This is a genomic window from Variovorax sp. 10N420, assembly GCF_056394705.1.
In genome coordinates, this window is the sequence record NZ_JBFTIJ010000008.1 from 56,187 (window position 1) to 112,047 (window position 55,861).

Annotated in this window: 52 protein-coding genes and 2 tRNA genes (2 of these 54 only partly in view); 26 read left to right on the forward strand and 28 right to left on the reverse strand. The window is 62.6% G+C overall.

Features of this window, described 5'->3' with window-relative positions; translation table 11 throughout:
- The 3 genes in view from AC1DEK_RS20620 to AC1DEK_RS20630 are tightly spaced (at most 10 nt apart) and all read left to right on the forward strand, a layout consistent with a single transcriptional unit that may run on beyond the window.
- Positions 1-614, forward strand: partial view of a FadR/GntR family transcriptional regulator gene (locus AC1DEK_RS20620; protein WP_478127144.1) — the 3' portion only. The gene continues 214 nt to the left of window position 1, outside the view; 614 of the gene's 828 nt are visible here — the last part of the coding sequence; the start codon falls outside the window, past its left edge; it ends in the stop codon at positions 612-614.
- A 10-nt stretch (positions 615-624) separates the two neighbouring features.
- Entirely contained in the window at positions 625-1,641 is a 1,017-nt protein-coding gene (denD, locus tag AC1DEK_RS20625) for a D-erythronate dehydrogenase (protein ID WP_478127145.1), read from the forward strand.
- On the forward strand, positions 1,641-3,533 hold the full coding sequence (locus tag AC1DEK_RS20630) for an IlvD/Edd family dehydratase (RefSeq protein ID WP_478127146.1): 1,893 nt from the start codon (positions 1,641-1,643) through the stop codon (positions 3,531-3,533). The genes denD and AC1DEK_RS20630 overlap by 1 nt, the downstream gene beginning before the upstream one ends.
- Before the next feature lie 520 nt (positions 3,534-4,053).
- Here the strand turns inward: AC1DEK_RS20630 and AC1DEK_RS20635 are convergent.
- The 3 genes from AC1DEK_RS20635 to polA all read right to left on the reverse strand — a co-directional run bounded on the left by AC1DEK_RS20635 (position 4,054) and on the right by polA (position 9,192).
- Positions 4,054-4,956 carry a LysR family transcriptional regulator gene (locus tag AC1DEK_RS20635; RefSeq protein WP_478127147.1) on the reverse strand — a complete coding sequence of 301 codons (903 nt, stop codon included), beginning with the start codon at positions 4,954-4,956 and terminating at the stop codon, positions 4,054-4,056.
- A gap of 19 nt (positions 4,957-4,975) precedes the next feature.
- On the reverse strand, positions 4,976-6,274 hold the full coding sequence (locus AC1DEK_RS20640; RefSeq protein ID WP_478127148.1) for a M20/M25/M40 family metallo-hydrolase: 1,299 nt from the start codon (positions 6,272-6,274) through the stop codon (positions 4,976-4,978).
- A 125-nt stretch (positions 6,275-6,399) separates the two neighbouring features.
- On the reverse strand, positions 6,400-9,192 hold the full coding sequence (polA, locus tag AC1DEK_RS20645) for a DNA polymerase I (RefSeq protein ID WP_478127149.1): 2,793 nt from the start codon (positions 9,190-9,192) through the stop codon (positions 6,400-6,402).
- 98 nt (positions 9,193-9,290) lie between these two features.
- On the opposite strand from polA, the gene AC1DEK_RS20650 reads away from it, so the two are divergent.
- Genes AC1DEK_RS20650 through AC1DEK_RS20660 form a run of 3 tightly spaced genes read left to right on the forward strand, consistent with a single transcriptional unit; the run spans position 9,291 to position 11,529 of the window.
- Positions 9,291-9,674 (forward strand): hypothetical protein, encoded by a 384-nt coding sequence (locus tag AC1DEK_RS20650; RefSeq protein ID WP_478127150.1) that lies wholly within the window; start codon positions 9,291-9,293, stop codon positions 9,672-9,674.
- A 7-nt stretch (positions 9,675-9,681) separates the two neighbouring features.
- Entirely contained in the window at positions 9,682-10,725 is a 1,044-nt protein-coding gene (locus AC1DEK_RS20655; RefSeq protein ID WP_478127151.1) for a homoserine kinase, read from the forward strand.
- A 9-nt stretch (positions 10,726-10,734) separates the two neighbouring features.
- Positions 10,735-11,529, forward strand: a complete 795-nt coding sequence (locus AC1DEK_RS20660) for a BPSS1780 family membrane protein (RefSeq protein ID WP_478127152.1) — start codon at positions 10,735-10,737, stop codon at positions 11,527-11,529.
- A gap of 31 nt (positions 11,530-11,560) precedes the next feature.
- On the opposite strand, the gene AC1DEK_RS20665 is transcribed toward AC1DEK_RS20660, so the two are convergent.
- The gene (locus AC1DEK_RS20665) at positions 11,561-13,960 is read right to left on the reverse strand and encodes a UvrD-helicase domain-containing protein (protein WP_478127153.1); all 2,400 of its coding nucleotides are present in this window, start codon (positions 13,958-13,960) and stop codon (positions 11,561-11,563) included.
- A gap of 219 nt (positions 13,961-14,179) precedes the next feature.
- Between AC1DEK_RS20665 and AC1DEK_RS20670 the strand changes: the two genes are divergently transcribed.
- Positions 14,180-15,157 (forward strand): GMP reductase, encoded by a 978-nt coding sequence (locus tag AC1DEK_RS20670; RefSeq protein WP_478127154.1) that lies wholly within the window; start codon positions 14,180-14,182, stop codon positions 15,155-15,157.
- Between the two features lie 32 nt (positions 15,158-15,189).
- On the opposite strand, the gene AC1DEK_RS20675 is transcribed toward AC1DEK_RS20670, so the two are convergent.
- On the reverse strand, positions 15,190-16,056 hold the full coding sequence (locus tag AC1DEK_RS20675) for an alpha/beta hydrolase (protein WP_478127155.1): 867 nt from the start codon (positions 16,054-16,056) through the stop codon (positions 15,190-15,192).
- A gap of 91 nt (positions 16,057-16,147) precedes the next feature.
- Between AC1DEK_RS20675 and AC1DEK_RS20680 the strand changes: the two genes are divergently transcribed.
- Positions 16,148-16,223: transfer RNA gene (locus AC1DEK_RS20680), tRNA-Ala, on the forward strand.
- Positions 16,224-17,028: 805 nt separating this feature from the next.
- Positions 17,029-17,304, forward strand: a complete 276-nt coding sequence (locus AC1DEK_RS20685; protein WP_478127156.1) for a hypothetical protein — start codon at positions 17,029-17,031, stop codon at positions 17,302-17,304.
- Between the two features lie 266 nt (positions 17,305-17,570).
- On the opposite strand, the gene AC1DEK_RS20690 is transcribed toward AC1DEK_RS20685, so the two are convergent.
- The 4 genes from AC1DEK_RS20690 to AC1DEK_RS20705 all read right to left on the reverse strand — a co-directional run bounded on the left by AC1DEK_RS20690 (position 17,571) and on the right by AC1DEK_RS20705 (position 21,183).
- Complete coding sequence (locus AC1DEK_RS20690) at positions 17,571-18,476, reverse strand: peptide arginase family protein (protein ID WP_478127157.1); 906 nt, start codon at positions 18,474-18,476, stop codon at positions 17,571-17,573.
- Positions 18,473-19,639 (reverse strand): Shedu immune nuclease family protein, encoded by a 1,167-nt coding sequence (locus AC1DEK_RS20695; protein ID WP_478127158.1) that lies wholly within the window; start codon positions 19,637-19,639, stop codon positions 18,473-18,475. The genes AC1DEK_RS20690 and AC1DEK_RS20695 overlap by 4 nt, the downstream gene beginning before the upstream one ends.
- 225 nt (positions 19,640-19,864) lie before the next feature.
- Entirely contained in the window at positions 19,865-20,374 is a 510-nt protein-coding gene (locus AC1DEK_RS20700) for a hypothetical protein (protein ID WP_478127159.1), read from the reverse strand.
- A 164-nt stretch (positions 20,375-20,538) separates the two neighbouring features.
- Positions 20,539-21,183, reverse strand: a complete 645-nt coding sequence (locus tag AC1DEK_RS20705) for a DUF6988 family protein (protein ID WP_478127160.1) — start codon at positions 21,181-21,183, stop codon at positions 20,539-20,541.
- A gap of 628 nt (positions 21,184-21,811) precedes the next feature.
- Here AC1DEK_RS20705 and AC1DEK_RS20710 point away from each other — a divergent pair.
- From AC1DEK_RS20710 to AC1DEK_RS20730, 5 genes are all read left to right on the forward strand, one after another.
- A complete protein-coding gene (locus tag AC1DEK_RS20710) occupies positions 21,812-22,504 on the forward strand; it encodes an energy transducer TonB (RefSeq protein ID WP_478127161.1) in 693 nt (230 codons plus the stop codon).
- Positions 22,505-22,850: 346 nt separating this feature from the next.
- On the forward strand, positions 22,851-23,048 hold the full coding sequence (locus AC1DEK_RS20715) for a hypothetical protein (protein ID WP_478127162.1): 198 nt from the start codon (positions 22,851-22,853) through the stop codon (positions 23,046-23,048).
- Between the two features lie 379 nt (positions 23,049-23,427).
- The gene (locus tag AC1DEK_RS20720) at positions 23,428-23,622 is read left to right on the forward strand and encodes a hypothetical protein (RefSeq protein ID WP_478127163.1); all 195 of its coding nucleotides are present in this window, start codon (positions 23,428-23,430) and stop codon (positions 23,620-23,622) included.
- 3 nt (positions 23,623-23,625) lie between these two features.
- Positions 23,626-23,751 carry a hypothetical protein gene (locus tag AC1DEK_RS20725; protein ID WP_478127164.1) on the forward strand — a complete coding sequence of 42 codons (126 nt, stop codon included), beginning with the start codon at positions 23,626-23,628 and terminating at the stop codon, positions 23,749-23,751.
- An 804-nt stretch (positions 23,752-24,555) separates the two neighbouring features.
- On the forward strand, positions 24,556-26,136 hold the full coding sequence (locus tag AC1DEK_RS20730) for a hypothetical protein (RefSeq protein WP_478127165.1): 1,581 nt from the start codon (positions 24,556-24,558) through the stop codon (positions 26,134-26,136).
- A 62-nt stretch (positions 26,137-26,198) separates the two neighbouring features.
- Here AC1DEK_RS20730 and AC1DEK_RS20735 read toward each other — a convergent pair whose 3' ends face one another.
- The 4 genes from AC1DEK_RS20735 to AC1DEK_RS20750 all read right to left on the reverse strand — a co-directional run bounded on the left by AC1DEK_RS20735 (position 26,199) and on the right by AC1DEK_RS20750 (position 28,729).
- Positions 26,199-27,278 carry an HNH endonuclease gene (locus AC1DEK_RS20735; protein WP_478127166.1) on the reverse strand — a complete coding sequence of 360 codons (1,080 nt, stop codon included), beginning with the start codon at positions 27,276-27,278 and terminating at the stop codon, positions 26,199-26,201.
- Between the two features lie 8 nt (positions 27,279-27,286).
- Positions 27,287-27,733 carry a hypothetical protein gene (locus tag AC1DEK_RS20740; RefSeq protein ID WP_478127167.1) on the reverse strand — a complete coding sequence of 149 codons (447 nt, stop codon included), beginning with the start codon at positions 27,731-27,733 and terminating at the stop codon, positions 27,287-27,289.
- 151 nt (positions 27,734-27,884) lie between these two features.
- A complete protein-coding gene (locus AC1DEK_RS20745; protein ID WP_478127168.1) occupies positions 27,885-28,427 on the reverse strand; it encodes a hypothetical protein in 543 nt (180 codons plus the stop codon).
- Between the two features lie 2 nt (positions 28,428-28,429).
- The gene (locus AC1DEK_RS20750; protein WP_478127169.1) at positions 28,430-28,729 is read right to left on the reverse strand and encodes a hypothetical protein; all 300 of its coding nucleotides are present in this window, start codon (positions 28,727-28,729) and stop codon (positions 28,430-28,432) included.
- Between the two features lie 74 nt (positions 28,730-28,803).
- On the opposite strand from AC1DEK_RS20750, the gene AC1DEK_RS20755 reads away from it, so the two are divergent.
- Complete coding sequence (locus tag AC1DEK_RS20755) at positions 28,804-29,598, forward strand: hypothetical protein (protein WP_478127170.1); 795 nt, start codon at positions 28,804-28,806, stop codon at positions 29,596-29,598.
- Positions 29,599-29,923: 325 nt separating this feature from the next.
- On the opposite strand, the gene AC1DEK_RS20760 is transcribed toward AC1DEK_RS20755, so the two are convergent.
- The 6 genes from AC1DEK_RS20760 to AC1DEK_RS20785 all read right to left on the reverse strand — a co-directional run bounded on the left by AC1DEK_RS20760 (position 29,924) and on the right by AC1DEK_RS20785 (position 37,733).
- A complete protein-coding gene (locus AC1DEK_RS20760) occupies positions 29,924-33,151 on the reverse strand; it encodes a DNA primase family protein (RefSeq protein ID WP_478127171.1) in 3,228 nt (1,075 codons plus the stop codon).
- Positions 33,148-33,861 carry a hypothetical protein gene (locus AC1DEK_RS20765; RefSeq protein WP_478127172.1) on the reverse strand — a complete coding sequence of 238 codons (714 nt, stop codon included), beginning with the start codon at positions 33,859-33,861 and terminating at the stop codon, positions 33,148-33,150. Before AC1DEK_RS20765 ends, AC1DEK_RS20760 begins: the two co-directional genes overlap by 4 nt.
- A gap of 140 nt (positions 33,862-34,001) precedes the next feature.
- Entirely contained in the window at positions 34,002-34,274 is a 273-nt protein-coding gene (locus AC1DEK_RS20770; RefSeq protein WP_478127173.1) for a helix-turn-helix transcriptional regulator, read from the reverse strand.
- Between the two features lie 103 nt (positions 34,275-34,377).
- Positions 34,378-34,926: a hypothetical protein gene (locus AC1DEK_RS20775; protein ID WP_478127174.1), complete on the reverse strand. Its 549-nt coding sequence runs from the start codon at positions 34,924-34,926 to the stop codon at positions 34,378-34,380.
- Entirely contained in the window at positions 34,923-36,344 is a 1,422-nt protein-coding gene (locus AC1DEK_RS20780) for a tyrosine-type recombinase/integrase (protein WP_478127175.1), read from the reverse strand. The genes AC1DEK_RS20775 and AC1DEK_RS20780 overlap by 4 nt, the downstream gene beginning before the upstream one ends.
- 483 nt (positions 36,345-36,827) lie before the next feature.
- A complete protein-coding gene (locus tag AC1DEK_RS20785) occupies positions 36,828-37,733 on the reverse strand; it encodes a LysR substrate-binding domain-containing protein (RefSeq protein WP_478127363.1) in 906 nt (301 codons plus the stop codon).
- A gap of 150 nt (positions 37,734-37,883) precedes the next feature.
- Between AC1DEK_RS20785 and AC1DEK_RS20790 the strand changes: the two genes are divergently transcribed.
- From AC1DEK_RS20790 to AC1DEK_RS20800, 3 genes are read left to right on the forward strand one after another with little or no spacing between them, the layout of a single operon-like run.
- Positions 37,884-38,657 (forward strand): SDR family NAD(P)-dependent oxidoreductase, encoded by a 774-nt coding sequence (locus AC1DEK_RS20790; protein ID WP_478127176.1) that lies wholly within the window; start codon positions 37,884-37,886, stop codon positions 38,655-38,657.
- A 28-nt stretch (positions 38,658-38,685) separates the two neighbouring features.
- Positions 38,686-39,378, forward strand: a complete 693-nt coding sequence (locus AC1DEK_RS20795) for a cupin domain-containing protein (RefSeq protein WP_478127177.1) — start codon at positions 38,686-38,688, stop codon at positions 39,376-39,378.
- A complete protein-coding gene (locus AC1DEK_RS20800) occupies positions 39,375-40,475 on the forward strand; it encodes a flavin monoamine oxidase family protein (protein ID WP_478127178.1) in 1,101 nt (366 codons plus the stop codon). Before AC1DEK_RS20795 ends, AC1DEK_RS20800 begins: the two co-directional genes overlap by 4 nt.
- Positions 40,476-40,544: 69 nt before the next feature.
- Here AC1DEK_RS20800 and AC1DEK_RS20805 read toward each other — a convergent pair whose 3' ends face one another.
- The 3 genes from AC1DEK_RS20805 to AC1DEK_RS20815 form a co-directional block, all read right to left on the reverse strand.
- Complete coding sequence (locus AC1DEK_RS20805) at positions 40,545-41,423, reverse strand: DUF1254 domain-containing protein (protein ID WP_478127179.1); 879 nt, start codon at positions 41,421-41,423, stop codon at positions 40,545-40,547.
- Positions 41,424-41,425: 2 nt separating this feature from the next.
- Positions 41,426-41,617 carry a hypothetical protein gene (locus AC1DEK_RS20810; protein WP_478127180.1) on the reverse strand — a complete coding sequence of 64 codons (192 nt, stop codon included), beginning with the start codon at positions 41,615-41,617 and terminating at the stop codon, positions 41,426-41,428.
- A 157-nt stretch (positions 41,618-41,774) separates the two neighbouring features.
- Positions 41,775-42,482, reverse strand: a complete 708-nt coding sequence (locus AC1DEK_RS20815) for an SDR family NAD(P)-dependent oxidoreductase (protein ID WP_478127181.1) — start codon at positions 42,480-42,482, stop codon at positions 41,775-41,777.
- 107 nt (positions 42,483-42,589) lie between these two features.
- Here AC1DEK_RS20815 and bktB point away from each other — a divergent pair, with 107 nt between their 5' ends.
- From bktB to AC1DEK_RS20840, 5 genes are all read left to right on the forward strand, one after another.
- Positions 42,590-43,771, forward strand: coding sequence for a beta-ketothiolase BktB (gene bktB / locus AC1DEK_RS20820; RefSeq protein ID WP_478127182.1), 1,182 nt, complete (start codon positions 42,590-42,592; stop codon positions 43,769-43,771).
- A 64-nt stretch (positions 43,772-43,835) separates the two neighbouring features.
- Positions 43,836-43,911, forward strand: a tRNA-Lys gene (locus AC1DEK_RS20825).
- A 164-nt stretch (positions 43,912-44,075) separates the two neighbouring features.
- Complete coding sequence (locus tag AC1DEK_RS20830; RefSeq protein ID WP_478127183.1) at positions 44,076-44,648, forward strand: TetR/AcrR family transcriptional regulator; 573 nt, start codon at positions 44,076-44,078, stop codon at positions 44,646-44,648.
- Between the two features lie 69 nt (positions 44,649-44,717).
- Entirely contained in the window at positions 44,718-45,191 is a 474-nt protein-coding gene (locus tag AC1DEK_RS20835; RefSeq protein ID WP_478127184.1) for a (2Fe-2S)-binding protein, read from the forward strand.
- A gap of 13 nt (positions 45,192-45,204) precedes the next feature.
- Positions 45,205-47,469 (forward strand): xanthine dehydrogenase family protein molybdopterin-binding subunit, encoded by a 2,265-nt coding sequence (locus AC1DEK_RS20840; protein WP_478127185.1) that lies wholly within the window; start codon positions 45,205-45,207, stop codon positions 47,467-47,469.
- A gap of 30 nt (positions 47,470-47,499) precedes the next feature.
- On the opposite strand, the gene AC1DEK_RS20845 is transcribed toward AC1DEK_RS20840, so the two are convergent.
- Positions 47,500-48,954: an alpha/beta hydrolase gene (locus tag AC1DEK_RS20845; protein ID WP_478127186.1), complete on the reverse strand. Its 1,455-nt coding sequence runs from the start codon at positions 48,952-48,954 to the stop codon at positions 47,500-47,502.
- A 150-nt stretch (positions 48,955-49,104) separates the two neighbouring features.
- Between AC1DEK_RS20845 and AC1DEK_RS20850 the strand changes: the two genes are divergently transcribed.
- Positions 49,105-49,527 (forward strand): GAF domain-containing protein, encoded by a 423-nt coding sequence (locus tag AC1DEK_RS20850; protein ID WP_478127187.1) that lies wholly within the window; start codon positions 49,105-49,107, stop codon positions 49,525-49,527.
- A 16-nt stretch (positions 49,528-49,543) separates the two neighbouring features.
- Here the strand turns inward: AC1DEK_RS20850 and AC1DEK_RS20855 are convergent, their stop codons facing one another.
- From AC1DEK_RS20855 to AC1DEK_RS20865, 3 genes are all read right to left on the reverse strand, one after another.
- Entirely contained in the window at positions 49,544-50,059 is a 516-nt protein-coding gene (locus AC1DEK_RS20855; protein ID WP_478127188.1) for a DUF1697 domain-containing protein, read from the reverse strand.
- 32 nt (positions 50,060-50,091) lie between these two features.
- Entirely contained in the window at positions 50,092-50,316 is a 225-nt protein-coding gene (locus AC1DEK_RS20860; RefSeq protein WP_478127189.1) for a hypothetical protein, read from the reverse strand.
- Between the two features lie 86 nt (positions 50,317-50,402).
- Positions 50,403-52,238, reverse strand: coding sequence for an ATP-binding protein (locus tag AC1DEK_RS20865; RefSeq protein ID WP_478127190.1), 1,836 nt, complete (start codon positions 52,236-52,238; stop codon positions 50,403-50,405).
- A gap of 173 nt (positions 52,239-52,411) precedes the next feature.
- On the opposite strand from AC1DEK_RS20865, the gene AC1DEK_RS20870 reads away from it, so the two are divergent.
- Complete coding sequence (locus AC1DEK_RS20870) at positions 52,412-52,918, forward strand: SRPBCC family protein (protein ID WP_478127191.1); 507 nt, start codon at positions 52,412-52,414, stop codon at positions 52,916-52,918.
- Between the two features lie 8 nt (positions 52,919-52,926).
- Here AC1DEK_RS20870 and AC1DEK_RS20875 read toward each other — a convergent pair whose 3' ends face one another.
- Together AC1DEK_RS20875 and AC1DEK_RS20880 are read right to left on the reverse strand one after the other, a co-directional pair.
- Complete coding sequence (locus tag AC1DEK_RS20875) at positions 52,927-54,189, reverse strand: DUF2252 domain-containing protein (RefSeq protein WP_478127364.1); 1,263 nt, start codon at positions 54,187-54,189, stop codon at positions 52,927-52,929.
- A gap of 252 nt (positions 54,190-54,441) precedes the next feature.
- Complete coding sequence (locus AC1DEK_RS20880) at positions 54,442-55,407, reverse strand: AraC-like ligand-binding domain-containing protein (protein WP_478127192.1); 966 nt, start codon at positions 55,405-55,407, stop codon at positions 54,442-54,444.
- A 156-nt stretch (positions 55,408-55,563) separates the two neighbouring features.
- On the opposite strand from AC1DEK_RS20880, the gene AC1DEK_RS20885 reads away from it, so the two are divergent.
- Positions 55,564-55,861, forward strand: partial view of a carbon-nitrogen hydrolase family protein gene (locus tag AC1DEK_RS20885; RefSeq protein ID WP_478127193.1) — the start only. It continues 749 nt past the right edge of the window; the window shows 298 of its 1,047 coding nt (coding positions 1-298); it begins with the start codon at positions 55,564-55,566; its stop codon lies beyond the right edge, outside the window.

A 55,861-nucleotide genomic window follows, 5' to 3' on the forward strand; every position in this document is an offset into this window, starting at 1 on the left:
AACTCAAGTCCAAGGGCATGGTTCAGTCGCGGCAAGGTTCGGGCGTCTATGTGGCGCCGCGCCCGGTCAACCAGCCGCTTGCCTTCGATCCCGCGGTGTTGACTTCGGTCCAGTCGGTCGTCCATGTGGTGGAAGTGCGGCGCGTGCTCGAAGGCGAGATCGCGGCACTCGCGGCCGAGCGCGCCACCCGAGGTCAGATTGCCGCGTTGCGCCGGGCACTTGCGGCGATCGACGCCGCAGTGGCCGAAGGGCGGGACGGCGTCGCCGAGGACCTTGCCTTTCACCAGGTGATCGGCGAATCGACGGGTAATCCGCAATTCCGGCTTCTGCTCGGCTTCCTTGAGCAATACCTGCGCGAAGGCATGCGCATCACACGTGGCAACGAGGCCCGGCGCGCCGACTTCATGACGGCCGTGCAGCGCGAACATCGCGCCATCTTCGAGGCCATCGCGGCGCACGACCCTGTCGCAGCGCGGCTTCACGCAAACGAACACCTGATCCGCGGCGAACAGCGGTTGATCGAGGGCGGCGTCATCGATGGCCGCCGTCGGCAAGCCGCGGTCAAAGCCGTGCGCGCCGCGGACCCCACGACCTCCCGAAAGGGAAAGCAATGAAGGAGACTGCATGAAACTGATGATCACCGGAGGCGGCGGCTTCGTCGGCGCGCGCCTCGCAAGGGCGCTGCTTGCCCGCGGCACGCTGGCGGGCCAGCGCATCGAGCGCCTGGTATTGACCGACATCGCGCCGCCACCCGCCGACCTGCTCGCCGACGCACGCGTCGAGGCACGCACCGGCCCATTGCTCACGCAGACCGATGCGCTACGCGACGAACCCTTTGACGGCGTTTTCCACCTGGCTTCAGCGGTCTCAGGCGAATGCGAACTCGACTTCGACCTGGGCCTGCGCTCCAACCTGGACAGCACGCGGGCATTGCTCGACGCGATCAGGGCGCGTGTCAATGCGGGCGGCAAGGTGCCGCGCCTGGTGTTCTCGAGTTCGGTCGCCGTGTTCGGCCCCGACCCTGCAGTACCGCTGCCGAAAATCGTTGCCGACGACACGTTGCCGGCGCCACAGACTTCGTACGGCACTCAGAAGCTGATCTGCGAGCATCTCATTGCCGACTACACGCGCAAGGGCTATGTCGATGGCCGCGCTGCACGGCTCATGACAGTGACGGTGCGTCCCGGCCGGCCGAACGGCGCGGCATCTTCGTTCTTCAGCGGCATCATCCGCGAGCCGCTGGCAGGGGTCGAAGCGATCTGCCCGGTTTCTCCCGATGTCTCGCATCCGATGTCGTCGCCGTCGCGCACGGTCGAAGGGCTGATCGCCGTCTATGAAGCCAGCCGGGAAGAGTTCTGCGGCCGCACCGCACTCAATCTTCCGGCAATCAATGTGCGCGTCAGCGACATGCTCGACGCGCTCGAAGAGGTGGCCGGACCCGCCGTGCGCGCCCGTGTTCGCTTCGAGCGCGACGAGCGCATCGCCGGCATCGTTGCCAATTGGCCCAGCGGCGCGTCCGCCGCACGCGCAGCCCGGCTGGGCTTGCATCCACACGACAACTTCGCCGACATCATTCGGCAATACATCGAAGACTGCGCGGCACTGCCGAACGCGGACCTGACCCTGAAGGGAATGCGCTGATGACATCGAAGAAGACGAGCAACTCAAAGAACGCGAACACTGTGAAGTCGACGAAGAGCGCCAAGGTCGCGAAGAAGAATTCGGCCAGTTCAGCCGCTGCCGCGCCGGTGCGCGCCGGCAGCCTGCGGTCGCAGGCATGGTTCGACAATCCGGCCAATGCCGACATGACGGCGCTCTATCTGGAGCGCACGATGAACTTCGGCCTGGGCATCGACGAGCTCCAGTCGGGCCGCCCCATCATCGGCATCGCGCAGACCGGCTCGGACATCGCGCCCTGCAACCGTCATCACCTGGTGCTCGCCGAGCGCGTGCGCGAAGGCATTCGCGATGCGGGGGGCATCGCTTTCGAGTTCCCGATCCATCCGATCCAGGAAACTTGCAAGCGCCCGACGGCGGCACTCGATCGCAACCTGCAATATCTCTCGCTGGTGGAAGTGCTGTACGGCTATCCCCTCGATGGCGTGGTGTTGACGACCGGCTGTGACAAGACGACGCCGGCGCAATTGATGGCTGCCGCGACGGTGGACATTCCCGCCATCGCGCTCAATTCGGGGCCGATGCTCAACGGCTGGTACAAGGGCGAACGCACGGGCTCGGGCACGATCGTGTGGCGTGCGCGCGAGATGATGGCAGCAGGAGAGATCGGCTATCAGGAATTCCTGAAGCTCGTCGCTTCGTCAGCGCCGTCGACAGGGCATTGCAACACCATGGGAACGGCGTCGACCATGAATTCGCTGGCCGAGGTGCTCGGCATGACGCTGCCCGGCAGTGCTGCGATTCCGGCGCCCTACCGTGATCGCCAGGAGATGGCGTATCACACGGGCAGGCGCATCGTCGAGATGGTGCGCGAAGACTTGAAGCCTTCGGACATCCTGACGCGCGAAGCTTTCGAAAATGCGATCGTGGTCAACTCCGCGCTCGGCGGATCGACCAACGCGCCGGTGCACCTGATTGCCATCGCGCGGCACATCGGCGTGGAGCTCACGACCGATGATTGGGAAAAGCTCGGCTACAAAATCCCGCTGATCGTGAATCTGCAGCCGGCCGGCGAGTATCTGGGCGAAGACTATTACCGCGCGGGCGGCGTTCCGGCAGTAGTCGCCGAATTGATCGCGCAGGGCAAAATCAAGCCAGCGCTCACGGCCAACGGCAAGACGCTCATCGACAACTGCGAAGGCAAGTTCACGAGCGACCGCACGGTCATCTTCCCGTACAACAAGCCGATGAAGAAGAACGCGGGGTTCCTGAATCTGAAGGGCAATCTCTTCGAATCGGCCATCATGAAGACGAGCGTGATCACGCCCGAATTCCACTCGCGCTATCTCGAAGACCCGAACGATCCGATGGCATTCGAAGGTACGGCGATCGTGTTCGACGGGCCGGAGGACTATCACCGTCGCATTGACGATCCGAAGATGAAAATCGATCCCAAGAGTGTGTTGTTCATGCGCGGCGTGGGGCCGGTGGGCTATCCGGGCGCTGCCGAGGTGGTGAACATGCGTGCGCCTTCGTACCTGATCAAGAAGGGCGTTACGGCGCTGCCTTGCATTGGCGATGGCCGGCAGTCCGGAACGTCCGGGTCGCCATCGATCCTCAATGCTTCACCCGAGGCTGCGACGGGTGGCGGGCTTGCGCTGGTTCAAACGGGCGATCGAGTGCGCATTGACCTGAAGAAGCGCACGGCCAATATGCTGGTGCCGGATGAGGAGCTTGCTCGTCGGCGCGCCAAGCTGGACGCTCAGGGCGGGTATCCGTATCCGGCCAGTCAAACTCCATGGCAGGAGATTCAGCGGGGCATCGTGGATGAGCTGTCTGGAGGGATGGTGCTGAAGCCTGCTGTGAAGTATCAGAAGGTGCACGCTACGTTTGGGATTCCTCGGGACAATCACTGAAGGTTGTTGTTTGCTGTTTGGGGGGCCGCCCGGTATGGGGTGTGGGCTGTGGCGACCCCGCTGCGCCGGCCCTTCGGGCTTCCCTGCAGTGCTCGACTCAGGCGGGGTCCGCGTGAAACTCGCTGCGCTCAGACACACGCGGCCCTGATCCGCCCGAGTCTCCGCGCTTCGGCGGCGCAGAAGGGTCACCACAGCCCACACCCCATACCGGGCTCAGTGTTGCGCTGGGGTTGCGCGCGTCTCGAACGCCCGCGGCCTGCGCGTTAGCGACAGCGATGGCGGCGGACAAATCACCCCCGCCCTTACCGGCGGAGGCGGGCGGTGTGCCCTGGGCTGGCCGTTGAGGCACCGCCGAGCAGCGCAGCGGTACGCGGATCAGGGCTGCGCGTGTTTGAGCGCAGCGAGTTTCGCGCGGACCCCGCGTGCCGCGAGCAGCGCAGGGAAGCCGCAAAGCGGCCGGTGACGTCGGCCAGCCCAGGGCACACCGCCCGCCTCCGCCACCCCTACCCACTCCACTCCTTCAACTCACCCCTTCAACCGCCTCCCGCATAAAAACAGTAATGCTCCGCACAGCCACAGAATCCGGCTTTCCCGCAAACCGCAGCGCACGAATAGGCACCGGAATATGCGGCTCCAGCGTCAGCACATCCACTTTCTCCCGATCCGCTGAACGAGCGGTACATCCATCGACCAGCGCGACCCCAAGTCCATGGTGCGCCATCGCAAGCGCCGCATGGTAGGTCTGCACAGTGACCACCGCCTGCTTGAATCCGACGCCAGCCTGCCGACACGCCTGACTCAGACTCGTCCCGACTGGATCCCGACTGTCGAGCCCCACCACCGGAAGGTCGACCAGATCGTGCAGCGCCACCGATCCGTTGCGCAGTAGTGCGCGGGGCAACATTCCCTTAGGCGCAATGCACACCATGCGGCTGTCAGCCAACGCCTCTTGGGTCAACGAAGGATGCACGGTCGGACTGAATGCAAAGCCGACATCCGCCTCCTGCAGCAGCAGTGCCGACATGATCTGCGGTGAATGCAGCGACTCGACCGTCACCGCCACGCCAGGATGCTTTTCCCGAAAGCGCTTGAGCGCGCGCGGCAGCACTTCGTAGCTCAAAGCCAGCACCGTAAGGATGCGCAGCTCTCCCGCGTCACTCGCCGAACGCAGGTTCGTCGCGAGGCGCTGCACCTCGTCGAGCTGTGCAAAGAGCCGCTCGATGTGCGGATACAGCGTCAACGCCTCCGTGGTCGGCGTCAGGCGACCCTTGGCTCGCTGGAAGAGCGCGAACCCGAGTTGGATCTCCGCATGCTGCAACGTCCGGCTCACCGCCGGCTGTGTGATGTTGATGAGCCGCGCCGCCGCACTCACGCTCCCGGTGAGCATGATCGCGTTGAAGACTTCGATGTGACGTAGCCGCATTGCGAGAGGAGACGGCGCCTCAGTTCGATCCGGGCCCGAGCTTCCCGCGAGACACGTCCATGATCAGTTGCGTTGCAAGATAGAGCCGCGGTTCGATCGAATCGATCAGCACATATTCCGCGTCCATCGAATGCGCACCGAAACCCTGGAGTCCGAACCGCTCCACCACCGCGGCCTTGGTGTTCAAGCCCGCAAAAGCCGCGTCGGTGCCGCCGCCTGCCACCTTGTCGTCCGCGCCCAACGTGCGGCCGAGGCTCTTGTAGATCTGCTGAGCGTGCGTCGCGAGCGCGCGGGATGCATCCGTCGCCTCCAGCGGCGGGCGGCGGCGCTCGAACTTGATTTCGACTTTGGCTTGAGGAATCAGCTGGTTCTTCGATCGCTCCCGGACCTCGCGCTCGATGCGGTCGTAGTCGCTCACCTTCAGCACCCGCACATCCGCACCGGCGGTCGCCGTGGCCGGAATCACGTTGCGATTGGTGCCCGAGCGTGAAATCGTCCAGTTCATCTTCAGGCCTGTGGCCGGATCGGACAGGTCGCGCATTTGCAGGATCTGGTGCGACAACTCGTACAACGCATTCACGCCCGCCTCCGGTGCCGAACCCGCGTGGGACGCCTTGCCAGTGACATTGAGCGTGACCGACGCAATGCCCGCGGTCGCGAGCGACAGCTTGTCGTCCCGAATCGGTGCGCCCTCGAAAGACATGACCACGTCGTGCTCACCGCCCAGCCGCGTGAGAAGCGCCCGGGCACCCGGCGAACTAATCTCCTCGTCGCCATTGATCAACACCGTCAGCGTGCCGTAGTCCTTAAAGTCCAGGGCCTTCAGCAGCGCCACCGTATGCGCGATGACCGCCACGCCCTGCTTGTCGTCCGCGATGCCCAGCCCGTATGCCTTGTCGCCATCGATGCGAAACGGCTGCTGTCTCGACATGCCCACCTGATAGACCGTGTCCATGTGCGCGATCAGCATGATCTTCTTCGTGCCCGCGCCCTTGAACGTCGCACGCACCACCTTGCCGATCTTCTCCGGCGTGTCTTCCATGCGGTAGGCATCGGCCGAAGGATCGATCAGTTCGACCTGCCCGCCAAGCGCCTTGAACTTCGCAGCAACCAGATCCGCGATCTTGTCCAGCCCCTCCAGATCGCGACTCCCCGATTCCACAGAAACCAGCTGCTTCAAAGTCTCCAGCAACGCCGGCTTCTCCTTCGCGGCAAGCGCAGCGAGCCGCTCATCTGGCGCAGCAAAGGCGCATGCGCAGGCAGCACTTAACGCCGCAAACAAGACGACCCGACGGCCAGAAGCAATTGCAATGTTCATTGATCCTGAATCTCCAAAACGATTTTCCAGAAACACCGCGGAACCGGCTTTGCCGGGCCGCTGGTGTTGCCCCCGGTAGGGGGTGGGCGGCTACACGAAGTGAGCCAACCTGGGGGCGAGCGTAGCTAATGCGCTTTGTCCCAATTCGGGCCAAAGCCGATCTCCGCGAGCAGCGGCACCTTGAGTTCGGCGACGCTCGCCATGATCCGCGGGATCTCGATGCGAACCCACTCGACTTCTTCTTCGGGCACTTCGAACACCAGTTCGTCGTGCACCTGCATGATCATCTTGGTCCCGCGCTTCTCGGCATCCAGCACGTCCTGCACCTTCACCATGCTGAGCTTGATCAGATCGGCGGCGGTGCCCTGCATCGGCGCGTTGATGGCTGCGCGCTCGGCACCGCCTCGGCGGGGTCCATTCGGCGAATTGATCTCCGGCAGGTAGAGGCGGCGTCCGAAGACGGTCTCGACATAGCCTTTCTGCTTGGCCAGCGCCTTGGTCTCATCCATGTACGCCTTCACGCCCGGATACCGCGCGAAGTAGCGCTCGATGTACGACGAGGCCGCCTTGGTTTCGATGCCCAGATTGCGCGCGAGCCCAAAGCTGCTCATGCCGTAGATGAGCCCGAAGTTGATCACCTTCGCATAACGACGTTGCTCACTCGACACTTGCTCCACCGCGACGCCAAAGACCTCGCCAGCAGTCGCCCGGTGAACGTCGATGCCTTCGGTGAACGCGCGCAGCAGGGATTCATCGCCGCTGATGTGCGCCATGATCCGCAGTTCGATCTGCGAATAGTCGGAGCTTGCGATCACGCTGCCAGCGGGCGCGACAAAAGCCTCTCGCACGCGGCGGCCTTCGACGGTGCGGATCGGAATGTTCTGCAAATTGGGATCGTTGCTGGACAAACGGCCCGTCACGGCGACGGCTTGCGCATAGTGCGTATGCACCCGGCCGCTGCGTGGATTCGCCAGCAGTCCCAGCTTGTCGGTGTAAGTGCCCTTGAGCTTCGAGAGTCCGCGGTGCTCCAGGATCTTGGCCGGCAGCGGAAAATCCTCCGCGAGCTTTTCCAATACTTCTTCGTCTGTACTCGGTGCGCCGCTCGGCGTCTTCTTGACGACCGGCAGCCCCAGCTTGGTAAAGAACACTTCGCCGATCTGCTTGGGCGAACCGAGGTTGAAAGGCTGGCCCGCGAGCTCGTAGGCTTCTTGCTCCAAAGCCATGATGCGCTTGCCCAATTCATTGCTCTGCGCGGCGAGCGTGGGCGCGTCGATCAGCACGCCATTGCGCTCGATGCGATAGAGCGTCTCGCTCGACGCCATTTCCAGCTCGTAGACGAAGCGCAGCTTTTCATTCGCCTCGAGCTGCGGCCAAAGCACGCGATGCACATCCAGCGTCTGGTCGGAGTCCTCGCACGAATATTCGGCGGCCTTGTCGATCGACACCTGGCTGAACGAAATCTGATGCGCACCTTTGCCGCAGAGGTCTTCGTAGTCGATGCCCGTCCGTCCCAGATGCCGCTCCGCAAGACTGGCGAGGCCGTGCGGCTTGTGTACCTCCAGCACATAGCTTTGCAGCATCGTGTCATGCGCATAGCCTTGCACCTCGATGCCGTGATTGGCAAACACGTGGCGGTCGTACTTGATGTGTTGGCCGAGCTTTTTCTTCGAGCCGTCTTCGAGCCATGGCTTGAGTTTTGCCAGGACTTCATCGCGCGGCAGCTGAACAGGCGCGTCCGGATAGTTGTGGCCCACGGGGATATAGGCCGCTTCGCCGGGCGTCACGCTGAAGCTCAGCCCGACGATCTCGGCGCGCATTTCATCGAGTGAGTTGGTCTCGGTGTCGATCGCCACGAGCTCCGCCGCCTGGATCTTCGCCAGCAAGGCGTCGAAGGCCTCCCACGTCATGATCGTCTCGTAAGCCAGGTTGGAGACCTTGGCAGCGGCTGCGAAACTCGGGTCGTCGAAGAGGCCGGTCCCGCCTTCAGGGCCTTTTTTCTTCTTGTTCTCCTCGATCAACTCGGGCGACACCTCGTGCGCTTCGAGCGTCCGCACCAGCGACTTGAAGCCGTACTTTTCGTAGAAGATCTTCAATTCGTCGATCTGCTGCGGGCCGATGGCAATCGCATCGAGCGACGGCAGGCCCTTGACGTGCTCGCCGAGCTCGCAATCGGTCCTGATGGTCACCAGCCGGCGTCCCTGCGGCAGCCAGTCGAGCGCCTTGCGCAGGTTCTCGCCGGCCTGGCCCTTGACCTCGCCGGCGCGCGCAATGAGGGCATCGAGCGAGCCGAATTCGAGCAGCCACTTGGCGGCCGTCTTGGGACCGACCTTTTCGACGCCCGGGACGTTGTCGACCGTATCGCCGACCAGCGTCTGATAGTCGATCATCAGGTTGGGCGGGACGCCGAACTCCGCCGTCACGCCGGCCACGTCGCGCTTCTTGCCGTTCATCGTGTCGATGATGGTGATGTGCTCGTCAACGAGCTGGCTCAGGTCCTTGTCGCCGCTGGAAACGGTGACTTCGATGCCTTGCGCGGCAGCCGTTCGAGCCAACGTGCCGATCACGTCGTCCGCCTCGATGTCCGGCACGCACAGCACCGGCCAGCCAAGAAGCCGCACCACCTGGTGGATCGGCTCGACCTGGCTGCGCAGATCGTCCGGCATCGGCGAGCGATTTGCCTTGTAGGCGGGATACCAGTCGTCGCGGAAAGTCTTGCCCGGCGCGTCGAAGACACAGGCGGCGTAGTCGGCCCGCACCTCGCGGCGCAGGGCCTGCATCATGTTGATCATTCCCCGGATGGCACCCGTGGCGGGACTGCTGTTGTCGCCGGGAACGGCGCGCAAGTCGGGCATCGCATGAAAAGCGCGATAAAGATAGCTCGATCCGTCGACGAGCAGCAGTGTTTTCTTGTCGGTCATCAGGGCATTTTGCCGTGCCGCGACCGGCCGTCCGGAAGGTGTGCCGGAACGCCACGGACTTGTATCCCTGGCGCGAGCGCGGACCTACAATCCTGATCATGTCCTCCATGCCGCTCCATCTTTCCCGCATTCGCCTGGCCATGTTGTTGTTCGCCAGCGCCGCGGCGATTGCCGCCGTCCAGGCGCAGACGCCCCAGCCGGCGCAGCCCCCGGCCACGGCGGACAACCCGACAGACGCGGACAAGGAAAACGGCCGCCGCAACCAGAAGATCGAGCACATCCACACCGAAGACAGCGGCGCCACCGTCGACGAAGTTCGCGTCGGCGGCCAGACGATGAGCATCACGGTCAAGCCCAAGAACAACGCACCGGCCTACAACGTCATGCCCAACCGCGAACAGGGCACCAACATGCAGGGACAGCCCGACCAGAGCAACTCCGACCCCGGCTCACGGGTCTGGTGGAACGTCTTCAAGTTCTGAGCACACGGTGGCAGTTTTTACGGAAGTCGGATTCGAAGAAGCCGACGCACTGGTGCAACGCCTGGGACTCGGCCCGCTGAGCGAGCTCAGAGGCATCGAAGGCGGAATCGAAAACACCAACTACTTCGTGACGACGGCAAACGGTGAGTTCGTGCTGACGCTTTTCGAGCGGCTCGGCCCCGAACAGCTCCCCTACTACCTTTGTCTTATAAAGCACCTCGCGGCGCGCGGCATCCCCGTGCCGGAGCCGGTGATCGATCCGAAGATCGAGCCGCCGAAGGGGCACGCACTGTCGATTCCCGCCAACGCGCCTTGCGAATTGCTGCTCACGGTGGCGGGCAAGCCTGCAGCGGTCGTGCAGCGGCTCCAGGGCAAGAGCGAACTGGCACCGACCGCCCGCCACTGCGCCGAGCTCGGCCGGCTGCTGGCGCAGATGCACATCGCGGCGCGCGACTACCCCCGCATTCAACCCAACCTCCGCGGCCTGCCCTGGTGGAACGACACCGCGCCCGTCGTCTTGCCTTACCTCGAGGCGCCCCAGGCCGCGCTGTTGCGCAGCGAACTCGCCTATCAGAACCACATCGCCGAATCGTCGACCTACGCCGCATTGCCCCGCGGGCCCATTCATGCCGACTTGTTTCGCGACAACGCCATGTTCGACACCCATGCGAGCGCCGACGCGCCACGGCTCACGGGCGTTTTCGACTTCTACTTCGCGGGCACGGACACCTGGCTTTTCGATCTTGCCGTGTGCCTGAACGACTGGGCCATCGACCTCCAGACCGGTCGCCACGATGCCGAGCGCGCCAGCGCATTGCTCGCTGCCTATGGCTCGGTGCGCCCCCTGACCGGCCCGGAACGCGCCTTGCTGCCGGCCATGCTCCGGGCCGCCGCGCTGCGCTTCTGGATTTCGCGCCTATGGGACTACCACTTGCCTCGCGAAGCGAGCATGCTCAAGGCGCACGATCCGACGCACTTCGAACGCGTGTTGCGCGAACGCGCCCATGCGACCTTCGAGTTCTCACATGACGCGGATCTGCAGGCCGCCTGACCCGATCCGATGAAACTCAATCTTGTTCCGGCACGCACCGGCGTGCTGTGGGTCCGAAGCGGGCTCAAGGCCTTCGCACGACAGCCGCTCGCCTTCGTTTCGCTTTTCTTTTTCTTCATGGCGCTGGTGTCCATCGCCTCGCAACTGCCATTGATCGGTGCGGCCATTGCCCTGATGCTGCTGCCGACCATGACGCTCGGGCTGATGGCAGCCGCTGCGCAAGCCACCGGCCCCGAAAAGCCGCCTGCCGGAACCGTGTTCATGGCCGCCGTGAATGCCGTTCGCTCCGACGTTCGTCCCATGGCGGTGCTGGGCGCGATGTACGCGGCACTGTTTCTCGTGGTGATGGCGATCTCCGCGCTGGCCGATGGCGGGCAGTTCGCGCGCGTCTACCTGCTCGGCGGACCGCTCACGCGCGAACTTGCGGAAACGACCGAGTTCCAGGTCGCGCTCTGGATTGCCATGGGTCTCTACCTGCCGCTGTCGCTGGCCTTCTGGCATGCACCAGCGCTCGTGCACTGGCATCGCGTGCCACCGGCGAAGAGCCTGTTTTTCAGCTTTGTGGCGTGCTTCAAGAACTTCGGCGCACTCACCGTCTTCGGCCTTGTCTGGACAGGCGTGTTCATCGGCGCGGGCATCGTGTTGAGCCTTGCCGCAACCTTGCTCGTCGCCATCGGCGCGATGGGCATCGGCGCAAGCGCGTCTGCGGCCGGAGCTGCGGTGATGATCGGCGGCGCACTGGTGATGGCGGCCATGTTTTTCACCAGCACCTGGTTCACCTTCCGCGATTCATTCCAGGAATAGGCCCAGCACCGCGAGCGCGGCGCCGACCGCGCTAAACCGGCGTCAGCTTGGCAACCGACAGCGCCAGCCACTTGACGCCATGGCGCGGGAAGTTCACTTGGGCCCGGGCGTCGTCGCCGGTGCCTTCCAGCGACACCACGGTACCTTCACCGAACTTGTTGTGGAAGACCTGCATGCCTGAACGAAGCCCGTGCGACGGCGCGGCTTTTTGTGGCGGAACAGGTGGACTCGCGAAGGCCTCCTTGCCGTAGCCGCCTCCACCGCCGCGCGTGCTTGCGTAGCCGCCGCCGTAGCCGAAAGCGGATGGTGTGAATCCCTGGTTCTTTGGAGTGAGCCACTTCAGGGCGCTCTCGGGCAGTTCGTCGAAGAAGCGGCTCTTGACGTTGTAACGGGTCTGCCCGTGCAGCATGCGGGTCTGCGAATGGCTCAGGTACAAGCGCTTGCGGGCGCGAGTGATGGCCACATACATCAGCCGACGCTCTTCCTCGAGGCTCTCGTAGTCGCTCATCGAGTTCTCGTGCGGAAAAAGGCCCTCTTCCAGGCCGGTGATGAACACGCAATCGAATTCGAGCCCCTTTGCAGCGTGCACGGTCATCAGCTGCACGGCATCCTGGCCGGCCTGCGCCTGGTTGTCGCCGGATTCGAGCGCTGCATGTGTCAGGAAAGCCGCCAACGGACTGAGTGTCTCGCCCGTTTCCGCATCGGGCGCGAGCGGCTCGTCCGTAACGGGGCGGTTCGGATCGATGCCCTGGCTGACCGGCGACTGCCGCAGTTCGTCCACTGGCAGCGCCACCGCGTCGCGGCCAAAGCCTTCCTGCGTGACGAAGCTTTCTGCGGCGTTGACGAGTTCTTCCAGATTCTCGATGCGGTCGGCGCCTTCGCGATCGGCCTTGTAGTGCTCGATGAGCCCGCTGTGGTCGAGCACCAGTTCGATGATCTCGCGCAGGGACATGCCCTGCGTCTGCTCGCGAAGCACGTCGATCTTCGCGACAAAGGCAGAGAGATTGCCGCCGGCCTTGCCACCGACGGCGCTCACGGCGTCGTGCAACGAGCGGCCGGCCGCGCGGGCCGCGTCCTGCAGTTGCTCGATGCTGCGCGCGCCAATGCCGCGCGGCGGAAAGTTGACGATGCGCAGAAAACTCGTGTCGTCGTCCTTGTTCTCCAGCAGGCGCAGGTAGGCCAGCGCATGCTTGATTTCGGCCCGCTCGAAGAACCGCAGCCCGCCATACACGCGGTACGGCACGGCGGCATTGAACAGCGCTGTTTCAATCACCCGGCTCTGCGCATTGCTGCGGTAGAGCACGGCCATCTCCTTGCGATCGATGCCCTCACGCACCAGTTGGCGCATCTCCTCGACCATCCATTGCGCCTCGGCGAAGTCGCTGGTCGATTCGTAGACGCGCACCGGCTCGCCGGGGCCCTGGTCCGTGCGCAGGCTCTTGCCCAGCCGCTTCTTGTTGTGGCTGATGAGTTCGTTGGCCGAATCGAGGATATTGCTGTAGCTGCGGTAGTTCTGCTCCAGCTTGATCTGGTGCGCCACGTTGAACTCGTGCACGAAGTCCGCCATGTTGCCCACGCGCGCGCCACGAAAGGCATAGATGCTCTGGTCGTCGTCGCCCACCGCGATCACGCTGTTGTCGCCCGGCGTGAATCGGCCATCGGCCGTGGTGCCCGAAAGCATCTTGATCCATGCGTATTGCAACCGATTGGTGTCCTGGAACTCGTCGATCAGGATGTGCCGAAAGCGCCGTTGGTAGTGCTCGCGCACGGGATCGTTGTCGCGCAACAACTCGTAGCTGCGAAGCATCAGTTCGCCGAAGTCGACCACGCCTTCGCGCTGGCATTGCTCTTCGTACAGTTGATAGAGCTCGACCTTCTTGCGATCGTCGTCGCTGCGGATCTCGACGTCGCGCGGACGCAGGCCATCTTCCTTGGCGCCGGCGATGAACCACTGGGTCTGCTTGGCCGGAAAGCGCTCGTCATCGACGTTGAACTGCTTCATCAGCCGCTTGATTGCGGAAAGCTGGTCCTGCGTGTCGAGGATCTGGAAGGTGGACGGGAGCCCGGCGAGCTTCCAGTGCGCCCGCAAGAAGCGGTTGCACAGGCCGTGAAAGGTGCCGATCCACATCCCGCGCACGTTGACCGGCAGCATGGCCGTCAGCCGCGTCATCATTTCCTTGGCGGCTTTGTTGGTAAAGGTCACGGCGAGGATGCCGCCGGGCGACACCTGGCCGGTTTGCAGCAACCATGCGATGCGCGTGGTCAGCACGCGGGTCTTGCCCGAACCGGCTCCGGCGAGGATCAGCGCGTTGCCCGCGGGCAGCGTCACGGCCGCAAGTTGCTCCGGATTCAGATTGGCGAGCAGAGGGGACGCGGCGGGCGCTTCGCCCATGGCGTCGGGCGCGCCGGAAAACAAGTCATATGGGAGCATGTGCCCATTGTAGAAACGCCCACCCGCCATGGAGCGGGCGGGTAGAATCAGTCACCGGGCCCAAGTTTCTTGACGTCCGGTTTTTTTGTGCCTGCGCACAGCAGGGTTCGCAGAGTTCGGTATCGCCGCCACGGCGAACCCGCAAAGCCGGGCTCCAAGCCAAGCGCCCCATCGCCGCCGAAATCCTTTGGCGACGACCTTTCAGGAGCTTGGAATCACATGCAAATCTTCGACTACGACAACATTCTTCTGCTGCCCCGCAAATGCGTAGTGGAAAGCCGCTCCGAGTGCGACGCCAGCGTCACCCTCGGCGGCCGCAGTTTCCGCATTCCGACAGTGCCCGCCAACATGAAGACCGTGGTCGACGAGACCATCTGCACGTGGCTGGCAAAGAACGGCTACTTCTACGTGATGCACCGCTTTGACCTGGACAACGTCAAGTTCGTCAAGGACATGCACGCAAAGGGCGTGTTCGCGTCGATTTCGCTGGGCGTGAAAAAGCCCGATTACGACACGGTCGACCAACTCGCCGCCGCGGACATGGCACCCGAATACATCACGATCGACATCGCCCATGGCCACGCCGACACCGTGAAGAACATGATCGGTTATCTCAAGAAGAAGCTGCCGAAATCCTTCGTGATTGCGGGCAACGTGGGCACGCCGGAAGCGGTCATCGACCTGGAAAACTGGGGCGCCGATGCCACCAAGGTGGGCATCGGCCCCGGCAAGGTCTGCATCACCAAGCTCAAGACGGGCTTCGGCACGGGCGGCTGGCAGTTGTCGGCGCTCAAGTGGTGCGCGCGCGTCGCGACCAAGCCGATCATTGCCGACGGCGGCATTCGCGACCACGGCGACATCGCCAAGAGCATCCGCTTCGGCGCGTCGATGGTGATGATCGGCTCGCTCTTCGCGGGACACGAGGAGTCGCCCGGCAAGACCGTGGAAGTCGACGGCGTTCTTTTCAAGGAATACTACGGATCGGCCAGCGACTTCAACAAGGGCGAATACAAGCACGTCGAAGGCAAGCGCATCCTCGAGCCGATCAAGGGCAAGCTGGCCGAAACGCTGATCGAAATGGAGCAGGACATCCAGAGCTCCATCAGCTACGCGGGCGGCCGCAAGCTCATGGACATCCGCAAGGTCAACTACGTCACCCTGGGTGGCGACAACGCGGGCGAACACCTGCTGATGTAGGCCCGCTGCGTGCCGCTACCTGAGGCGGAGCTTCAGGTGTCGAGCAGTTGCATCGCCAGCGCATGCAGGCGGTGCGCGGGATCGGCCAATGCGTCCACCACACCGAAGTGGTCGAGCCCCGGAAGGATCTCGCTGACCGGCACTGCAGCAGGGCCCCAGGCCTTGCGCATCAGCGCGTTCTGGCGGATGAATTCCTCGCTTTCCTCGCTGCCCGCCACCGTGTAGAGCTGCCCGCGCTTTGGCGCCGGCCAGAACGCCGGACTGAGGCGCAGCGCTTCGGCATCGGTCAATCGCAGCGCATCGGCGAGGAAAGGGGCGTGCTGGAGCGGACGAAGGTCATGGACGCCTGAAATCGAAAATGCGTTGCGCACGAGTTGGGGCGGCAGGTCCGGTGAGACGGCCTTCCAGTCGCACGCCAGAAGCATCGCCGCGAGGTGCCCGCCCGCGGAATGACCGGAAACAGTGATTCGCGAAGGGTCGCCACCGTGCGCCGCGATGTTGCGCCAAGTCCATTCGAGCGCGCGAACCATTTGCAGGGCTATGTCGGCAACGCGGACCGGCTGCTCGGCCGTTCCGGGGCACAGCGCGTAATTGGGCACGACCACGCAAACACCCTTGTCGACGAACGCAGGGGCGACCATGGAAGAGTCGTTCTTGTCGAGCGAGCGCCAGTACCCGCCGTGGATGAAAACCAGCACCGGCGCGTTGGGGTCGGACGCGGCAAACACATCGAGCGTCTCGCCGGGCCCGTCGCCGTAGGGCAAGTCCAGGCTGCCCCTCAGGGAAGCGCGCGCGGCGGCAGAACTCGAAGCCCATCGCGCCAGATGCACCGGATGTTCCGGCACGCGCGCGCGATTGTTGTACATGGTGTCCAGCCAGGCTGGGTCGTGCAGCGACATTCCTCGGTCCTTTTCTTGCGGCAGGGAGCGCATCTTGGCATGCCGGAGACGTGCATCGGAGCGCTCGTTCTGGTTAGAATTTGTGGGCGTTGGGGGGGTAGCTCAGCTGGGAGAGCGCCGCGTTCGCAATGCGGAGGTCGTGAGTTCGATCCTCATCCTCTCCACCAACTCTCTAGGTTTCATGCGGGTTTCCAGCCCATCGCATCGAGAACCTACAAAAGAACCTACAGCAACACTACGCGCTGGACCCTCCGGCCAACGCGGAGTCCATTGCGCCGCGCGCGGCCCGCTCGGTCCAGAAGCCTCACCGCAAGCACGGCCCGAAATCCCCGACCTCACAGACCAAACCAAGCGCCGAGCAAGGCCCGCCTGGCCACCAACCCCTTGCCCGCTTCTCTGTTGGCCCGCCTGCGCCCGCTTGGCGCGTCGGCCGAGCCAACACGCTGGGCCACTCCACCCCACCCGGGGTGCCCGGCTGAGCCAGATTTCTTTGTAAGGAAGGTCGTAGAGAGTTTTCCGGCGGCGCAATTTTTTTCGCCCCTCCTGCGAGTTTTTCAGCCAGCGCGCGAAGCTGCGGGCCGTGCTGGCGCAGCGTGGCTACCTCAGGGCTGACCTGATCGACGCCTTGCACGGCCCACTGGGACTGACCGAAGGCACGCACGGCAGCTACCTTGCGGGTCCATGACCACGCCTGACCCGACCGCCAGCACCAGGCGAAGGCGAACACCCCGCCGCCGATGGACTGACGGCCGATGAAAAAACCCAGGACACCTCGGCCGAAGCCGACCCTCCCGCTGGCACCGTTCAAGCCTCCGAGGAACCCGCTGGAGACCCTGCCTCCGCGCCGGCTATGGGGCACGAAGCCCACGCCCGAATAATTTCACCGCATCAGCCCCTGACGGCCGACCGCGACGATCTGCAATTCGGGCGACTCCCTGATGCCATCGTCGATCACGTCGGCATGATCGACAGATGCCCGATGTGATACCGCCCGACACCGCCGACATGCTGACGCCTGACTTGAGCCTGGCTGCTCAGCGCGCCGGCAAGGCGCTGGCAAAGCTGTCCGAGGCCGAACTGCTGGCGGTACTCGGTATCGAGTTGCAGCGGCGCGGCCTCCAGGAACTCGGGGCGCTCCCGAAGCCACGCGCGCCCGTCAGGCGCCATAAGCCGGTCTCCGTGGAGCAGCTCTTGCTCACACTGCCGGTAGTCGATGCGATGACCCAATCCGAGCAACGTGCCGACTGAGGATGACCTACCTTGATGGGAGCTACGGCGGGCTAACCAGCACGGCAGCATCCGCAAGGTGCACGTGCTGGAGCGCGACTGCGCTTGGCGCAGCAGCGCGCTATTCGCGCTTGGGGGCCGCCCTGAGAAAGCCCGCCCATCGGCGCTGGCAATCGTGGGCTGTCTGGAGGCGACTAACATTGCTCCTGCGACAGCAGTGTGGATGCTCACCAAGGTCGCGGAGCTCCAAGACCAGCAGCCCACATGCCAGCGTGATCCCGCACGCGCTATGAAAGCGCGTTCTCGATATGTGCCAGAAGTTTGCGCAGCAATTCGGGCACATCAGGCGCCCCTGTCTCGTCCAACCAAAGCTCCCGCACGCAGCCTTCTTCGGTGGCGATGGTGACTGCCTCAGCGGCCCGGATGAGGCTCAAGAACGTGGACGGATCGGACGGTGAGACGGCACGCCACGAGTGGAAGCAGTCGAGATCGATGTCCAAAATAAAGGGCGCGGTCACCGCGGGCGATGCACCGATAGATGCGGCAAGCCCGTCGGCGCGCGAGAGCTGGTTTTCAAGATACCTGCTTTCGATGATCTCGTCGGCATGATGCTTGACGCAATCGTCGTCGTAGACAGCTTTGATGCAATCAACGGCACACCGATGGGGGACAACATAAAGCCCGTCAGATCGCACTTCACCCTGCGTCGAGCCCGAGCCATCGCTCAGTTGTATGGAGAACGACCTTGCCAAAATCCCGGCCGCTGTTGCCGCATGAATGTGTTCGTCGTGGGCCAGATTCTCAATGGCTTCAACTATGGAGGCGTCGTCCCTCCAGTCCACGTTTGCGAGATGTTCGCGCTCGATAAGTTGGATTGCTTCTTCATCTCCGACGCCATCGGTTGCCAGAAATGCAAACTTGCGGAATGCCTCGTCCGTGTCCGTGTGATGATCAATCGTGATGAGCGTCGGGGCAGCGCCGAGTCGTCGTCGTTCCAGAGTCCATGCTGCAAGGGCCTTGTGATGGTCGTCCACGATATAGACAGACTTACCACCGATGATGCGGTGTTGGAAGAGATTTTCGATTGCGTTTTCCATGGCTGTCCGGCGGTCATTGTCGGCCTGTGTTGCGCATCTATCGATGTTCAAGAGCTCGAACAAGTGGTTGTAGGCAGCAATCCGGTTGGCTGTCATGGCTTGGCTGTCTGTGCAGCATCAACGATGAACTTGCTTCGCTCGTAAAGCTCGTCAAAGGTGAGGATGTCGATGCCCGTGATGCTGTTGCGGTAAAGCTCAAAGGAGCGCAGCTTGTCTAAGTTAACACCATGCTCTGCCATGAACTCCGACATCGAACCGATCACGACAAATGCCCGTGGCTTGAAATTGAAGACTTCTTCCCCCGTAGGACTGCCTTGGTTGTCGGTCGGTCGAATCAGTCCATAAAGAGCATGCATCGCGGCTGCAACGGTTCCCTGAACCTGGGCCACCGCGCCACAAAGCTCTCTAGAGGGCGCCCAGCAGCCTGGGCGATAGTCCTTCGACTCAAGGAGATCGGTGCCATGCTTCTTGATCTCAACGAAGCACAATGAATTGATGATGCCTCTGGTCTTCATCAATCCGTCCACCCGCTTTCCATGCTTCAGAAGGTCGTGACCCTGCACGACTTGCTCAAGTTTTCGGTCTTCAAACCCAGTAACGAAAAAGTAGCTCAGCCCGTAGCCAAACACCCATTGGTTCCGCTCAAAGAACATCTGCCAGAGAGCTTCATCACCCGCGGCCTTCTTCAGTTGCTTAACCTCATCAAAGTACCCGCGATCTTCAAGCAGCTTCTGGAAGATGGTCAGTTGCCGCTTCCTGTAGCCGAGCGCAACAATGTCCTCCTTCGTGAGTTCGGCTTGGATCACCTCCGCGAAGACCTCTGGATTCTCGTGAATAAGGCTGGTGACCTGCTCCTTAGACAGTACGAGTTTCCGAAGCTCGGAGTCAGTTATGTTGACCTTCTCGCGATCTGCGAACTGGTAGGCAGCGATGTTCTGAAAGAATGTGAGGAGTTTCGGAATTTCCTCGCCGATGAAAGAAAAGTGGGTGTTATGAGGCGTGCCCGTATTCCCATTGAATGACTGCAAGGTGACTACGCTGAGTTGTCTGTCAGCCTCCAGAAACTTGGCCCGGATTTCAGTCCTTCCCGTCTTGGTGCGTCGAAGGACAATTTCGTCCTTTACTTTGACAAAGTGCATGCCTTCAGAATCGACGACTTTTGAGGCAATGCGAAGCGCGCCTTCGAGAGTAGGGACTGTTGGGCTGATGTAAGTCTTGCCCGCTATCTTGTTGTTGAAATAGTCAGCTTCGTCACTCATGTGTTACCCCTCCACGACTTCCTGTCCAACGGCGATTTTTGGCCCGATATTCAGGCTCGCGAACTCGACGAGCTTCTTCCGTCGCCGACACAACGACCGCATCGCCTGCCCGGCCGTGAGACACTCTTTCTCAGCATGAACATCAGTTGCAACGATTCCTATTTCCGTTCGCTTGACTGACCTGGCTTGAGGGAGTGGCACCATTACGGCTTGACTGCGCGGCTCTCAAAGGTTGGCTCTTGCGTGGGATTGATCACGAAGAAACTCTCGATTGCGATCATCCTCAACGATGGAAGCGACATATCTTTCTGATATTCCCTTCACGGTCGCCCGCAGTACGTGAAGGTCCCCAGCCGCCGCCTCAAGCTCACTGAGCGATGACTTGGAGTAGTCAACGTTCAGTTCGTCTACTGATTCATTGATTGACGCTAAAGACTCTTGGTCCGCCGCGAGTTGACGCATCCATCCCTCCCTAGCACCTGAGTTGTACGTGCCCATGGCGGCAGCAACTGCATTTCTTGAGCGTTCGGCGCGATCAAGAAGAACGCCTAGATCGTCGGCGCTCTGGAATGCCTCCACTCCAGTTTTCATGAGTTCCAGCCGCAGTTCAAGCGATTTGATTTCACCTGTCCGGCGATAGCTGAAGTAGCCCATGAGGGAGCCAGAAATGCCCGTGACGGCGCCAATCAATCCAGAGATAACACCAATGTATGCCAACAAATCGGTGTTACTCATGTGTGTCCAATAAGAGGCCGATTGATATGGGAAATCCATACAGTCTCGTGAATGCTCTGAAACGGCCTGGGTTCATATTGCGAGTGTGGTATGTGGTTATTGGCGATGGGTCTGATCGTCGTGCATTCTGCCTTTGAGGCGGCCGCTGAACGCTCGTGCGTGGTCTAAACTGGTAATGCTGGAGGCATGCACGCGGCGTGCTTCTCCCGCAGCAGACGCATGCGAGGCACAAGGCCAGGGTCTTGGGCTGCGATCACCGCGGCATTTGCCACGTACAGTAGCATCAGGTTTCGATTCAAGATCACGGCCATCAATTGCTCTCTCGGGTAGGACGACATCAGGGCATGCGCGACCGCCTGCGAGCCGCTGTGCACGAATGAGTGCATCGCCTTGATCGTCGTCAGCAGTTTCGAGAACTCAACAGCGAGGTGAGGAACCTCCCGCTCAATGTGCGACAGCATGTTGGCGATCTTCACCTGCGAGGCCGGCTCTTGGTGCTCTGGTCCTTCAACGGGCGTGGTGAATTTATCAAGCCATTCGTCATTGGCGCACTGCGCGGTCCAGACGGCCCGCACCACGGCCTCGAACTGCAACCTGCACAACGCCAATGCCGTGCCGGTCAATCCGGCTTCCACCAGCACACGCTGGCTCAGCGCATGCTCGAAGGCGGCGCCGCACAGCGCCATGGCGATAACGCCGCGCTTCGACCGTGCTTGGCACTTGCCCAGCAGCTTCGCCATGTCTTCATCGAGCGCCTCGCTCGCGGCCAGCAGTTCGGCCAAGCGGGTTTCATCGTTTTGCTCGCTCATGGGCGCGAGCAATCGTCCACACCCATGCGCCTTGGTGCCTCGGTCGGCCAGCGACAAATGAAATTCATCTTGATCCAGTTCGGCCCGCGTTTCATTCTTGATGTCCGGGGTCGCTTCGGTCCCTGCTGGGCTTCGGCGCTGTGCTCGGTGCGACGTGCGACAGGTACTCGCGGCATTGATAGGCCAACGTAGCGCGTGCGGCATTGACTGCTTGAGCATCCCCTTGCATTGCAGCCGCTACTTTCAAAAGGGCGTTGCCAAGCCGCCGCTCGGTGCGCTCAGTCGGCGTTTCAACTTTCGGCCGCTTTCGATACGTGATCTCAATGCTCAATGGAGTCCTCCATCGCTCGACGACAAAACAGGCTTGGCAAGTAGGCCGCCGGCAGGTTGGCGGATCGCTATTGTGCTTCGATGAGGCGCCACGCACGATGATGCCGATCAGTACATGTCACGGCCACGGGCGCGACGTGGACCCCGCCCCGAACGTGGCGGGCTTGTGGTTGAGCGATTGAGGCTTACTCTCGATCAACATCGGGCGGGCCCGAGAAGTAGTTCCTCGACAGCCACCAGTCCACTCAGGACAATCTAGGTATTAACCCTGAACCCCTGAGACAAACGGGCTGACCCCATGAAGAAACTGATACTCGCTGCCCTCATCGCGGCACCGTGCGCCGCCGCTCAAGCGGAGTGGTCCCAGCTCGGAACGAGCAAAAGCGACCCAGAGACTTGGTACGTAGACTCGTCAACGGTCCGTCGCCAAGGATTGCGTGCGAAAGTCTGGACTCTCACCGACTACAAGTCCGCTCAGGTCGGCAGGGGAGCCAAATATCGCTCCGAGAAGGCGCAGTTGCAATTTGATTGCCGCGAAGAGACGTTCGAGACCAAGATGGTCATGTACATGAGCGGCCAAATGGGCGAAGGCAACGCTGTCCACACAAACACCTTGCCTATGGTGGTGCCGGTCCCGGTCCCGCCGAGTTCTATTGCTGCCGCGCTGATGGAAGTCGCCTGCTCGGCGTCGGACCACTCGGGCGGCTCGGGCGGCTCGGCCAGCTACGGCGGTAAGGTCGCAGCAGCCGTGCGGCCGAACGTCGTGTTTCCGGACGCGGACCTCGTCGCCGGCAATCCGGCGGCGGAGTTCGAGGTTCGCCTTGCGCCGGATGGCACCATCGTCGGCACGCCGACGCTCACGAAATCGAGCGGCCTGTCGAATTGGGACGAGGCCGCGTTGCGCGCGCTTCAGAGGACGGAAAAGCTCCCCCGGGACATCGATGGGGACGTGCCGCCGCGTCTGGTTGTGTCGCTGAGACCCAAGCGCTGAAGCCCGCGCTCGCTAAACCAGGCGCCACTGGCTTTCCGGGGACGGGTGTCGTTCACGTTTTTCAATAGCAATCGACGACTCGTGAACACTTCCGTCATGACCCGACCAGCGCACCGTTGAGGCGCGACAGGAATTTTCCGGTTCTAGCCCAGGCTCCTGGCGATCCGTTAGCGCCGCTTCCTGATCGTCGTGGGTGAAGGGAGGAGAATCACTACGTATGGCATGTACGTAGGAGGCATTTGATGTTTACCACGGACGAATCGGGCTTCGAGGTCGGCGGGCGCCGGCCGGCTTGTCTTGCTGGACCTGAAGCGGAAGCAAAGCGGCTCGCCGCGTGGAAGGCGGCATGGGAAACGCGAATCCGGTGTTGCGGCATCACTCGCGCGGGCGTGCAGTGCAAGAACCAGCCGATGCGCGGCAGGGTGACGTGCCGGCGTCGCGGGCCTGCGGCCAGCTCGCGGCATCCGTTGAAGAAGCCACCGACCGCCTTGGCCATGCACGCGCGCGAAATGCGTCGCCTGTGGCGCGCGGCCCCCTGGACTGACGGCTTCACCGTCGAGCTGGACCCTGAAGGTCAGGATCGCCTGGAAGCCTGGGCTGACGGGAGTCGGCATCACGTGGGCCTGGCTGTCGCCCGCCACGCGGGATTTCGCGACCTGGGGCTTCCTGAATGCCTGCCGGAGTGGGCGGCATCCCGAAGAGAACGCGGGCGCAAGCGACAGCCTGGCAGAGCGAACCGCCGACACGACGGCAAGGACGGCATTGAATCCGCAGTCCAATCACATCGACCGCCTGGCAGCCTCGCGCCCGCTTGCAAGGTACAGGGAAGTCCCGCCCTTAGGTCAGCGTGGCTACTTCATGGCTGACCTGATCGACGCCTTGCCCATCCTTCTGGGCCGGACCGAAGGAACGCGGGAGCTACCATGCCGGTCATGACCACGCCCGACCCGACCGTCAGCACGAGCCCCAATGAAGAATCGAGCGCCGACTTGCTGGCGCTGACCAAGGTGACCAAGGCACTGCACGACCGGGGCCTGAGCCCGGACGAAACCAAGGCAGCACTGAAAACGGACTTGGAAATGAACCGGGCGAAGCGCAACCAAGCGACGAAGACCTAGCCGATGGCCAAACCCAAGAAGCCCCGACCGAAGCCGACACTGCCGCTGGCGCCGTTCCAGCCGCCCAAGAACCCGCTGGAGACCCTGCCGCCTCGCCGGCTGTGGGGCACGAAGCCAACACCCGAGTAGTGCCCGCCGATTTAGCGCGTCTGACCCCATTGCTGTTCAATGGAGGGCAACCGTGATCTGTCCTTCTCCAAGCTGATCTCACGCAATCGGGCTTCAACCGCAATCGCACAGATGACAAATAGTGGTGCCATTTCTGGCTTGTCCTGTTCTCGGAAGGTAGATAGATTGAAAAGAGTGCTTGCACATACAAGAAATCGCCTCGCTAAAGACGTTCTTCCGCATATCGTCCGGTTGCGCCTTAGGACGCAGTCGCTCCGAGATAGGCTGATTGCTGGACTAGGAACATGCGTTGTCAGCGTCTTCTCAGTCGGGCTTAGTGTTGTGCTTCTAGCCGTGCCCCAACTAAAACAGAGCCTTGATGGATTCCAGCCGCTCGAAGCAGTACTGTCTGCAATTGGCGCGACCTACGGCACGATTCTCGCCCTCGTTCTTACGTTGTCCGTCATTCCAGTTCAACGTGCGTCAGAAGTTTGGTCGTCCTCCATGATGCGGATATATCGCAGCGACCGTGCCACTTACGTAGTGTTTGTCGTACTAAGTGTCTGTTGCGTTAGCAGCTTCGCACTCTCAGTCCGGGGACTCGTGCCAATTCCCGTCAGTTTCGTCATAGCTGTGTCGTTAACGGCCATAGGCATCAATCTTGACTTGCTCCGGTGGTACCACGCTCACGTCTGCCAACTTCTTGACCCAGTGCATTCTGTGGGGTTGGCGCTCAATGAAGCTCGCTCTTCAATCGACCGTGTCCGCGCACGAGTGGTAGAGATAGCAAACGTCCAGTTTCATCAGCTCCGAGAAGAACAAAGGATGATCGTCACACCTCAGGCCATTGAAACTATGGTCTACGCCCAATTGAAAGACTATCCCCAATCGATCAACTCGTGGATAGCCGACCTCTCCGAGATTGCCACGCGGGCGGTGGGACGAGGTGAGAAGGGAGTCGCAAGATCGGCGGCCGCTGCAATCGGCGATCTCACAACCCACTACCTGACTTCTAGAAAATCCAATCTCAGCATAACTAGTGCTCCAGGCACGATGTTCATGGCGAGAGAATCGGATGTCGATGTCGTCGTAAACCGAGCCTACGAAGCTCTGCAAGAGTTGAGCGCATCGGCTGCGGCCCAGTCTGACGAAGGTACTGCGATTCGTGTCTCAGAGGTCTATCAAGAAATAGCGATTCACACGGCCCACCTTGATGGTTTGTCGTTCCGCGATGGCTCCGCTCCGCTTACCTATGCTCCGCTGCACTATGCATTTGATTGCGTGATGCGCGCACAGACAAAGGGGTTGGATGAGGTTGCATTCCAAAGCGCGGGAATCCTCGCCAAAGTCTCGGAGGGCGCCCCGAAAGACATCGATACCTCAGACATCCACATACCTGTAGTTGATGGGCTCTCAAAGATCGCACTGTACTTCTACGGCAAGCGAGGCAGTTGGGCGATAGCAGAGGCAACAAACAGACCCATGTTTCGCATCTTGGCGCAACTTCTCCACCGTCAAGATGCTGGATTCAAAGAGGTTCTCCGGCACGTGCTCAAAAAAATGGAGCTGCTTGCACTCCCGGCGCTCGCCAATGAGGCAATAAATGGCGGGCACTCTATGACGTATCCGCTCAACGAAGCCTACGGCCTGGTGAACGCGAATTCGGTCGCGTACCTAGTTGAGAGGGCGGCCAGAACACTCCCGAAGGTGGATGAGAAGCGCGCATGGGTAAATCCATACGGCCGATTTGCCGAGGTCGTGAAAGTTGTCGCCACGCACCTTAGAAGTCAAGGGGAGAGCTGTGAGTTTGGTGACAGCTTTCTTATTTGGCAGATCGACCAATCAATCAGAAAAATTGCCAAGATTCTTGCGCTTTTGATTGATCAGCCTATTCGTACCGATCATGGGGATGAAGAGGAACTCGTAGACGCACTGCGCTCCATCTTGTCCTTCTACTGGGTTGCTTTCAGCGAAAAGAAGACGGTAGGCGGGCAGCGCGCCGATGAATGCTGCGAAGCCTTGACGATGATTGGCGTAACATTCCTGAATCAGCGGCGTCCAGATGTTCTGAGGACTTGCATGTCTAACATCTGGTCGATAGTCGAATCCTACTGTAAGGCAGAAAAATCGATTGATGCATACAAATTAGCGGATTTGCTAGCTCATCTGTGGGGCATCAGACTGCTGTTGGTCGCAATGGACAATCAAGCACTGATCGAGGAGCTCGACAAGAACTTGGACCGAAAACCACAAGCACTCAGCGACGAACAATGGGGCCGTGCGCAAGAAGCCATCATGCTGAGACGAGAACAACTTGGAGAGCGGCTGGAGGACTATCAAGACGGATATGTAGAGGCAGAAGCCCTGCTTGGGCGTTCGATTCGAGAGGCTCAAAGAGTTGGTTAGGTCAACACGCTGGTCCAACAAGGTCGCGGATGCCGGCGAATTTCTCGATATTGTGACGGGTGCTATCCGCCCCTGCTATTGAGAAGCCGATGCTCAAGCCGATGACAGTTGGCGCACAGGCATAGAAGATCGTCCAACTTGGTCGCGTGGCCGTCGCGCATCTCCGAGACCATGACTTTGTTGTGGTGCACTTCTATACATGCCTCGGCATCTTCGGTTTCGTACTTGGCGACGGGGTCCTCTTTACACTTCTCGCAGAACAGCCTGCCGCCGTGCAATCTGCGGAACTCGGCTTTCTTTGCTTCTCGCAGCCCGGCAGCTCGCTCGCGTCGCATGTGCCCGCGAAGCCGCGGGGTACCTTCGATCCACTCGCGATCCGCTGCTTCCGGTGGCGGCTGGGGCGCAACTTCCGTGGAACCCTTGGGCACGATCTGATACCCCGCTTCGAGCAAAACACGGAAACACGAGGTGCCTTCACCCCCGGAGAAGTGTTTTGGTTCGACGGTGAAACCAAGAGCCTCGCTTGCAGCCACACCGAATACCGCCTTGGGCGGAAGGCGCACCCCATTTTCGAGCAGTACATCGAAATCAACGGACTCGCCGAAACCATGATCTCTGAACCCGCCTTCCAGACGCTGCACGGCACGCCAAAGGTGCTCCGCTGTGACCCTGAGCAGCTCACTCGCAGGCAATCGCGCCGCGCTCCGAGTGTCCTTGCTGGACTGCGCCGCCCCTAGTGATTGCAGGATGTCTTCCGTGTCAGTTCCCTCGGGTAGTTCCAACCGAATCCGCTTCGTGGAGTTACCGCCTTTCGACGACGGCTTCTTGCCAACCAGTTGCATGCGCCGACCCATCATGCTTACAAGGTTCGCCGCAGGTTCATTGGCCTCATGTGGCTCGAGAATCACCCGATCCGCAATAGGAATCTCTTGGACGCGCCCGCTATCAACCCATGCCCGCTGCACGGGCTTCCCCGCGCGTTGCAGCCGTTCAAGCAGTAACCGAAGCGCCTGGCCGTAATCGGGATTCAGGGCTTGGCTGCCCTTGCTTCCGCCGCGGCTGTGAAAGACGATGCTGGCATCAAGCACGTCGAAGTGGGCATGGAGCAGCGAGCCGTCATCTGCTAGAAGTTGATATGCCATGGTGCTCGCTAATCCAGGTTCAATTCGGGCGTCCGCTTATTGACCAATGCATGGCGCCAAATCGCTTCACGCTCGGCCAGCGCCAAATACGCGCGCTTCACGGAAGAAAGCGGCCTTCCATTGGCGAAGTCAGTCTGTCGCCAACCGTGGCCAAAATCGCAAGTAGCGATGAATAGTTCCGCAACGGAAGGGTCGGCGAATTTCACCACGTATCTTTGCGCTTTCGGGTGGTATTGCGTGCGACCTGTAAGTCGCTGAGATTTCCCGATGTACACCACTTCAGCGTGCTCTGGTTTCGCTGGACCAGCAGGAAGAGCCGAATTCGGCGAGAAGCGCCCGAGCATGTATAGGCCACCGAAGTCAAACGTGGTCGGTACATCCCACGCATCAGCGAGCTTGGCGCGCCCATGCCAATGCTGCCATGGGGTGAACACGATTGTCGGCAGTTCCAACATGCGCTCCTAAGGGGGTGTGTCGTACTCGATAGGCCTCTGGCTACTGCGCAGATTCCCCGCAACGGCGACGCCATTCTGCCCTGTGGACGGCCGGCTCGGGGCTCTACCCAGGCGGGGCGCGCTTGCAGGGAGTTGTGCGTTGCGCATGCCGTCAGCGCCCAAACGGTCGCGGTTTGAACTTCGAGGCCCGGAAGGCTGGCTCGGGTTCGGGCGGGTCGGCTTCATGAGGCCGCCAATGTGCGCTGCCGGTGTCGCGTGCCCGAGCAATCCGAATCTCCATCGACACCCACAACAGCAGGTGCGCGAGCACATGCTTGGGCGCCTCCTCCAGCAGCACCCGCATGGCGAAGTGCCACTCGCCCGGGGCCGTGTAGGTGCGCATCATGCGCAGCTCGTGAGGCAGCAGGCATCCGGCCTCGTCGGTGGACTGCTCGATCAGGAGCGCCAGCTCCTCGGTGCTGACAAACCAGCGCCATTCGTCGTATTTCTCCTGAAAGCGCCGGTCCTTTTCCCGCCGTTGCTCCATGCGCTCCATGCCCTCGGCCAGCATGGCGCATTTCGCGGTGCGGTCATCACCTTCGCCGCGGCGCTTCCACTGCGCCATGTACTCGTTCCACCAGGACTGCTCGTACAAGCCCTCGTTCATCGGCGGCGCCAGCAGCCGGTCGAGGTCAATGCGGGGCACGTCGCCCATGGTCATGACTCCGGTGGACGCGGCGCCATTACTGGGTCGCCCAGCAGCATGGACGGGCCACCGCGAGTGCGCGAGGTTGCCGGCCGTGCCCAGGCCACGCACCGGCCCAGGGTCCGCGCTTCTTCGAGCTGCGCCCGGCTCGTGATCCTGAATACGTCGCGCTTGCAGTTGTCGCAATAGCGCACGCCGGGCGCGAAGGTCGGGCGCAACTCGGCCCAGGTCTTCGAGCACACGAAGCCGAATTCGCACAGGTCCGCGTCGGACGGTTCGTCGCCGGGGTGGTGAATCTGCACCTTTGTCATGGCTTGTGTCTCAATAAACCCCTCGGTGGTCTCAATGCTTGCGGGTAGGCGTGGGTACATTCTGATGTTATGCCGTGAAAATTGTCGCCTGCGCCCGCGAACGGTTCCGCCAAAATCACGCCATGAATCCAAAGTGGAATCCCCCCGAAGGCGCAAAGATTGACCGCCGCAAGTTAATTCGCGATGTCCACGCCGCTCATGGACCCGAGGTTGCCAGGGAGTTTGAGGTGAGCCTCAAGTCGGTCTTTCTCAGGCGAGACTATGCGCAGTATCACTTCGCCGAGGCGCAACGGCTCGTCCTAGATCAAGTAGCGCAAGTGAATCTCTCCGACGACCTGATGTCGGCAATGAAGCTGGTCCTTCCCTTCGACAATGCCGTGTTCGAGGACTTTCAAAGCCGGCGGTTTCAGGCTGAAGCGCACTTGGTGGCGCTCCTCCAGAGTCTCCATGCAATAGGGGACACCCTCGGGCACGTGATCTATTTCGCAAGGGGGATGGCAGCACAGGAGAAGACCCGCCTTCGTGAGCGTGATATTGGCCTTGCCAGGGTCCTTGGACGCCTTGATGCTGGAGACCCGCTGGCGCAGCTGCTGGAGGACTACGGAACCGAGCCAGTGGTGCAGCAACTGGACGACATGGTGAATCACGCCAAGCATCGAGCGATTGTGGTGGCGCCGGTCTCCTTGGATGTTGCCGGGGTGCAGGATCAGCCGCTGGGACTGCAATTTACGCAGTTCACGCGCCTTGGTTCCTACAACCCCAGCCGACGTGTAGCGCCCTTCGTCGAAGAAGCATTTGTCACGCAGACGGCCTACGCCTTGCACGCATGCCTGATCCTGGTGGCTGAGTTGGCCTTGAAGGCGGAATAGGCAGCGGGCGCGGATGGTCCGAAAAGACGACGCCCTTGAACGGTGGCGCAGTTCTATGGAGCAGCATTCGGGCTGGTGCGATAAGGTGATTCCGATGATAGGACCGGCATGCGCTGCGCTCGGCGCGACGTTTTCATATCTTGAAACAGCGCAGGTAGTATGGCGGTGGTTTCCCGCCTGATGTCCGGCGCGGTCCTGCCTCTTTTCAGGTCACCGGAGCACCCGGAGCACTGACCCCATTTCCATAAAATCTCGCGTAAGAGATTTCTCTTAAAAGACTTTACTGAAAACGGGGTCAGTGCTCCGGGTGCTCCGGTGAATTGAGCTAGGTCCTTTCGGTTGCCGAGAACGGGGCGCCCGGCCACCTGACGAGATGCAATCCGAGGACTTCGCTGGTGTTGCTGACCGGGTTTCGCTGCACCGTCACGCCCTTTCCGGAGCCCCAACGCTCCAAACCCTTCCCGAATCGCTGCGAACCGAACGGTCGAGTGATGTGCTGCTCTTTGGCCCAGCACATGTAGGCGTCGTACAAGGTCTTCCGGGCCAGCACGGCACCCGGTTCCGCCTTCGTGTGTTCGTCGAAGAATTGGGCGAGGCGGTCTTCCTCCGACCTGTAGGCATCGGTCGCAGCGCGCACATCGGTCGGAACTTGGAGGCCGTTGGCATACCACTCGGCGGCGCCCATCAGCGCCCAGTTCAGGATTCCGGGCAATTCATGAGCGGCCAAGCACGCCTGTAATCCCATGTCGCGCCGCGAGCCCTCGAACTTGGCTTCAAACTGCGCCAGCAAAATGCGGCGCCAAATTCCATCATCGGTGCCCGTGATGAGCGGCCGATGGTTGGCGCGCAAGACCAGCTTGTGCTGAGGCCAAAACGCGAGAGGTTCCTGATACAGCAGCCGTCCCGTCATCCGGTCGTCGCCCGTGAACCACTTCACCGCGCCTTCGCGCAGCGGCATACCCTCGCGGGGCTCCTCGATCAACGCGACGCGGCGCCCCCGCAAGCGAGCCGCCATCCGCTCGTCATCGCTGCCGCTCGATGCGTCGATGGCACTCGGCGGTAAAGTCACCGCGTAGTCGCCCAGCATCAATGCGATTGTGTTGAACAAGACGCTCTTGCCATTGGCGCCATGCCCAAGCGCGAACAGCATGACCTGCTCGCGCGTGTGACCCGTGAGCGTGTAGCCGATGAAGACCTGAAGGAATCGCGCCAGGGCTACGTTGCCGCAGGTGATTTCCTCGATGAAGTCCAGCCAGCGCGGTGCCGAGGCTGCGGGGTCGAACGCCACGTTGGCCAGCATGGTCAGCCGGTCGGCGGGGTCGGGGGCTCGCAGGTTGCCGGCGCGCAGGTCGAGCGTCCCATTGGCCACGTTCAACAAGTCCGGCGCAGCGTCGAATTGCAGGATCGTTGCTACCTCGCGCTTGAAAAGGCCCAGCGCGGCGTCAATGGTGCTGCGTGATTCGCTTCTCTGGGCGTGCTTCGTCAATGCCTTCAGACGCTCGCGGGCGGCGTCGATGTCACCCTGGTTCGTCAGCGTGATCATGCGGGCCGACAGCGCAGCGATTTCCTGATCGATGAGCCGGCTCAGGCCGTGGGCCCGGCGCTCAGCCAGCTCCTTGTTGGGTGCCCAACGATGTCCGTCCCATGCAAGCCAGCCGATCCCGTGCGCGTAGACCACTTCACCGGCATAGGCGGTCGCCAGCCGACGAGCGTTGGCCAAATCGGTCGCGTCGCGCTTGGTACCGATGGGCGCAGCAGGAGCTGTGGCGAGGGGTGGCGAGGGCGGCGCGGGCGGCGGTGACGATCCCGTGTTGGGCGTGACGCTGGCGCCGGTGCTGGGTGCTGTGGCGGGGGCGGGGGCGGTGATGCTTGCCCCTGCGGCAGTCGGCGCAGACATGGCCAGGGCCTTGAACACGCTCTTTGCGGCGCGGAGCAGGTAGTAGATGCCGCCGCCGTGCGCATGGCTGTGGATGTGGGGACGACCTCCTCGGGAAGGCTTTGCGTGGATCGTGGCAATCCGCCTGTCGTTGTTGCCGTAGTCGGGCTCCTCCGGGTCGTGGCAATGCTGCCCGTCGTAGGTGTCCGGGTCGTCCAGGATTTCATCGACCGTCACGGACTTGCCCGTGTCCAGAATGATGAGCTGGTCGCTCTGCCAGTCGGCCTTGGCCATCCCCAGGCTCGTCTGTCTCGACGCGCTGGTGTGCGCATGCTGCTGAACGAGCTGAGAGCGCGCCTGTGCCTCCTCGTCCGGCGTGAGCGGCGGCAGGCACGCCAAGGCGCGCCGGTCTTTATGCAACGCAATCTGCTTGTCTACCTGCTCGGCCACCCAGGCGGCGCGGATGCGCTGGATGTCGGCCGCGATGGCGGGCTCCGCGATCTTCAGCTCGAACGCGGTGCGCTCGGCCTGCTCCAACTTCTTGGTGATCTTCAAGTCCCGGCGCGTGTCGATCAATTCGCCGGCCTCATTGAAGACCTCCGGCGTGGGACGCCGCTGCTCCAAGCCCCGTCCGCAGTCGGCACCGAACGAGAACACCAGGCGCTCCGGTCCTGACGCGGCGGGCGCGTCCACAACGGTCCTGGCGCGCGGCACGCCCGCGCTGCTGATCTCAATCCAGAAGTCCCCAGCCACGACCATGCGCAGGTGCAGCACCTTCGCAGCTTCGGGTGCATGGCTTGCGTCCACGATGCCCACCAGGTGGTGTACGCCACGCTGCCCGACGAGCTGAACACCGAGGGCACTGTCGAATACCCAGCCGCTGGCCGAGTCATAGGCCAGGGATGGCGCGCGTTCGATGGGCGGGTAATGCTTCACCAGCAGCGCCATGATCTGCTCGCGCGTGAAGGGCTGCATCCCGGCCGCCTTGGGCGCATCCGCATCGATCACCAAGATGCCCGGACCCTTGGGCCAATGAAAGTAGGCTTGCGACCTCGCGACCAGGTTGGGATTCGCGGCCCGCGCCTGCGGCGTGGCTTCGGCGGTCGTCACCACATCGGCGCGCTGAACGTTCGTGACACCGACCATCAGGGCCATGCCGGGCTTGTTCTGCGCCACCGCCGCCGCCAATTGCACGAGGGTGAGGGATTCTCGGTGCGCGGTGCCACGCACGAGCTGGCCGCCGTTTGCCTTCATCAATTGACCGCCATCGAGGCGGTATGCTTTCGACAAGACGGCCGGGTCGAGCGACTCGATGATTGTGATGTCGAAGACGTGAGCTGCGGCCCTCGGCGCAGGCGCAGACGCAGACGCAGACGCAGGTGCAGGTGCAGGTGCAGGTGCAGGTGCAGGCGCAGGCGCAGGCGCTGAGATAGACGTGGCGCACGCCTTAGACAGAGCGGCTGCGGGACGGCTGCGCAGCCAGGCGTCCGTCGCCTGCCAGTAGTACCGCCGTTTCGGGTCGAGCAGCAACGTGGAGCTTTGCAGGCAGGCACGTGCCGACAGGCACCCCAACAGCTTCTGGTTGATGCCTTGGCTTGCGCCAGCAGATACCAGCGCAGCGGCCAAGTCGCCCACGGTCATGGCGGCCGGCGTGTGGGGGTAGGCGTTAGTGGTCATTGCGCCATCCCTCCGCGTTCGACCACATCGACCGTCACGACAGGTGCGCCGGCCGTCCAGGCCGCCACATCGAACGTCAAACGACCCGCCGCGAGGCCAATGGCGAACTCCCGTGCCTGCTCGGCAGAATGCCCCCGCATTGCAGGCGGGTCCTCAGGGAACCACGGAAACGGCACCCGGTGCAATTGCTGCGAGCCGTCATCGTCCCGCCAGGCCGCCAACCCCCAGCGATCAAGTCCGGCGTCCTCGGTGAGCCCCTTCATGCGCCATGCCAAGCGCAACGTGCGCATCAGGAGCGGCTTGCCAACCGTGGAATCCAGGCACTCGTGCACGGCGCACGACAGCATGTGCTGGATCGCCGTGACGCGCGCCGCTTCGTCGCCGTGGAACACGACCGCGCACGTCGGGGTATCGGCCAGGGCCATCAACGCCCGGTCGCCATCCATACCCGCCGTAGCGACGGGAAGGCAGCCCTCGCAAAGGGCGAGGACGACCGGCAGCGTTTCTTCGTTGGCGCCGGTCATGAGGCAGCCCGCAAGCCGCCTGCGTTCAAGGAGGGCGTTGCAAAAGGCGCAACGACAAAGAGCGCGGCACTCGCGCAACATGCTAGGCGTCAGTTGGACCAACTGCAGGGCATCAGCCAACGTATCGGCCGTGGTGTAAGGGGCGGGCTTGCTGGCGCTCAGCAGCGCGCGGAAAAAGTCGGACATGGTGATCCTTTCGAGGGGAGTAGCAAAACCCGATGCCTTCTTGTCCGACCCGAAGCGCCCTGCGAAAATTTGAGGTGGTTCGTAACCTCGCGCATTCGCGCGCTTTCTAGACGGCCAGCATCGACGTGCTGGTCGTTTTTTTAGGCGGTTGCGGCCGCGTGGGGCAACTTCGACGCCGGGCCCCGCCTCCGGCTGGCGCCGGCCTTCTTCAACGCTCGCTCAGCCGCCACCTCCCGCAGGTAGCTGTGAATGTCGCTGGTCCGCCAAGCCACGCTGTTGGGCCCTACGGCGATAGGCCGGGCCAGCCGCCCTGCCGCGATGAGCTTGTAGATGCGGGCGGCACTCAGGGGCAGGATTTTTTGCACATCCGGCAAGCGCAGCAGCGGGTCTGAAATATCGATGGTGGGCAGCATGTTCGGGCTCCTTGCAAATAGAGCCTCGATACTCAGGCAAGCCTGCGCTTTCATCTGAGCACGGATTCGCTGCGCTTTTCACGCGAATTCGTGCTTCCCTTCCTCAATTCAGGCGTGCATCCGCTCTTAGAGCGCGTAGGTCGGCGTCGATGTTGGCCGCATTCGGGCGAATCTCATCTGGCAAGTCCTTGCATGCCCAACGGTAAGCGGCCACGAAGTCCCCGGACGCTCGATCCTCGGCACCGATGGCATCATTCGTGACCGTCGCTTTGCGGCCTGTTTCCGCCTCCCATGTATTGGCCAGGCGCAGCGTGAGTTGCTGGCGAGCGAGGTTGATGCGGGGCCCTGGCATGCCCCGAGACTTCTTCGTGGTCAATGCGCGCTCCAGCGCGGGTCGCACTTGACGCAGATACTCCAAGGCGCGAACGAAATCGGCTGCTTCATGAGGCGCCAGCGCAGCACCGTTGCCGGCTGCGCCCAGCGTGACCAAAGCAAGCAGGGGCTCGATGTCCCCCGCTGCATCCAACCCCTTGACCAAGTGCCCCGCGCAAACCGCGAGATCGCCTTCGCCGTAGCTCCACTGAGGTTTGAGGCGATATCGCTCGATGGCTTCGATCACGGCTGGCAACGCAGCGAAACCTTCCTTCGTCATGCCGCCGCCTTGCGCAGCGGCATGACCGTGGCGCTTGCCAAGGGCTGTGCCAGGTATCCGCCCCACGTTTCCATCAGCGCACGCCTGCGGGGTAACAACTGCCCACGCGAGTAAGCGCGGGAAACCTCGGTGCCGGTCAGGTGTGACAGCGCCACTTCGATGCATTCGGACGAGAAGCCCGACTCCTCATTGGCCCAAGTGGAAAAAGTTGCCCTGAATCCGTGCGCGACCACGCTGCGTTCGCGCTTGCCGGTTACGTTGCCGTGCTCGTCTTTGACTTCCTCCTCGACTACCAGCTTCATGCGGCGCAGCACCGACAGCATGGCCATATCGCTCATGGACGATTTCTCCTTGCGCGTGCTCGGGAAGATCAGGGAGTCATCGTCTTTTGGGCCAAGTGTTCCGAGGAGGGCCACCACGGCGGTGGACAGCGGCACGATGTGCTCGACCCTGCGCTTCATGCGCGAAGCGGGGACGGTCCAGATCGGGCCGCCGGCCGCGTTCCAGTCGATTTCGTTCCACCGCGCACCTCTGGCTTCGCCGGAGCGCGATGCGTTCAGGATGGCGAACTCCAGGCAGCGCGCGGCGACACCTGGCACACAGCGCAAACTCTCCATGAATGCGCCCACATCTCGATAGCCGAGCGCGGCATAGTTCTCGACCTCGCCCTGGTGCTTGATGAGCGCGGGCATTGTGATGTTGAGGTTTTCCTTCCTGCGCGCCGGGTTCTCGTCCGTGTACCACCGCATGGCGCGCGCGTGGGCAAACACTTGCTCGATGCGTCCGCAGGTGCGCCGCGCGGTTTCCACGCGGTCTGTATCGACCAACGGCTGAAGCACGGCAATCACGTCGGCCTCGGTGATCGTGGCAATGGGGCGCTCGCCGAGCAAGGGGTAGGCGTACTTTTCCAGCGTCTGATTCCACGTCCAGAGATGCTTGGCATTGGGCTTGCGCAGCTCGCCGTTCCTGCCCTTCTTGCCCTTGGCCACGTTGGTCAACACCAGTTCGGCCACGTCCTTGAAGGTGCGCTGCGCCTGGGCGTGCTGTTGGGCCACTTCATCACGTTCCTGGCGTTGGGCCTCCTTCGCATCAATCGGGTCGGTCCCGTCGCGCACCTGGCGACGTGCAGCATCGCGCAGATCGCGCGCCTCCTGGAGTCCCACATCGCCCTCGCCTGCCCCATACCGACCCAGGCCGCGCCATCGCGCCTTGCCGGTGGCAGGGCTTGTGTACCGATAGACCCAGCTACGGGTCACGGTGCCGCCGCCACCCTTGCTGGCCTGCACCTGTAGATACAGGCCGCCGCCGTCGCCGTGCACCCCTTCCTTGGCCGTGCGGCATTGCAGATCGGACAGCCAATTGCTGCCGCTCCTCTTGACCTTGCCGGCTTCGATACCGGCGCCCTTCTTCGCTGCCATGCGCTTCTCCGTGTGATTGCAGGGCGCCCCGCTGAGCGAACCTACAAATGAACCTACAACCGAAATTGTAGGTTCAGCGCATACGCATTGGTTCCGCCGCCAGCAACAAATAGGGATGAAGCATCCGTCTTCATTGGGGAGATCGGCAAATCTGTTGACAAGGGGATAGGCCGCTGGAATGGTCATCGGTGGACATCCTCTCCACCAACGAAACGAGTGTCCTACGGAAACACGTTCCGCCATCGGCGGGACAACCGTGAGACACAACGATGGCATCCATCATCAAGCGGACCGACACCACCGGCCGTACATCCTTCCAAGTCAAGATTCGCCGGGCGATCTTGAGGCCGCGACTGCACGTCTGCTTCTGGAGTTGAGGCACGAAGCGGCTACGCGGCGGATCTGGCCTAACGCGTCCGCGTCGTCGCTCCTGCAAGCGTTCGGCCGCGCACTTTTTTGACCGGGAAAGTAGAGTCGCACGCGCTACTGCTTGGCTTCGAATTGAAGCCAGTCACGGAAGGCCCTCAACCGTGGCAGGCCGCAGCACTCTGGTCGGTAGACGACGTAGTACGCCAGCGCCGACGCAAGGGAAATTTCCGGGAACAGCCTCACCAGCCTTCCAGCGGCCACGTCATCGCGGGCCATGACGCTCCGTGCGAGTGCGATGCCCTGACCGTCGATCGCTGCCTGCAACACAGCAGCGGAGTTGTTGATCTTCAGGCCACGCGCCGCGTCGATCCCGCCGACTCCCGCCTCCCTGAGCCAAGCCTCCCATGTAGGGAAGCCCTCCCGTGCGTCCATCGACAAGTCATGGATCAATAGTTGACCCTGCAGGTTCGTGGGCGTGGCCTCGATCCGTGCGAAGAGTTGCGGCGAGCAAACCGGGTACACCTCCTCGTCCATCAGCTTCTCAGATGCCAATCCCGGCCAGGTTCCCCTGCCGAACCGCACCCCTATGTCAATGCGCTGGGCGACAAAGTCCACCGGCTTGAGATTGGTGTCCAGCCGCACGTCGGTATCTGGCCAAGTGCTTTGAAAGCGGTCGATGCGCGGCAGCAGCCACTTGGCCGCGAAAGCCGGACTGACTGCGACCGTCAGCACGCCGCTTGTCGATCCTTCCTTGAGGCGTTCCAGGCCCAACGCGAGGCGGTCCAGTCCGGCTCGGATGTCCGGCAAGGCCCGGTCAACGGTATCGGTCGGAATTAGCCGCTGGCGCCCGCCGGTGCTGCGCAAGAACAGCGGGCTGCCAAGCCAACCTTCCAGCGTTCGCACGAGTTGTCCCACGGCAGCCGGGGTCACATGGAGTTCGCCGGCCGCCGCCGCGAAGCTCTGATGCCGGGCGCTCGCTTCAAGGGCACGGAGGGCGTTTAAGTGGACCGGAGATTTCATGGGAAGACAAACAATTTCTTTGTAGCGCAGACAGATTATCTGGTTTGCCCCTAACCGATCAACGGCGAACAATCATGACTTCGGTGGTCTGTGGCTTGGTCTCAGCCGCAATTCAACAAGGATAGTTTTCTACTCAATCGGAGATTTCATATGAGCAATCAGTTCAGGGGCAAGAAGCTGCTGGTTATCGGCGGCACAAGCGGCATCGGCTATGAGAGCGCCCGTGCTGTTCTGGCCGAGGGCGGCGCTGCCGTGATTGTCGGCAACAGGCCAGAGAAGGCGGACGCAGCACGCAAGGATCTGTCCGCACTGGGCAGCGTTGCCGCAATCGCAGCCGACCTGACCAGCGCTCAGGGCTTGCAGACATTGCTGCGCACCATCGACTCGGATCATGCCGACGTCGACCTGCTCGTCAATGCGGCCGGGGTCTTCTTCCCCAAGCCGTTCCTGGACCATCAGGAGGCGGACTACGACCAGTACATGAACCTGAACAAAGCGTTCTTCTTCATCACGCAGAAGGTCGCTGCGAACATGGTCGCCGCCAACCGCACTGGCGCCATCGTCAACATCGGCTCGATGTGGGCAAAGCAGGCAATCGCCGCCACGCCTTCGTCCGCCTACTCGATGGCAAAGGCTGGCCTTCACTCGCTGACGCAGCACTTGGCAATGGAACTGGCAGGCAAGAACATCCGGGTCAATGCTGTGTCCCCCGCAGTGGTACAGACCCCGATCTACGAGGGCTTCATTCCCAAGGCTGAGGTGCACGCCGCGCTGCAAGGTTTCAACTCCTTCCATCCCATTGGCCGCGTGGGCACCCCGCAGGATGTGGCTGAGGCGGTGGCCTTTCTCCTGTCCGACAAAGCCGGCTGGGTCACAGGCGCGATCTGGGATGTGGACGGCGGCGTAATGGCCGGCCGCAACTGAGCATCGACCGACTGCATCGAGCTGCACCATGCGCATGAACGCCGACTTTACAAAGGCTGCTGTCGTCACGCCCGATGGGCATCGCTGGGTGCCGTCGCCTCAAGGCGGTGTCGCCCGCGTGATGCTTGACCGCGTTGGGGGCGAGCGTGCTCGTGCGACCAGCTTGGTCCGGTACGACCAGGGTTCTCGATTCCCGGCGCATGAGCATCCGGGGGGCGAGGAGATCCTTGTGCTCGATGGCGTGTTCTCGGATGCAGAGCAGGACTTCCCGGCGGGGTGGTACTTGCGCAATCCGCCAGGATCTGTGCATCAGCCCTTCAGCGACGACGGCGCGGTCATCTTCGTGAAGCTGTGGCAGATGGAGGGCGCCGAAGCTGGACCGGTGCGCACAGACACCCGCGACCCCGCGAACTGGCGCCGCAACGGAGGAAGAGAGCAGTGCGCCCTGTTCGACAACGGTCAAGAATGCGTCCGTATGGAACGACTGCTCCCGGGCCAGCGGCTCACGTTGGATGCGACGTCTGGAGCGGAGCTTCTTGTGGTGGATGGCGAGCTGGCGGACGATGTGGGGCGTTTTCCCGCTCGCAGCTGGATTCGCACCCCTGCTTCATCATGGGTCGAACTGGAGGCAGGCAAGGCGACAACCGTGTTCATCAAGACAGGCCATCTGCCAACGCCTGAGCAGGTCTCACGGTTCGAGCAGGGTCTGCAGACTCCATGACGCAAGCACGCATCATCATCGTCGGTGGCGGACTCGCTGGTCTTTATGCGGCCTTCTTGTTGGAGTCTTCCAACGTGGACGACTACTTGCTGCTGGAAGCCCGGTCTTGCCTCGGCGGGCGCGTGATATCCGCCTCTTCGTCGAACCCGGACATGGCTCGTGTCGATCTGGGGGCAACATGGTTCTGGCCCGAGTTGCAGCCGGAGTTCGCTGCACTGGTCCAATACCTGGGCTTGCGCACTTTTGCGCAGCCAACCACGGGCGAGGCACTGTTTGAGCGGTCTGCGCAGCGAGGGCCAGAGCGCCTTTCTGGTTACCCGGCGTCTCCCGAATCGATGCGACTGGCCGGGGGCATGGGTGCGCTACTGGACGCGCTGAAAGCCCGCGTCGATTCCAGGCGCGTCTTCACGGGCCATGCCGTTGAAGCTATCCACGCGTCGTCCGGCGGCCTGCGCATCGACGCACGGCGCACAGGGGGAGCGGCCGTCGCGTTTGCAGGTCAACACCTGCTGCTAGCGATGCCACCACGGCTCGCCGCCTCGATGGTGCGCTTCGAGCCAGAGTTGCCGGCGCAGCTGGCGGCCCAGTGGACGAACACGGCAACGTGGATGGCCCCGCATGCCAAGTACGTCGCCATGTATGACACGCCGTTCTGGCGCAGCTCGGGTCTATCCGGTGATGCTTTCAGCCATGTGGGTCCCATGGTCGAGATTCACGATGCAGGCCCGGAGGCAGGGGCAGGTGCCCTATTCGGATTCGTGGGGACGCCAGCACGAGTGAGGCGGGGCATTCCCGTCGAGCAGTTGCGCGCCCTATGCCGCGCCCAGATGGTCCGATTGTTCGGGCCGCAGGCGGCTACCCCGGTGCAGGAGTGGCTACAAGACTGGTCGAGCGAACAGTGGACCGCAGTGCCGGCCGATTCCAGTGCTGCCGCTGGAGGCCATGCTGCTGCGCCTGCTTCGACCGCTGCGACTGGTCCGTGGGCAGGATGCATGTCAGGCATCGGCAGCGAGTGGTCCCCGGAGTTCCCGGGCTACTTGGCTGGCGCGATCGATGCTGCGCGTCGAGCTGTAGAACGACTGATGGAGACGATGTGAACCGCAATCTTTGGCTACTGACGTAAGCGGCAGTTCTGGGCTATGCGCTGCCACGATGCTCGCAGGCTACTACTCCGCCAATGGGCACACCGTGCAGTCATCGACAGGATCGCGTTGATCCGCCTCAGCCCCTCGGACGATCGGCTCGCGCTCCGCGTCGCGCGCCAATTCGTAGGTCGCCTCGATCTGGTCGAACCGAAGCATGAGACCTTGTTCAGACGTGAACTCGATCTGCAGCGAGTCTTCTTCCGCGAAATTGACGAACAGGACAGTTGGCAACGCGAGCGCGTTGAAGTGGTCGACGCGGTTGACTCGTGCAACGCAAGGTCGTTTCGACGAGCCCCTGGGCGCGACTGCCAGCACTTGCGAATAACGCGCCGACTCACCGAGCAGCGGCTTGGCGTCGGCCAGCACGGCCGGAAGCAATTCGCGAAAGGCCAGAGGCCGAACCCAGCGGGTTTCCGCGCCGTCGCCACCATTGCCGCTTTCGCCGCCTTTCGACGGATTGCTCACAACCGGTACTTTGCGCCAGTCCGTGACTTTGGACCTGCCGTCGAACTCGGCAACCGGATAGAGCCCGATCTCGTTGATCACCGGCTGCACCGCCGCTAGGTCCTGCGGCGTGTCTTCCCTGAAAACGCGCGGCACCACCACCCCCGTGCCAGTCTGCGACGCGAACACCTTGCTGATGCCGTGCGGTACCGTGCCCACCCAGTTGGGTCCGACCAGCAGATAGAAGCCCGGCCGCGTGCCATACATCTTGCGCAGTTCGGCGAAGCTGTCGGTGCGCGAATCCACCACCTGGTACACCCAGAAGCGATCGCCGAAATCCGGCACTTGCAGCACCACCGGCGACTCGTCGAGCGCGATGATGGCGTTGCCATACACCACGTCCTGATTGGGACACGCGACAGCGCGCTCGGCTGGATCGATGTAGTCGGTGAGCATCGTCAGCGTATTGACCGGTCCCACCGCAGCACGCCGCCCAGGAGCATCGGGTGCGGCAACTTGCCGAAGGTGCTGCGGCGGTTGTAGACGTTGACGATCGGCCACGCCCAGAAAAAGACGTCGCGCGCGACCAGTCGGATGTATTCGTCAGTGAGTCTTGCCTGCCTGTCGGGTCCGGGGATCACGTGCGCCATCGTTGTCTCCTCGAACGAAACCGCGCGGCAAACATATGCGGTGCGCCTCCGCCCTCCCCTAGCATGCGCAGGTCGCGGGCAAAGCGCACTTGTGTCCGAAGGTGAAGCGACGCCTGCCCCTTGGTGCATGCGCCGGCCACCGCCGGCCCGGACAGGATCAGGTGTCGAGCGTGAGGTGCTGGCCGTGCACTGCGGCCGCGCCTGGAGAAACGAGGAAGGCGATCGCCTGGGCCGCCACGCTGGTCGACACCCATCCTGCCGGGTTGGCATTCGGCATCGCCTGCCGATTGGCGGGGGTGTCGAGCACGCTGGGCGCAATGCTGTTGACGTTGATGCCGTGCGGCGCGAGTTCGGCCGCGGAGGCTTCGACCAGTCGCTGCAGGGCGCTCTTCGACGCGATGTAGGCCGACATGGCCGACAAACCCCGGGCGGCCGTCTTTGCGGTGACCGCGACCACGCTGCCGGACTTGCGCTCGATCATCGGCGGCACCAGCGCCTGCGAAACCGCCACGAAAGACCAGGCATTGAGATTCATCATGCGGTCCCAGGCGTCGCGGCTGAGCGCATGCACCGTCTCGCCCATCTCGAAGCCGCCCGCGATGTGGACCAGCGCATCGACCTGCTTGAAAGCGCCGAGGATGCGCATTGCCACATCGGCCATTGCCGGCGCGGATGTGACATCCGCCTCCAGCAGCAGATGCTGGGAGTTGTCCAGGCCGGGAAAGGCGCTGGTCAGATGCTCCAGCCGGTGATCGATCAGCGCGAGGCGGGCGCCCTGGTCGAGAAAGTACTGCACCACGGCGCGACCGAGCGCGCCTGCGGCGCCAGTCACGACCACATGCCGCGAGGGGTTCGCTTCGTTCATTTCAAGGCTCCTGGTTGGGCAAGGATGGTAACGCCGGCGTCACGACACCAGCGCTCGTCCTGGCATGATTGCAGCTGTCGTTTTGCGTTTTGGATTGGAGACTCGTCATGAAAGAAGTAGTTGTCGTCAGCGCGGTTCGCACCGCCATCGGAACATTTGGCGGAAGCCTGAAGGATGTTCCACCCACCAAGCTGGCCGGCTTGGTCACCAAGGAAGCCTTGGCGCGCGCCAAGGTCGATGGCAAGGACGTCGAAAACGTGGTCTTCGGCCATGTCATCAACACCGAACCGCGCGACATGTACATGGGCCGCGTCGCCGCCATCGAAGGCGGCTGCGCGCAGGAGACGCCCGCGCTGACGGTCAACCGGCTGTGCGGCTCGGGCCTGCAAGCGATCGTGACTGCGGCGCAGAGCATTCAGCTGGGCGATGCCAAGGTGGCCGTCGGTGGCGGCGCAGAGAGCATGAGTCGAGCGCCTTTTGCTTCATTGACGGCTCGCTGGGGCGTTCGCATGGGCGACACCAAACTCGTGGACATGATGATCGGCGCGCTCCATGACCCGTTCCAGAACATCCACATGGGCATCACCGCAGAGAACGTCGCCAAGAAGTGGGACATCAGCCGCGAAGCACAGGACCAGACCGCGCTCGCGAGCCATCAGCGCGCGCAGAACGCCATCGAGTCTGGCCGCTTCAAGTCGCAGATCGTTCCGGTGACGCTCGAAAGCCGCAAGGGACCCACGCAGTTCGACACGGACGAGCACGTGCGCTTCAACGCCAAGATCGAAGACATGGCAAAGCTCAAGCCCGCCTTCCTCAAAGAGAACGGCACCGTCACGGCCGGCAACGCTTCGGGCCTGAACGACGCGGCCGCCGCCGTCGTGCTGATGGAAAAGGAAGAAGCGGCCCGGCGCGGCCTGAAGCCCATGGCGCGTGTGGTGGCCTACGCCTTTGCTGGCGTGGATCCGAACTACATGGGCATCGGCCCGGTGCCGGCATCGCGCAAGGCGCTCGAGAAGGCTGGCCTCAAGGCGTCGGACATGGACGTGGTCGAAGCCAACGAAGCTTTCGCGGCGCAGGCCTGCGCGGTGACGAAGGACCTCGGGCTCGACCCCGCGAAGGTCAATCCGAACGGTTCGGGCATTTCGCTGGGGCATCCGATCGGCGCGACCGGTGCGTTGATCACCGTCAAGGCACTGTATGAACTCAAGCGCATTCGGGGCCGCTACGCACTGGTCACGATGTGCATCGGCGGGGGCCAAGGCATCGCCTGCATTTTTGAAAGAGCCTGAAGAAGCGTGCAAAAGTTGTGGCTATAATCGTCGGATTGCCTGAAACGACAGAGATGTTTTTCAGGGGCTCTTAGCTCAGTTGGTAGAGCAGCGGACTCTTAATCCGTAGGTCGAGTGTTCGAGTCACTCAGGGCCCACCAAAAATTGAGAGCACACAGTGCTCGACTTCAAAGGCCTCCCTTGCGGAGGCCTTTGTTTTTTTCCGCTCCCATACTTTCTCTCCCAAGCACTGCATCGCGATCTGTCGGCGGCTTTTAATGAACACCTGTTCATTCAAGAGCCGAAAAAACCTAAGATCGACACCGTGAAACTCAAAGACGACGAAAAGCTCCGAGCCATCGCCGAAGCGACCTTCACGCTCGTCGAGCAAACCGGCCTGAGCGGCTTGACCATGGCCTCCATCGCACGCGAAGCGGGCTTGGCCACGGGCACGCTCTATGTGTATTTCAAATCCAAGGAAGAGTTGATGGTCGCGCTCTACGAGCAGGCCAAGACAGCGACGGCGGCCAGCCTCATGCATGGCGACAATCCCAAAGCGCCCTTTCGCAGCCGCTTTCGGCACATGTGGATGAACTGGCTGGAGCACCGCCTCACGCACTATGCGCAAGTGATCTTTCTGGAGCAGTACTACAACTCGCCATGGTTCAGCGAAGAGAGCCGAAACCTCTCGGCTCGCCTCATCAAGGGCTGGATTGATCTGATTGAAGAGGCCAAGGCCCAGCAGATCCTGAAAGACGTCCCGACCGTGCTGCTCATCAACAGCTTCGGCGGCTCGGTTCGCGAAACGGCCAACCTTTTGCGCTCAGGCGCATTGGCTCACACCAATGCCAATCTGACGATGGCTTTCGGCCTCTGCTGGGACGGCATCAAGGCTTGATTCGCTTGACCGTGGCGGCATACAGGTCTATCGTTTGGCCGAATTATTGTTCGCTCAAAGGACCTCGCGATGACAACACTCAATATCAACGGCAAGGATCGACAGGTCGACCTCGACCCCTCCACGCCGATCCTCTGGACACTGCGTGACACGCTGGGCATGACGGGCACCAAGTTCGGCTGCGGCGCAGCGCTGTGCGGCGCCTGCACGGTCCACCTGAACGGGCAGGCGATCCGTTCATGCATCACACCCATCTCCGCTGCCGAGGGACAGAAGATCTCGACGATCGAAGCCGTCACCGATGGCAGCGACAAGGTCGGCAAGGCCGTTCACGAGGCGTGGGTCAAGCACGACGTGGCGCAATGCGGCTACTGCCAGAGCGGCCAGATCATGTCCGCGACCGCTTTCCTCAAGACGCTCGCGCCGGGCAAGCTGCCGAGCGAAGCCGACATCGATTCGGCCATGGCCGGCAACATCTGCCGCTGCGGGACCTATGCGCGCATTCGTGCCGCAGTTGCCGACGCCGCCAAAACACTGGCTTGAAGGAGACCACGACATGAATTTCGATCAGACCACCTTCGAGCTTCCGGCCAACCTGCAGGCGCTGATGCAAGGCCAGGACGACACGACACAAGCACAAGCACCAGCCACAGGCCTTCCCCGGCGCAGCTTCATGAAGCTCACGGTCGTGACAGGCTTCGCGCTGGGCGTCTTCCCGATGAGCGCACTGGCGCAGGACTCGAACGCCACCGGCGTGAAGCCCGCAGGATTGAAGCCATTGCAGCAGCCCGCTGCCTTCGTGCGAATCGACCGTGACGGAACCACCACCATCACCATCAACCGGCTCGATTTCGGACAAGGCGTGCAGACGGCGCTGCCGATGATCCTGGCGGAGGAGCTCGATGCTGATTGGTCGAAGGTCAAGAGCGTTCATGGGAACAACGATCCGGCCTACGTCGATCCAGCATTCGGCATGCACATCACCGGCGGATCGGGTTCGGTCAAGAATTCGTACACGCAATACCGTGAACTCGGTGCGCGCACACGGGCGATGCTCATCAGTGCAGCAGCGGCGCAGTGGAAGGCCGATCCGGCCACGCTGAAGACGCGCGACGGCGTCGTCATCGGCCCGGGAGGCAAGAAGCTTGGCTATGGCGAACTTGCAGAGGCGGCAATGAAGCAGCCGGTGCCGGAGGCCGTCAAGCTGAAGGACCCGAAGGACTTTCGGCTCATTGGCAAGCCCACGGGCAGGCTCGACGCGCAAGCCAAGTCGAGCGGCCAGCAAAGCTACGGCATCGACATGCGCCTGCCTGGCATGCTGACCGCCGTGGTGGCTCATCCGCCGGTGTTCGCGGCCAAGCTCAAGTCCGTGGATGACAGCGCAGCGAAGCGCATCAAGGGCGTCAAGGCCGTGCTCCGCGTTCCGCTCGACCGCGGCGGCGAAGGTGTGGCCGTGGTCGCAGACGGCTACTGGCCTGCCAAGCAAGGCCGCGACGCGCTCAAGCTCGAATGGGACACCAGCAATGTCGAGAAGGTCGACAGCGACAAGCAGCTCGCGCAGTACCGTGACCTCGCGACGAAGCCGGGCCCGCGCAAGTACGACGCCGACGTGTCGAAGCTCGCCAGCGCACCGCACAAGATAGATGCCGAGTTCGTGTTTCCCTATCTCGCGCACGCGCCGATGGAACCGCTCAACTGCACGGTCAGCCTCACCGGCGACAAGGCCGAAGTGTGGACGGGCACGCAGATGCCGGGCATTGACGGAATGGCGGCCGCAAAGATTCTCGGCGTGCCGCCACAGAACGTCAGGGTCAATGTGCAGATGGCGGGGGGCGGCTTCGGTCGCCGCGGTCTCTTGACCAGCGACTTCGTCTCGGAGGCTTGCAGCGTGGTCAAGGCCGCACAGGCAGCGGGCATCGCGGCACCGATCCGCACGCTGTGGAGCCGCGAAGACGACATAAAGGGCGGCTATTACCGTCCGATGCATCTTCACACGGCGAAGATCGGCTTCGACGCACAGGGCAAGATCATTGGATGGGACCATGCGATCGTCGGCCAGTCACTGCTGATGGGCAGCATGTTCGAGCCGATGATGGTCAAGGACGGGATCGACGCCACGGCGGTCGAAGGCATGAAGGAGCCGTACGAGATTCCGATGCGTCTCACCGTGCATCACCCGAAGCTCAACGTGCCGGTGCTCTGGTGGCGCAGCGTGGGCTCGACCCACACGGCGTTCGTCATGGAAACGCTGCTCGACGAAATCGCCCGCACCACCAGGCAAGACCCCGTCGCCTATCGCATGAAGCTCATCGGCGATCAGCATCCGCGGCACAAGGCGGCTTTGCAACTGGCAGTGGACAAGTCCGGCTACGGCAAGAAGAAGCTCGACGCAGGACGCGCCTGGGGCGTGGCCGTGCACGAGTCCTTCAATTCGGTGGTGGCGTACGTGGTGGAGGCTTCGGTCAAGGATGGCACTCCCACACTGCACAACGTCACCGCGGGCGTGCATTGCAACCTCGTGGTCAACCCGGAGACCGTGGAAGCACAGGTGCAAGGCGCCGCCGTCATGGGTCTTTCGATGTGCCTTCCCGGCGCCGCGATCACGCTCAAGGACGGAGTGGTGCAGCAAAGCAACTTCGGTGACTTCGTGGTCCCTCGAATCACCGACATGCCGAAGATCGCCGTGTACACCGTTCCGAGTGCCGACGCACCCACAGGCATGGGCGAGCCAGGACTGCCGCCGCTTGCGCCCGCTTTTGCGAATGCGGTTGCGGCGATCACGGGCAAATCGGTGCGCGAGCTGCCCTTCAGGCTGGCCTGAGCAATTGCGAAACTGCGCGGCGCTGCATGCCTACCGTCGCGGAAGACCCTCTTCGATCCGATGGGCCATGTACGGGTAGAACGGGTTCGACAATAGTCGCGTGAGAAAGTCGGAGTTGACCGCGAGCGCGCGGTTTTCTCCGCGCACGGCGAGCGCGCCGAGGCTGATGCCAAAGTCCTCGCGCCCATCCGGCTGCAATCCGTACAAGCCGTCCGTCACCGGAAACGGCAGCGCCACATGCGACAGCGAATACACCTCGCGCGGAAACGCAAGCCCCAAAGGGCGGACCTTCTCTGCCACCGCACCCGCTTCGGTGGCGCGCTCCACCACTTGCAGGGAGCCCGTGTCGTCATTGGTGATCCACGTCGCCCTGAATGATCTCGGTGCCGGCGCGAGCAATCGGGCCGGTTGCGGATCGCTCGCGTCGTTCAACAGCGGACCAAACTTGGCGCTGCGGTTCATGTCGAAGAGCACCAGCTCGCTGCCGTTCGCAGGAAGGCGCTCATAGAGACTGGTCACGATGGCGCGCGTGCTGACGGTGGCATCGACCACCGACTGGAACGTGAGGATCGGCGCCAGCCTGGCCAACCGCCCGGCGCTCGCCTCGCGCTCGATGTGGGCCTGCAGGTCCCGCGTCAGCAGTGACGATTGCCGCGCGCCATTCACGGGAAAGGAGTTGTATTTGAAAGGATTGAACTCAGGCGTGATGCCGAGCCACGCCGCCTTCTCGAAAGCCGGGAAGACCGCCGGCCACCCGAGCACGCCGGCGAATCGCGAAAGCGCGGTCACACCGATCATCGGCGTGATGAGCACGAGCCGGTCCGGCCGCGCGAGGCTCTCGTCGTCCAGCGCATCGAGCGCGTAATTCATCGCTAGCGCCCCACCGTTGGAATAGCCGACCACGTGCAGCGGCAGCGGTGCAGGCACACGGCGGCGGGCCTCGCGCACCGCCAGACGCGTCGCTTCCGACCAGTCTTTCCAATCGATGTTCGTCAATCCCGCGGGTACGGTCCCGTGACCGGGCATGCGCATCGCGACAGCGACAAAACCGTGATCCCGATACAGCTCGGCGATATGGCGGAGGCTGTAGGGTGAATCCGTCAGTCCGTGCAGCAAGACGACGGCGCCGGCGGGCTGCCCCTTCGGCTCGAGCACGAACGAACGATTCCAGTCCTGCGCGAAGTGCGCCGCGTTGAGTGGACTGGCCTCGTAGTAGCGGTTGCCGGGCACCTGGTCTTCTCGAGGCAGCTTGTCCATCACCTCGGCGCGCACTTCCGCGAAGGCGGCATTCTCGGCAGCCATGTAGGCGTTCCAGTCGGCCCTGCGGAGTTCATCGCGGGAAAGCTCATGCGGCACGTGCGTGTGCCATTGCTTGAGAGGCGGCCCGTTCTGAACGCCGTAGATGCGGCCGCCGACCAGAACGACCATGGCCGTGACGGCAATGAGTCCGATGTATTTCAGGATCCTTAACGACCGTGGCCTCATTGCTTTCCTTGAAAGTTCCGGTGACATCGGAAAACAAACGCATTGGGTTTTTGCGAGCCGCGCATTTGCCCTATAGTCATCGGAGCCGCTCCGCAGTGAGGAAGGATGACTTTGGCACCACGTAATTTCGATACATTTTCAGCGGTTCTGTTGAGCGATGGTCCCGCTGCCGCGCTTGCTTATCTGAACAAAGGCGTCCCTCACCGATACACCGCGATCTACCGCTTCGACGACAACCTTCTGCGCAACGTTCTGTTGCACGACAAACGCAATCAGCTTCCCCCTCAGTTCCTGCTTGCCGTGCCCTTCGAGCACAGCTTCTGCCAGTTCGTGCGAAAGGATCAATCGTTTCGAACGGACGACTCGGGCCACGACCAGAGGCTGACAACTCATCCATACCGGGGCGTGGTCGTGTCTTATCACAGCGTTCCTATCGCAAACAATTTTGGCGAGCTATGGGGAACGCTGAGTCACTTCGACCTGATGACCAACTCGGTATCGGACGAAGAGTTCCACCTGCTCGAACGAGCGGCGCAAGCTTTGAGCAGGCACGTGAACAAGCTGGTCACCTGACAGAGCGCCGCTGCCTTCAGGCCGCGGCGCATTTCCTGACGGTGTCCCAGGTGCGCGTGGTGACGCCATCGCCGAATGTCTTCTCGATCAACGTCATGAACACTGGGCCGCGCGGCCCGGGAACATAGGCCGAGAAGACTTCGCTGCCCTTCATCGAGAGGATCTGAGCCGCATCGAACTCGATCGGCAGCGCAAGCTTCGTTTCGCTGGGCCTGCGCAGGAAGGTGACGACGCGTTTGGCATTGGCAGGCAGTTCAAAGTCAGCGTAGGGGTCTGCCTCAATCAGGGAGCGCAGGGCATCTGCCGGTCTCACGATCGTGAGGAACGTGCGGTCGAGGCGTTGGGCCATTGCCGCCTCGGCCCTGCGTTCGAGCGCGGCGTTCGAGGCAGCGCGGGCATTGAAGACCACATTGCCACTCGACAGCAGCGTCTTCACATCGGCGAAGCCGGCGCTTTCGAAGCAGCGCTTCAGCTCCGCCATCTTGGCATTCATCGGGCTCACACCGCGAAGAAGTGCGACATAGCGAGGCATGGCGTGCGATATCGATATGTTGGACTTTGCCCTCAGTCGCAGCGATAGGTGACTTCGCCCTGTGGCGTGCCCGGTCCCTTGGTGTCGAGAAAGCGCATCGGCGCCCCGAAGTTGCGGCAGTACGCCTCGGCTTCCGCGGCAGTCGGCGACTTGAGCACGCCGTCGCCGAGAAAGGTGACGCGGGGAGCGGAGCGCGAAGCACATCCGGCGACCAGAGCCACAAACACGAAGACTGAGAAGGTAATGAAACGACGCATCAGGAAACGCATTGCTGCGAGTTGGAGAGGAATGGGTGGTGGCGTCACTGTAATCGCACCCGGCCCGGACAACTCCGCTGCCGACGTCAATCCACCGAGGCGGCCGTCGGCAGCGTGAAGCTGAACACCGCGCCACCGCCATCGCGGTGAGAAGCCCACAGCTTGCCGCCGTGCGCTTCGATCAGCTTGCGGCATATCGCCAGCCCCACGCCGAGGCCACTGGATTTGGTCGAGTAGAACGACTCGAAAATCCGCTCGAGGTCTTCGCCGGCAATGCCGACGCCGCGATCCGCGACTTCCACCAGCATGTCCGCACTCTCGTTCAAGCAGATGCCGACCGAAATCTCCCGCTCGAGGTTGGAACGGGCCAGTTCGGTGGCTTCCATTGCGTTTCGCAGCAGGTTCAGGATGACTTGCTGCAAGTGGATCTCGTCGACCACAATGCCCGGCAGTGACGTTTGCGCCTTCAGCACGATGCGGATGTCGCGCAGTTCGCAGTCCATCTTCACCATGCCGACGCATTCGGTCACGGCCCGGTCGATATCGATGAGCTTCGGCTCCAGATCGTGCCGCTGAACCATGCTGCGCATGCGCGTCACCACATCGCCCGCGCGGGTCGCCTGTCCGATGATCTTGTCGAGCAGATCGGTCAGCCGGACCATGTCGGGCGCAGGCTCCGCGGCGCGTCGACGCGCGGCGAGCGCATAGTTCTCGATCGCCCCAAGTGGCTGGGTGATCTCATGGGCGAGGCCAACCGACATCTCGCCCGCGGTGTGTACGCGCACCAGATGCGCCAGCCGTTCTCGCCAATGGGCCGCCTCGACCTCGGCTGCCAGCTTGCGGCGCTCCGCGGCCTCGCGCACGTGCAGGTTGGCGAATACTTCGGCAAGCAGGGTCACCCCGGGCGTCAATGCATCCGGCCATTCGTGTTCGAGCTCGATGCTCGCCAGAGTCAGCGCCCCGGCGATGCTGCCCCCCACCCTGATCGGCACGGCCAGCAGTGAACGTATGCCGAGCTGACTCAGCGTCTCCGCGTCCAGCTGCGCCTTTGGCGGGAGGTCTGGAACGTGAACGATTCGGATGACACTGCCGCTTCGGACCTGCGCGTAGATCCACGGCAACTGGGGCACTTTGCCCTCCGCCGCAGGGCCTGCGAATCCGTCGGCGTTCCACTGCTGTGTCACGCCGAACGGGATGTTGGCGCCGACGCGCCAGAGCGCCGCTCTTTCGGCGCCCACGAATTCGCCAATCTGCCGAAGGCCCAGCGCCATCGCCTGGTTCTGCTCTCCGGGCTTCGACATCAGGAGGGACGCGAGGATGCCACTTGCAAGCCGCTCGAAGCCCAGCGCCATCTGGAGTTCCTCCTGCGCGCGTTTGCGAGCGAGTGCGCTCCCGAAAATCTCCGCCAGGAGCCGCATGCGCGCCAGCAGGTCGTCCGGCCAGCTCCGCTCTTTGTGAACGCAGCCGAATCCGAGACTTCCGTGCAATTGCCCTCCCACCGTGATCGGCATCATCACGTGAGACTTCAAGCCGATCCTGCGCCAGGTCTCCTTGTCGACGCTTGCTTCAGGCGGGAGTTCGTCCAGCCGCGCAAACGCAATCGGCTCGTTGGCTCTCGCCTTCAGCAGCCCCCATGGATTCGTTTCACGCGCCGACTTGAATTTAGGCACGAGGTCCACGCCCTCGATGGCGTAGGAGTGGGTTGCCTCCGCGCGGCCGGTGATCGGGCAAAGGCGATTCAGCGTGGATCGATCGATGCCCAGGGTCGAGACCATCCGCGCCAGCCCTTGATTGATCGCGCCATCGATGTCTTGCGCAGGCAGCGAGATGAACGCGGCCGACAAGTCCGTGAGCAGGCGCTCGAATCGGAGCAGCTCCTCCAGCGGTGCTTGGGACGGGGCCGAAGCGACAACGTCATTCATGGTCGTGCGGAAAGGGCAGTTCGGCTGGCTTCGGATTTGGATTCGATCCTAGTGCAGAACACCCGCCATCGAAGCTCATGAAATGCACCTAATGCCACGTCTTCGAGACCTTCTGCCACGTACGTGGTCTTAGGTGACCACCGGGATGGATGCACGCCAATCAGCGCGCCAGAATGAAAGTTCCGATCGGAGATCGAACCATGCACTTTGCCTGCCGCCCCGTCGATGCGTCGTTCTTCGACACAGCACCCTTGCAGTTCAAGAACATCGTCGACCTCGAGGCGCCGCCCTCGAAAGTCTTTGCCGTCTTCGAAGATGAGGCATCCTGGCCGCAATGGTTCCATGCCATTCACAAGGTCGTCTGGACCAGTGAAAAACCGTATGGTGTCGGCACGACCCGAACCGCGTCGCTTGCTGCAGCCAATATCGACGAGCACTTTTTCATCTGGGAACCCGACCATCGGATGGCGTTCTACGCGACTGGCACCTCCGTGCCGCTGGCCCATGCCATGGCGGAGGACTACCAGTTGGAAGAAACCGAGCCCGGAAAAACCCGGTTTACCTATCGCGTTGCCATGGACCCGCACCTCGCGATCAGCATGGGCGGCCCGCTGTCGAAGATGTACTTCGAATCAATGTTCGCGAGTGCCTGCAAGCATCTGCAGAGCTACGTGAAGTAGTCGAGAAGCTACCCGGCGGCAGGGGCCAGGAGCCGCTCCATCGCCGCCACTTGGACGGCGCCTTCGCGCGCTGCGGCGGCAAAGGCGTTGTAATCGCGATGGGTCTGCCGCGCATACCTTTCCGCAAAGCGAACCATGGCGTTGTCGAACACGTCCGACTTGCCGAGATAGCCGCCGATCGTTGCCGCATCTCCTGACTTGGCATGCGCCAGCGCCAGTGCCCAGCCGCAGATGCTGCAATATTGGGAAAAGGCCGACGGGCTGGTCGCGTGTGGTTCAAGTTCGATGCTGCCCTTCATGTCGCGCAACTGGCGTACGTAGTAGTCCACGCCATCGAGCCGGCCCCAGCCGAGGAAGATGTCGGGCGAACCCTGAATGAGCCGCTGTCCGACCACCACGCGCCGCCCCTGGTTTGCGGGCATCGCGAATTCGGCATCCGGCGGCAGGTAAGGCGACAGCACCGAAGGCTGCGCCTCCTTGATCTGAAGGAACAACGGATCATCCTTGTCCCGGCCTTGCAACAGGATCACCCAGCAGCGCGTGCCGACGCTGCCGACGCCGACGACCTTCTGCGCGAAATCCATCACCCGATAGCGCGACAGCAGTTGGCGCCGCTCGGGCGCCAGCGAGTCGAGGTAGGCGAAGAGGAACCGGCCCAACGCCTCCTCCACCGGCCGCCCTGCCGAGGTATGCGTCGCCCGCACGATGAAAGGATGCTGCTCGACGATGTGATGCCGGTTGTCGATGAGGTCGGTCATCTTGTCCAGCACCTGCAGATGGTTGCGCTTGCGAGCCTTTTCCAGCACGGCCACCGCGCCGGGCTGAAGCCATGGCGGCAGCGCATCGAGCAGCCTGGCGCTGTCGATCGTGTCGTACCACACGTCGAGTTGGCCCATGCCGGCATAACGCCGAATGTGCCGGCGGTAGCTCTCGACGGCGGTGCGGGATGCTGTTTCGCAGGCCACGGCATCGCCGCCCAGATACTGCGTCGCAACAAATGCGCTGGCGGCAAGTCGCTTGATGTCCCATTCCCAGGGGCCGGGTTGCGTCTCGTCGAAGTCGTTGATCGCGAAAACAAGCTGCCGCTCGGCCGAAGCGAAGACGCCGAAGTTCGCCACATGCATGTCACCACAGGTCTGCACCTGGAGCCCCGTTGTCGCGCTCGGCGCCAGATCCGCCGCCATCACTGCCGCCGATCCGCGAAGGAATGCGAAAGGCGACTGCATCATGCGCATATGGCGCACCGGCACCAGTTCGGGAATGCGCGTCAACGCCTGCGTGCGAATGATTCCAACCGGATCGACTTTCGGCGGCCGCTGAAACTCACCATGGCTCGCACGGGGAACGCGTTCTCGCAGCGCCTTGCCGGCGGCCATCCGCTCGTCGACGCTGGGCCTCTCACTGGTGAACGCATCGGAGAGCTCCTGCGCCCTTGCTGCGTGTTCGCTGCTTTCGGGTTCGCTCCGCTGAATTCGCGCCATGCCTCGCTCCGTTTTTTGTTACTTGGGCGTCATTCTGAATCCTCAGTGCGGGATCTGCTGGCGCCACTCGCGCGGCGAGCAGCCGAAGCGCTCGCGGAAGGCACGGCTGAAGTGCGCTGCGTCGCTGAAGCCCCGGCCATAGGCGATCTCGCCCACCGTGCGACCCGCAAGACGCGGATCGAGCAAGTCGCGGCTGCAGGCCTCGAGGCGGCGTTCCCAGATGTATTGCGACGGCGTCAAAGGCTCGCTTTTGAACACCCGGTGGATCTGGCTGACCGACATGCCAAGCTCCCCCGCCAGCGCGCCCACCGACAGCGCAGGATCTTCCAGCCGGGCGTCGATGCGCCGCTTGATGCGCGCGAGATGGAATGCCGTCAGGTTGCTCAGGGCCGGTGAGCGCGCGGCCGGCAGCGTCTGCAGGCCCGCGACCAGGATGTTGAGCACCCCGCTCGCCACCGCAAGCGCCGATGCAGGCTGCAGCGCATCGATGTCTTCGCGCAGCGTCCGGATCATGCCGAGCAGCAGATGCCCGGCACCCTCGCGGCCCGAGACGGTGGTGGCGGTCAGCGCTTCCGTCTCACGCAGTTCACTGCGGAGCCGCTCGCCCGGCAGCTTGAGCACGATCTGCTCGAAGGCGCCGTCGAACAGCAACTGATAGGGGCGCGTGCTGTCGTACAGGGCGAAATCCCCCACCGATAGCACAGCGTCTCGCCCGTCCTGCCGCACCACGCCCCGGCCGCGCGCCTGGATGCTGACCAGGAAGTAGTCGTCTGAAGACCGCGCAATGTGGGCGGGCGTGCGCATGACCTTCTGCGGCCCGGAGGTCACCACCGACACGTCGAGACTTGGCAAGGTGTGCTGCCGGATGCTGCCTTCGAAATCGCCCCTCCCACCCGGGGCAGGCACCGGATCGCAGCCGAGCTGGACGTAGACATTGCAGATCATGTCCGTCCAGTACGCGAGACGCTGGTCGCGGGGAACGAGGTCGGTGCTGAGCAGCCGGGCCATCAGAGGCTCCTTCCGAAATTCGGCGTTGCAACGCTGAATCAAGAACGCCGCGCGTTCCGGACAAGGCGCATTCTGGCGGCGAACTTACGCTTCAAGCAACGCGCATGCCACCGCGCTAACCCGAAGAGATTCCTTCCCAACCACCCGGAGCCCCTGATGTCCAGCAAAGCCCATCCCCGTCTTCGCGTCGCCGCCGTGCAGGCCGCCCCCGTGTTCCTCGACCTCGACGGCACGATCGACAAGACCATCGACCTCATCGCGCAGGCGGCAAGCCAGGGCGTGAATCTGATCGCATTCCCGGAAACATGGGTGCCGGGCTATCCGTGGTGGATCTGGCTCGATTCGCCGGCCTGGGGCATGCAGTTCGTGCAGCGCTATCACGACAACTCTCTCGTCGTCGGCTCGGCCGAATTCGATCGCGTCAGGGATGCCGCGCGCAAGCACAAGATGTGGG

Coding starts and splice junctions, on each gene's coding strand:
- AC1DEK_RS20725 (WP_478127164.1), top strand. CDS start 23,626: ATGGCCAAACCCAAGAAGCCCCGACCGAAGCCGACACTGCCGCTGGCG.
- AC1DEK_RS20735 (WP_478127166.1), bottom strand. CDS start 27,278: ATGGCATATCAACTTCTAGCAGATGACGGCTCGCTGCTCCATGCCCAC.
- AC1DEK_RS20765 (WP_478127172.1), bottom strand. CDS start 33,861: ATGTCCGACTTTTTCCGCGCGCTGCTGAGCGCCAGCAAGCCCGCCCCT.
- AC1DEK_RS20750 (WP_478127169.1), bottom strand. CDS start 28,729: ATGACAAAGGTGCAGATTCACCACCCCGGCGACGAACCGTCCGACGCG.
- AC1DEK_RS20775 (WP_478127174.1), bottom strand. CDS start 34,926: ATGACGAAGGAAGGTTTCGCTGCGTTGCCAGCCGTGATCGAAGCCATC.
- AC1DEK_RS20880 (WP_478127192.1), bottom strand. CDS start 55,407: ATGGCCCGGCTGCTCAGCACCGACCTCGTTCCCCGCGACCAGCGTCTC.
- AC1DEK_RS20810 (WP_478127180.1), bottom strand. CDS start 41,617: ATGGCGCACGTGATCCCCGGACCCGACAGGCAGGCAAGACTCACTGAC.
- AC1DEK_RS20770 (WP_478127173.1), bottom strand. CDS start 34,274: ATGCTGCCCACCATCGATATTTCAGACCCGCTGCTGCGCTTGCCGGAT.
- AC1DEK_RS20795 (WP_478127177.1), top strand. CDS start 38,686: ATGCGCATGAACGCCGACTTTACAAAGGCTGCTGTCGTCACGCCCGAT.
- AC1DEK_RS20685 (WP_478127156.1), top strand. CDS start 17,029: ATGCCCGATGTGATACCGCCCGACACCGCCGACATGCTGACGCCTGAC.
- AC1DEK_RS20635 (WP_478127147.1), bottom strand. CDS start 4,956: ATGCGGCTACGTCACATCGAAGTCTTCAACGCGATCATGCTCACCGGG.
- AC1DEK_RS20760 (WP_478127171.1), bottom strand. CDS start 33,151: ATGACCACTAACGCCTACCCCCACACGCCGGCCGCCATGACCGTGGGC.
- denD (WP_478127145.1), top strand. CDS start 625: ATGAAACTGATGATCACCGGAGGCGGCGGCTTCGTCGGCGCGCGCCTC.
- AC1DEK_RS20800 (WP_478127178.1), top strand. CDS start 39,375: ATGACGCAAGCACGCATCATCATCGTCGGTGGCGGACTCGCTGGTCTT.
- AC1DEK_RS20630 (WP_478127146.1), top strand. CDS start 1,641: ATGACATCGAAGAAGACGAGCAACTCAAAGAACGCGAACACTGTGAAG.
- AC1DEK_RS20855 (WP_478127188.1), bottom strand. CDS start 50,059: ATGCCTCGCTATGTCGCACTTCTTCGCGGTGTGAGCCCGATGAATGCC.
- AC1DEK_RS20705 (WP_478127160.1), bottom strand. CDS start 21,183: ATGAGCGAGCAAAACGATGAAACCCGCTTGGCCGAACTGCTGGCCGCG.
- AC1DEK_RS20690 (WP_478127157.1), bottom strand. CDS start 18,476: ATGACAGCCAACCGGATTGCTGCCTACAACCACTTGTTCGAGCTCTTG.
- AC1DEK_RS20650 (WP_478127150.1), top strand. CDS start 9,291: ATGTCCTCCATGCCGCTCCATCTTTCCCGCATTCGCCTGGCCATGTTG.
- AC1DEK_RS20715 (WP_478127162.1), top strand. CDS start 22,851: ATGGGAAACGCGAATCCGGTGTTGCGGCATCACTCGCGCGGGCGTGCA.
- AC1DEK_RS20670 (WP_478127154.1), top strand. CDS start 14,180: ATGCAAATCTTCGACTACGACAACATTCTTCTGCTGCCCCGCAAATGC.
- AC1DEK_RS20720 (WP_478127163.1), top strand. CDS start 23,428: ATGCCGGTCATGACCACGCCCGACCCGACCGTCAGCACGAGCCCCAAT.
- AC1DEK_RS20780 (WP_478127175.1), bottom strand. CDS start 36,344: ATGGCAGCGAAGAAGGGCGCCGGTATCGAAGCCGGCAAGGTCAAGAGG.
- AC1DEK_RS20710 (WP_478127161.1), top strand. CDS start 21,812: ATGAAGAAACTGATACTCGCTGCCCTCATCGCGGCACCGTGCGCCGCC.
- AC1DEK_RS20675 (WP_478127155.1), bottom strand. CDS start 16,056: ATGTCGCTGCACGACCCAGCCTGGCTGGACACCATGTACAACAATCGC.
- polA (WP_478127149.1), bottom strand. CDS start 9,192: ATGACCGACAAGAAAACACTGCTGCTCGTCGACGGATCGAGCTATCTT.
- bktB (WP_478127182.1), top strand. CDS start 42,590: ATGAAAGAAGTAGTTGTCGTCAGCGCGGTTCGCACCGCCATCGGAACA.
- AC1DEK_RS20640 (WP_478127148.1), bottom strand. CDS start 6,274: ATGAACATTGCAATTGCTTCTGGCCGTCGGGTCGTCTTGTTTGCGGCG.
- AC1DEK_RS20695 (WP_478127158.1), bottom strand. CDS start 19,639: ATGAGTGACGAAGCTGACTATTTCAACAACAAGATAGCGGGCAAGACT.
- AC1DEK_RS20815 (WP_478127181.1), bottom strand. CDS start 42,482: ATGAACGAAGCGAACCCCTCGCGGCATGTGGTCGTGACTGGCGCCGCA.
- AC1DEK_RS20785 (WP_478127363.1), bottom strand. CDS start 37,733: ATGAAATCTCCGGTCCACTTAAACGCCCTCCGTGCCCTTGAAGCGAGC.
- AC1DEK_RS20665 (WP_478127153.1), bottom strand. CDS start 13,960: ATGCTCCCATATGACTTGTTTTCCGGCGCGCCCGACGCCATGGGCGAA.
- AC1DEK_RS20790 (WP_478127176.1), top strand. CDS start 37,884: ATGAGCAATCAGTTCAGGGGCAAGAAGCTGCTGGTTATCGGCGGCACA.
- AC1DEK_RS20840 (WP_478127185.1), top strand. CDS start 45,205: ATGAATTTCGATCAGACCACCTTCGAGCTTCCGGCCAACCTGCAGGCG.
- AC1DEK_RS20730 (WP_478127165.1), top strand. CDS start 24,556: ATGATCGTCACACCTCAGGCCATTGAAACTATGGTCTACGCCCAATTG.
- AC1DEK_RS20660 (WP_478127152.1), top strand. CDS start 10,735: ATGAAACTCAATCTTGTTCCGGCACGCACCGGCGTGCTGTGGGTCCGA.
- AC1DEK_RS20805 (WP_478127179.1), bottom strand. CDS start 41,423: ATGCTCACCGACTACATCGATCCAGCCGAGCGCGCTGTCGCGTGTCCC.
- AC1DEK_RS20835 (WP_478127184.1), top strand. CDS start 44,718: ATGACAACACTCAATATCAACGGCAAGGATCGACAGGTCGACCTCGAC.
- AC1DEK_RS20740 (WP_478127167.1), bottom strand. CDS start 27,733: ATGTTGGAACTGCCGACAATCGTGTTCACCCCATGGCAGCATTGGCAT.
- AC1DEK_RS20870 (WP_478127191.1), top strand. CDS start 52,412: ATGAAAGTTCCGATCGGAGATCGAACCATGCACTTTGCCTGCCGCCCC.
- AC1DEK_RS20845 (WP_478127186.1), bottom strand. CDS start 48,954: ATGAGGCCACGGTCGTTAAGGATCCTGAAATACATCGGACTCATTGCC.
- AC1DEK_RS20745 (WP_478127168.1), bottom strand. CDS start 28,427: ATGGGCGACGTGCCCCGCATTGACCTCGACCGGCTGCTGGCGCCGCCG.
- AC1DEK_RS20860 (WP_478127189.1), bottom strand. CDS start 50,316: ATGCGTCGTTTCATTACCTTCTCAGTCTTCGTGTTTGTGGCTCTGGTC.
- AC1DEK_RS20865 (WP_478127190.1), bottom strand. CDS start 52,238: ATGAATGACGTTGTCGCTTCGGCCCCGTCCCAAGCACCGCTGGAGGAG.
- AC1DEK_RS20700 (WP_478127159.1), bottom strand. CDS start 20,374: ATGAGTAACACCGATTTGTTGGCATACATTGGTGTTATCTCTGGATTG.